Annotated in this window: 49 protein-coding genes and 2 tRNA genes (1 of these 51 running past the window's edge); 32 read left to right on the forward strand and 19 right to left on the reverse strand. The window is 41.7% G+C overall.

Translation table 11 applies throughout. The features are described from left to right. Nucleotides 1-1,044: 1,044 nt before the first annotated feature. Entirely contained in the window at nt 1,045-1,203 is a 159-nt protein-coding gene (locus PSF27_RS18320) for a hypothetical protein (RefSeq protein WP_272681992.1), read from the forward strand. Nucleotides 1,204-1,205: 2 nt separating this feature from the next. Continuing rightward, complete coding sequence (locus PSF27_RS18325) at nt 1,206-2,594, forward strand: aromatic amino acid ammonia-lyase (RefSeq protein WP_272681993.1); 1,389 nt, start codon at nt 1,206-1,208, stop codon at nt 2,592-2,594. 15 nt (nt 2,595-2,609) lie between these two features. Here PSF27_RS18325 and idi read toward each other — a convergent pair whose 3' ends face one another. From idi to PSF27_RS18345, 4 genes are all read right to left on the reverse strand, one after another. Then, nucleotides 2,610-3,131 (reverse strand): isopentenyl-diphosphate Delta-isomerase, encoded by a 522-nt coding sequence (gene idi / locus PSF27_RS18330; protein ID WP_272538946.1) that lies wholly within the window; start codon nt 3,129-3,131, stop codon nt 2,610-2,612. Nucleotides 3,132-3,292: 161 nt separating this feature from the next. Continuing rightward, a complete protein-coding gene (gene narL / locus PSF27_RS18335; protein WP_206084456.1) occupies nt 3,293-3,949 on the reverse strand; it encodes a two-component system response regulator NarL in 657 nt (218 codons plus the stop codon). 20 nt (nt 3,950-3,969) lie between these two features. Continuing rightward, on the reverse strand, nt 3,970-5,736 hold the full coding sequence (narX, locus tag PSF27_RS18340; RefSeq protein WP_206084458.1) for a nitrate/nitrite two-component system sensor histidine kinase NarX: 1,767 nt from the start codon (nt 5,734-5,736) through the stop codon (nt 3,970-3,972). A gap of 469 nt (nt 5,737-6,205) precedes the next feature. Beyond that, nucleotides 6,206-7,114 (reverse strand): DUF808 domain-containing protein, encoded by a 909-nt coding sequence (locus PSF27_RS18345; RefSeq protein WP_272681994.1) that lies wholly within the window; start codon nt 7,112-7,114, stop codon nt 6,206-6,208. Nucleotides 7,115-7,401: 287 nt separating this feature from the next. Here PSF27_RS18345 and PSF27_RS18350 point away from each other — a divergent pair, with 287 nt between their 5' ends. Beyond that, the gene (locus PSF27_RS18350) at nt 7,402-8,388 is read left to right on the forward strand and encodes a glycosyltransferase (protein ID WP_272574303.1); all 987 of its coding nucleotides are present in this window, start codon (nt 7,402-7,404) and stop codon (nt 8,386-8,388) included. 45 nt (nt 8,389-8,433) lie between these two features. Here the strand turns inward: PSF27_RS18350 and uriH are convergent, their stop codons facing one another. Next, nucleotides 8,434-9,378: a uridine-preferring nucleoside hydrolase UriH gene (uriH, locus tag PSF27_RS18355; RefSeq protein ID WP_272681995.1), complete on the reverse strand. Its 945-nt coding sequence runs from the start codon at nt 9,376-9,378 to the stop codon at nt 8,434-8,436. A gap of 269 nt (nt 9,379-9,647) precedes the next feature. Between uriH and PSF27_RS18360 the strand changes: the two genes are divergently transcribed. From PSF27_RS18360 to PSF27_RS18380, 5 genes are all read left to right on the forward strand, one after another. Then, the gene (locus PSF27_RS18360) at nt 9,648-10,394 is read left to right on the forward strand and encodes a helix-turn-helix transcriptional regulator (protein WP_206084465.1); all 747 of its coding nucleotides are present in this window, start codon (nt 9,648-9,650) and stop codon (nt 10,392-10,394) included. Nucleotides 10,395-10,718: 324 nt separating this feature from the next. Beyond that, on the forward strand, nt 10,719-12,023 hold the full coding sequence (locus PSF27_RS18365; RefSeq protein WP_047757442.1) for an NAD(P)/FAD-dependent oxidoreductase: 1,305 nt from the start codon (nt 10,719-10,721) through the stop codon (nt 12,021-12,023). 48 nt (nt 12,024-12,071) lie between these two features. Further along, a complete protein-coding gene (locus tag PSF27_RS18370; RefSeq protein ID WP_272538950.1) occupies nt 12,072-12,440 on the forward strand; it encodes a cupin domain-containing protein in 369 nt (122 codons plus the stop codon). 28 nt (nt 12,441-12,468) lie between these two features. Continuing rightward, complete coding sequence (locus PSF27_RS18375; RefSeq protein ID WP_206084468.1) at nt 12,469-13,962, forward strand: aldehyde dehydrogenase family protein; 1,494 nt, start codon at nt 12,469-12,471, stop codon at nt 13,960-13,962. Between the two features lie 127 nt (nt 13,963-14,089). Beyond that, complete coding sequence (locus tag PSF27_RS18380; protein WP_272538952.1) at nt 14,090-14,833, forward strand: SDR family oxidoreductase; 744 nt, start codon at nt 14,090-14,092, stop codon at nt 14,831-14,833. A 4-nt stretch (nt 14,834-14,837) separates the two neighbouring features. Here the strand turns inward: PSF27_RS18380 and PSF27_RS18385 are convergent, their stop codons facing one another. After that, nucleotides 14,838-15,503, reverse strand: coding sequence for a helix-turn-helix transcriptional regulator (locus tag PSF27_RS18385; RefSeq protein ID WP_206084470.1), 666 nt, complete (start codon nt 15,501-15,503; stop codon nt 14,838-14,840). A gap of 399 nt (nt 15,504-15,902) precedes the next feature. Between PSF27_RS18385 and PSF27_RS18390 the strand changes: the two genes are divergently transcribed. From PSF27_RS18390 to PSF27_RS18415, 6 genes are all read left to right on the forward strand, one after another. Further along, entirely contained in the window at nt 15,903-17,396 is a 1,494-nt protein-coding gene (locus PSF27_RS18390) for an APC family permease (RefSeq protein WP_272681996.1), read from the forward strand. Next, nucleotides 17,371-17,985, forward strand: coding sequence for a DUF3156 family protein (locus PSF27_RS18395; RefSeq protein ID WP_241016849.1), 615 nt, complete (start codon nt 17,371-17,373; stop codon nt 17,983-17,985). The genes PSF27_RS18390 and PSF27_RS18395 overlap by 26 nt, the downstream gene beginning before the upstream one ends. 58 nt (nt 17,986-18,043) lie before the next feature. Beyond that, nucleotides 18,044-19,612, forward strand: a complete 1,569-nt coding sequence (locus PSF27_RS18400) for an alpha/beta hydrolase-fold protein (protein ID WP_241016850.1) — start codon at nt 18,044-18,046, stop codon at nt 19,610-19,612. 181 nt (nt 19,613-19,793) lie between these two features. After that, entirely contained in the window at nt 19,794-21,233 is a 1,440-nt protein-coding gene (gene phoA / locus PSF27_RS18405) for an alkaline phosphatase (RefSeq protein ID WP_206084473.1), read from the forward strand. Between the two features lie 218 nt (nt 21,234-21,451). Further along, nucleotides 21,452-21,982 carry a GNAT family N-acetyltransferase gene (locus tag PSF27_RS18410; protein ID WP_272681997.1) on the forward strand — a complete coding sequence of 177 codons (531 nt, stop codon included), beginning with the start codon at nt 21,452-21,454 and terminating at the stop codon, nt 21,980-21,982. A gap of 119 nt (nt 21,983-22,101) precedes the next feature. Then, the gene (locus PSF27_RS18415; RefSeq protein ID WP_272681998.1) at nt 22,102-22,356 is read left to right on the forward strand and encodes a DUF1435 family protein; all 255 of its coding nucleotides are present in this window, start codon (nt 22,102-22,104) and stop codon (nt 22,354-22,356) included. 97 nt (nt 22,357-22,453) lie between these two features. Here PSF27_RS18415 and PSF27_RS18420 read toward each other — a convergent pair. The 3 genes from PSF27_RS18420 to rsmC form a co-directional block, all read right to left on the reverse strand. After that, a tRNA-Leu gene (locus tag PSF27_RS18420) sits at nt 22,454-22,539 on the reverse strand. Between the two features lie 46 nt (nt 22,540-22,585). Further along, a tRNA-Leu gene (locus PSF27_RS18425) sits at nt 22,586-22,671 on the reverse strand. Between the two features lie 158 nt (nt 22,672-22,829). Next, nucleotides 22,830-23,843: a 16S rRNA (guanine(1207)-N(2))-methyltransferase RsmC gene (gene rsmC / locus PSF27_RS18430; RefSeq protein ID WP_272538954.1), complete on the reverse strand. Its 1,014-nt coding sequence runs from the start codon at nt 23,841-23,843 to the stop codon at nt 22,830-22,832. Nucleotides 23,844-23,974: 131 nt separating this feature from the next. On the opposite strand from rsmC, the gene PSF27_RS18435 reads away from it, so the two are divergent. Together PSF27_RS18435 and rimI are read left to right on the forward strand one after the other, a co-directional pair. Then, nucleotides 23,975-24,385 carry a DNA polymerase III subunit psi gene (locus PSF27_RS18435; RefSeq protein ID WP_206084477.1) on the forward strand — a complete coding sequence of 137 codons (411 nt, stop codon included), beginning with the start codon at nt 23,975-23,977 and terminating at the stop codon, nt 24,383-24,385. Then, nucleotides 24,354-24,806 carry a ribosomal protein S18-alanine N-acetyltransferase gene (gene rimI, locus PSF27_RS18440; RefSeq protein WP_206084478.1) on the forward strand — a complete coding sequence of 151 codons (453 nt, stop codon included), beginning with the start codon at nt 24,354-24,356 and terminating at the stop codon, nt 24,804-24,806. The genes PSF27_RS18435 and rimI overlap by 32 nt, the downstream gene beginning before the upstream one ends. A gap of 87 nt (nt 24,807-24,893) precedes the next feature. On the opposite strand, the gene PSF27_RS18445 is transcribed toward rimI, so the two are convergent. Beyond that, entirely contained in the window at nt 24,894-26,447 is a 1,554-nt protein-coding gene (locus PSF27_RS18445) for a BCCT family transporter (RefSeq protein ID WP_206084479.1), read from the reverse strand. Nucleotides 26,448-26,768: 321 nt separating this feature from the next. Here PSF27_RS18445 and PSF27_RS18450 point away from each other — a divergent pair, with 321 nt between their 5' ends. The 3 genes from PSF27_RS18450 to PSF27_RS18460 are packed head-to-tail and all read left to right on the forward strand — an operon-like array spanning nt 26,769 to nt 30,336. Beyond that, nucleotides 26,769-27,899: an aromatic ring-hydroxylating oxygenase subunit alpha gene (locus PSF27_RS18450; RefSeq protein WP_206084480.1), complete on the forward strand. Its 1,131-nt coding sequence runs from the start codon at nt 26,769-26,771 to the stop codon at nt 27,897-27,899. An 18-nt stretch (nt 27,900-27,917) separates the two neighbouring features. Further along, on the forward strand, nt 27,918-29,369 hold the full coding sequence (locus PSF27_RS18455; RefSeq protein WP_272681999.1) for an NAD-dependent succinate-semialdehyde dehydrogenase: 1,452 nt from the start codon (nt 27,918-27,920) through the stop codon (nt 29,367-29,369). Between the two features lie 13 nt (nt 29,370-29,382). Then, on the forward strand, nt 29,383-30,336 hold the full coding sequence (locus PSF27_RS18460) for a PDR/VanB family oxidoreductase (RefSeq protein WP_272682000.1): 954 nt from the start codon (nt 29,383-29,385) through the stop codon (nt 30,334-30,336). Nucleotides 30,337-30,370: 34 nt separating this feature from the next. Here the strand turns inward: PSF27_RS18460 and PSF27_RS18465 are convergent, their stop codons facing one another. Then, nucleotides 30,371-31,276: a helix-turn-helix domain-containing protein gene (locus tag PSF27_RS18465; protein WP_206084785.1), complete on the reverse strand. Its 906-nt coding sequence runs from the start codon at nt 31,274-31,276 to the stop codon at nt 30,371-30,373. Then, complete coding sequence (locus PSF27_RS18470) at nt 31,276-32,223, reverse strand: LysR substrate-binding domain-containing protein (RefSeq protein WP_272682001.1); 948 nt, start codon at nt 32,221-32,223, stop codon at nt 31,276-31,278. The genes PSF27_RS18465 and PSF27_RS18470 overlap by 1 nt, the downstream gene beginning before the upstream one ends. Before the next feature lie 101 nt (nt 32,224-32,324). On the opposite strand from PSF27_RS18470, the gene PSF27_RS18475 reads away from it, so the two are divergent. The 10 genes from PSF27_RS18475 (at nt 32,325) to deoD (ending at nt 44,333) form a co-directional block, all read left to right on the forward strand. After that, nucleotides 32,325-33,389, forward strand: a complete 1,065-nt coding sequence (locus PSF27_RS18475; protein ID WP_272682002.1) for a tartrate dehydrogenase — start codon at nt 32,325-32,327, stop codon at nt 33,387-33,389. 202 nt (nt 33,390-33,591) lie between these two features. Further along, complete coding sequence (gene prfC / locus PSF27_RS18480) at nt 33,592-35,181, forward strand: peptide chain release factor 3 (protein ID WP_206084485.1); 1,590 nt, start codon at nt 33,592-33,594, stop codon at nt 35,179-35,181. 197 nt (nt 35,182-35,378) lie between these two features. Then, the gene (locus PSF27_RS18485) at nt 35,379-35,789 is read left to right on the forward strand and encodes a BON domain-containing protein (RefSeq protein WP_206084486.1); all 411 of its coding nucleotides are present in this window, start codon (nt 35,379-35,381) and stop codon (nt 35,787-35,789) included. A gap of 130 nt (nt 35,790-35,919) precedes the next feature. Then, nucleotides 35,920-37,017, forward strand: a complete 1,098-nt coding sequence (locus tag PSF27_RS18490; RefSeq protein ID WP_272682003.1) for a patatin-like phospholipase family protein — start codon at nt 35,920-35,922, stop codon at nt 37,015-37,017. Further along, a complete protein-coding gene (locus PSF27_RS18495; RefSeq protein WP_272682004.1) occupies nt 37,010-37,795 on the forward strand; it encodes a TatD family hydrolase in 786 nt (261 codons plus the stop codon). Before PSF27_RS18490 ends, PSF27_RS18495 begins: the two co-directional genes overlap by 8 nt. 303 nt (nt 37,796-38,098) lie before the next feature. Then, complete coding sequence (locus PSF27_RS18500) at nt 38,099-39,382, forward strand: NupC/NupG family nucleoside CNT transporter (protein ID WP_206084786.1); 1,284 nt, start codon at nt 38,099-38,101, stop codon at nt 39,380-39,382. A gap of 495 nt (nt 39,383-39,877) precedes the next feature. Beyond that, nucleotides 39,878-40,657 (forward strand): deoxyribose-phosphate aldolase, encoded by a 780-nt coding sequence (deoC, locus tag PSF27_RS18505; RefSeq protein WP_272682005.1) that lies wholly within the window; start codon nt 39,878-39,880, stop codon nt 40,655-40,657. A 48-nt stretch (nt 40,658-40,705) separates the two neighbouring features. Continuing rightward, complete coding sequence (gene deoA, locus PSF27_RS18510; protein ID WP_272682006.1) at nt 40,706-42,028, forward strand: thymidine phosphorylase; 1,323 nt, start codon at nt 40,706-40,708, stop codon at nt 42,026-42,028. 53 nt (nt 42,029-42,081) lie between these two features. Next, nucleotides 42,082-43,305: a phosphopentomutase gene (gene deoB / locus PSF27_RS18515; protein WP_206084490.1), complete on the forward strand. Its 1,224-nt coding sequence runs from the start codon at nt 42,082-42,084 to the stop codon at nt 43,303-43,305. Between the two features lie 311 nt (nt 43,306-43,616). Further along, entirely contained in the window at nt 43,617-44,333 is a 717-nt protein-coding gene (gene deoD / locus PSF27_RS18520; RefSeq protein WP_206084491.1) for a purine-nucleoside phosphorylase, read from the forward strand. A gap of 58 nt (nt 44,334-44,391) precedes the next feature. On the opposite strand, the gene PSF27_RS18525 is transcribed toward deoD, so the two are convergent. Continuing rightward, on the reverse strand, nt 44,392-44,892 hold the full coding sequence (locus PSF27_RS18525) for a GNAT family N-acetyltransferase (RefSeq protein ID WP_272682007.1): 501 nt from the start codon (nt 44,890-44,892) through the stop codon (nt 44,392-44,394). A 203-nt stretch (nt 44,893-45,095) separates the two neighbouring features. On the opposite strand from PSF27_RS18525, the gene PSF27_RS18530 reads away from it, so the two are divergent. Next, entirely contained in the window at nt 45,096-46,130 is a 1,035-nt protein-coding gene (locus tag PSF27_RS18530) for a hypothetical protein (protein WP_272682008.1), read from the forward strand. Between the two features lie 70 nt (nt 46,131-46,200). On the opposite strand, the gene PSF27_RS18535 is transcribed toward PSF27_RS18530, so the two are convergent. From PSF27_RS18535 to PSF27_RS18555, 5 genes are all read right to left on the reverse strand, one after another. Further along, a complete protein-coding gene (locus PSF27_RS18535; protein ID WP_272682009.1) occupies nt 46,201-48,990 on the reverse strand; it encodes a M16 family metallopeptidase in 2,790 nt (929 codons plus the stop codon). Further along, nucleotides 48,980-50,686, reverse strand: a complete 1,707-nt coding sequence (locus tag PSF27_RS18540; protein WP_272574292.1) for an ABC transporter ATP-binding protein/permease — start codon at nt 50,684-50,686, stop codon at nt 48,980-48,982. Before PSF27_RS18540 ends, PSF27_RS18535 begins: the two co-directional genes overlap by 11 nt. A 69-nt stretch (nt 50,687-50,755) precedes the next feature. After that, nucleotides 50,756-53,524: a secretin and TonB N-terminal domain-containing protein gene (locus PSF27_RS18545; protein WP_272682010.1), complete on the reverse strand. Its 2,769-nt coding sequence runs from the start codon at nt 53,522-53,524 to the stop codon at nt 50,756-50,758. A 117-nt stretch (nt 53,525-53,641) separates the two neighbouring features. Then, a complete protein-coding gene (locus PSF27_RS18550; RefSeq protein ID WP_272682011.1) occupies nt 53,642-54,631 on the reverse strand; it encodes a FecR family protein in 990 nt (329 codons plus the stop codon). Nucleotides 54,632-54,633: 2 nt separating this feature from the next. Beyond that, nucleotides 54,634-55,167, reverse strand: coding sequence for an RNA polymerase sigma factor (locus PSF27_RS18555; RefSeq protein WP_272538963.1), 534 nt, complete (start codon nt 55,165-55,167; stop codon nt 54,634-54,636). A 200-nt stretch (nt 55,168-55,367) separates the two neighbouring features. Between PSF27_RS18555 and PSF27_RS18560 the strand changes: the two genes are divergently transcribed. After that, nucleotides 55,368-56,150 carry an energy transducer TonB gene (locus PSF27_RS18560; RefSeq protein WP_272682012.1) on the forward strand — a complete coding sequence of 261 codons (783 nt, stop codon included), beginning with the start codon at nt 55,368-55,370 and terminating at the stop codon, nt 56,148-56,150. Nucleotides 56,151-56,153: 3 nt separating this feature from the next. Here PSF27_RS18560 and PSF27_RS18565 read toward each other — a convergent pair whose 3' ends face one another. Continuing rightward, nucleotides 56,154-56,909, reverse strand: a complete 756-nt coding sequence (locus tag PSF27_RS18565) for an AhpA/YtjB family protein (RefSeq protein ID WP_225820231.1) — start codon at nt 56,907-56,909, stop codon at nt 56,154-56,156. Between the two features lie 202 nt (nt 56,910-57,111). On the opposite strand from PSF27_RS18565, the gene serB reads away from it, so the two are divergent. Then, a protein-coding gene (gene serB / locus PSF27_RS18570; RefSeq protein ID WP_206084501.1) for a phosphoserine phosphatase crosses the window boundary here: on the forward strand, nt 57,112-57,671 show its 5' portion. 418 nt of this gene lie beyond the right edge of the window; only the first 560 of its 978 coding nucleotides appear in the window; its start codon is at nt 57,112-57,114; its stop codon lies off the right edge, out of view.

Here is a 57,671-nt window from a genome sequence, read left to right on the forward strand (position 1 = left end):
TGTGCTCACGTCATTATGACTTGTGATTAAAACGTAGAAATTCTTGTAAGCTTATCAAAAATCCTCTTAGTAACTCACTGTTGTTACTTCATTTTTCATCGCTCTGGCTTATGATGATGAGACCTTCTAGGCTAATTGGTTGTTCATGTCGTCATTAACTAACTGAGGATTATTATTTTTCTTATCCTGTGCGATTCTTACCTTCTTATTATTTGTGATCATGCATAAGCCCCCATCGCTGACTCTGATAAAGCGACGTTTATACAGGAAAAGAGGATGAAAGGTCGATATTGATAGAGGTGAGAAGCCAACCAGTCGTTAACTTGGTACTTAACTTATATGGTTATGATACTGTTTGTCGTTTAGATGAACTTAATTGTGGGTTATTAAATTCTTTTTTACTTTGCAACCTACTGTTTATGAAGAATAATTCACTTAGCAACTCATCATTGTGTCATCAGCATGTTATGTTTTTTATGTTCACATTGTTATGGCTTGTGATTAAAACGGGGGGATCTTTGCAAGCATTATCCATGCTCCCTTTAGTAACTAATTTGTATTAGTACCTTCGGGTTTTCATGATGAGAGAGGTATGGATGAAAGGGGGAAATAACGCGTTATTAGCGAATCGATAATTCCCTCAGTAGCTCACTGTTGTGTTATCCGTGTTCTGTATTTCTGTTTTCACGTCGTTATGACTTGTGATTAAAACGGAGAAATCTTTGTAAGCTTATCAATAATCCACTTAGCAACTAATCATTGTGTCATCAGCATGTTATGTTTTTTATGTTTACATTGTTATGACTTGTAATTAAAGGATAGGAATCCTTGCAAGCTTATCAATAATCTCCTTGGTAAGTATTTTTATGCTTAACAATATTGTTATTTAAAATAATAGCATTACTTAATGATTATTATTAATTTATCTCTAATGAATAATGACTGATAGTTGACGTTTAAAAATAAAAAATTAGTATTTAATATAAGTAAGTGAAAAGGATAGTTGATAATTATTTTATTTTTTATTCTATTTTTAGGGGGAATATGATTTTATTAAATGGAAAAAAATTGAAACTTCATGATGTAAAATTAATTATGAACGGCGAATGTATTGCTGTGGAGGGGGCAGCAATGGAACAATTAGATAAAAGCCATAAAGTATTAATATCAGAAGCAGAAAAGGTGCAAAAATATACGGTCTAACAGTGGGAGTTGGTTTAAATAAAGATGCAGAATATATAAAGTTAAATGGAAAATTTACTGAAGAGCTAATTGAGAAATCGACTGTTTTTAATAAAAAATTGATACATGCACATTCTGTGGGGATAGGTAAGCTTGTAGATAGTTGTTTAGTTAGGGCTGTAATGGGGATTCATATAAACATGTTGCTCAATGGTTATAGTGGAATTCAGCCTAGAATAATTAGTAGTTATGTTGAATTGCTTAACAAAGATATTATTCCTTGTATACCCAGTATTGGCTCGATTGGTGAGGGGGATATTACTATATTGAGTCATATAGGACTGACAATGCTAGGTGAAGGAGCGGTAATTTACCAAGGTAAAACAATGCCTTCTTCAAAGGCACTTCAACTTGTTGGAATCACCCCCATAGAGCCCTGGGCAAAAGATTCACTATCTTTATTATGTTCAAATGCTTATTCTGTTGCCATTACAGCAGTTGCGTTATTAAAAATAGCGCATTATATAAATATAAGTGAGTTGCTGTATTGTTTAAATTTACAAGCCTTAAATGGTAATCTCTCACCTTTAAATCAACGGGTTTTGGATGCTTGTGCTTACCCTGAAGTTATTGTAATGGGCGCTAAACTTAGAAATTTATTAATTGGTTCTTCGCTAGAGTCTCATGATGATGAACGACATTTACAAGATCCATTAAGCTATCGCTGCGGGGTATATCGACTAGCAGAATTGCGTTTAAGTTATGAGCAAGCGAAAAAGCAACTTCTTATTCAGGTTAATGGTTCAAATGATAATCCATGTGTGCTCACTAAAAATGTAAATAATAGTTTGACTGGGAATTATGATCATCAGGCTGTGCTTCCAAGTGGAAACTTTGAAACATTACCTTGGGTCTTAGCCGTTGAAAAATTAAGTTTAGCGATAGCTCATAATGCATTAGCAAATGTGCAGCAGATAGTAAAACTCAATGATCCTTATTTTACACAATTAATCCGATTTTTGGGTAATAAAATAGCATTTCATGCACTTGGTGCTATTGAAAAACCTGCAGTTGCTTTGGGGATGAGAATTAAAAATCTAGCAATGCCTGTTTCATTAGATTACTTTTCTATCGCAGGTAGTGTCGAAGATACAGCGACAAATGCGCAATTAGTTGCTGAAAAAATACAAAATCAATTAACATATGGATATGAGTTAATTTCAATTGTTTTTTTATGTGTAATGCAAGCGATTAGTCTAAGAAAAGCAAAAGATTCCTCTTATTTATTATCTCCAAAAACAGAGGGTATTTACCGTGCGATAAGTGAATTCATAGAGTTAAATGGTGAGGATAAATCACTTTCGAAAGAAGTAAGACTAATTAATGATTATATTTTTAATTGTAAAATATAATCTTCAAAACATTATTTAATCTCTACTAAAATGTAAGGATGGGTATTTAGTCAGTATTTTTTTAAACCAAGGCGTGAAGATATCTGGTTGTTGGTTAACTTCAGAAATAAGTTTAGAAATGCTAATCCAACGGATGGATGAGACTTCTTCTACATTGGGATAAACCATTTTATTATAGTGGCCAACATATAGGTGGTCATATTCATGTTCAATTAACCCGCCATTTACATCGGCTCGATATATAAGAGAGCCTACATGGGTTAGTGGTGTAGTAAAACCTAATTCTTCTTGAAGTCTACGCTCAGCTGCACTTTGCGTTTCTTCATTGGGTTTTGGATGGCTACAACATGTGTTAGCCCACTGACCAGAAGAGTGGTATTTATGTGGTGCTCTTTGTTGAATTAAGAGTTCATTTTGTTCATTAAAAACGAAGATAGAAAAAGCACGATGTAAGCGGCCGAGTTGATGCGCGAGTAATTTGGGCATAGTGCCGATAGCAACATCATTTTCGTTAACTAAAATTAATTCATCTTCCATCGACCTGATTCCTATCATTAAAATTATTGCTGTAGTTTATTATAACTAAAAAAATAAAATTGTAGAATTGAGCTATTTATTCATAATACTTAATTTATGTTCACAGTGTATTTATTTTAAAATGGCAGCTATATTATTATTTGTACTGCCACTTTTAATATTTATTTTTGTTGTAAAACCCAAACAGCAGCTTCTACACGAGATTTTAAGTTTAATTTTTTAAGTAAGTGTTTCACATGTACTTTTACAGTACTTTCTGCGATATCGAGTTTACGAGCGATCATTTTATTAGAAAGTCCCTGTGAGATTAACTCTAAAATATCAGCTTCTCTTGGTGTTAGGGTCGCGATATTATTTTCATTATTGTTAGGATTATCACGTAAAGATTCAGCAAGAACAGATGTGAGTGTTGGGCTAACAACCAGTTTCCCACTTGCGGCTTCTTTAAGTGCGACAATAAGTTCTTCTGGCTCCATATCTTTTAATAAATAGCCATCAGCACCACGTTTTAAAGCATTCACTAAGTCATCGCTATAATTTGAGACGGTGAAGAGAATGATCCGGCCTGACAGCTCTCTTTTTCTTAACTCATCGAGTGTTTCAAACCCATTCATGCCTGGCATATTGAGATCTAGAAGAATGAGGTCAGGATCTTGTTCTTCTGCGATTTGAATTCCTGTTTTCCCATCACCAGCTTCACCTATAACGTATAATGAAGGTTCTAGACTAATCAGTTGTTTCACGCCATTTCGTAGCATCGGGTGATCATCAATCAGCAGGATGGTTGATTTATCATTCGTTGTATTTGTATTTTCCATAGATGATTCTCTCTGGTGTATTAAGCGTCAGATAAAGGGAAAGTTACCTTAACCTCTGTTCCGCCTTGAGGTCTGGGTATAACAAAACATTCGCCATTAAGGCTAAGGGCTCTTTCTCTCATAATAATTAAACCATAGTGATTGAGTTTGTCGACATTTGCAGTGATTCCAGCTCCATCATCGATAACTTTGATACAAATAATACCTGAATTTTGTGTTAATGAGACTTCTGCCCAACTTGCATTAGCATGCTTTAAAATATTACTTAGGGCTTCTCGGATTATTTGTATAATATGAATTGATTGATGTGGTGAGATACTCTTCGCTGGAATATCATAGTGTAACTTAATCGTATAACCCATCCGCTCACTAAATTCACTAATCGTACTCTCTAAAGAGGGTAGTAGCCCTGGTTCAGTTAATTTTAATCGAAAAGTAGTTAAAAGCTCCCTTAGCTGACTATAAGCGGTGTTAATTTCGCTGCGCATTTCAGTTAATAATTGCTGAGGTTTTTCGGGTAATGGTTCAGGTTGCAATTGTAGATAGCTAATTTGCATTTTTAAACAAGATAGTGATTGTGCAATTGAATCATGTAGTTCACGTGCAATGGCCGAGCGTTCATCCATAATTAATAATTGTTGCTGTTGTTCAATTTGGTGTTCCATTGCGAGCATGCCAGATATTTGTTTAACTAACATTGAGACTAAATTGTTTTGTTCATCAGATAGAGTTTGGCCAGCCATTATTTCACCGATAATGACACCATAACGGTGCATGTTATCTGACAACTCCCACTGTAAAATTGTGATTTTTTCATTTGCTAATAAACTATCTTGCTGCTCATTTAAATGGGGGGATTCGCCATCTAATCCTATCGATTGACAGTTGATTTTGTGAAAATAAGCTTCATTGCTATCTTCATATAACCGTAAACTCAGGTTATTTAATATTGTAATATTTTTCAGTTCAATCAGGACTTTTTGCAGTCTTAAATAAAGTGGTTCAGATGAGTGAAGAATTTGATTCGACTGGTATAAATAGGACAATACACGATTTTTTTTCGTAAGGTCGGCCGTTTTTTCTGCCACCCTTTCTTCTAATTGGTGATAGCTTTGTGCGAGTTCTTCTGACATTTGGTTCAATGTTTCACCCAATGCATTTAACTCGTCTTGTCGGTTATTTTTTGGATAGCGCTGACTGAAATCTTTTTGTCCAATAGCGGTTACCATTGATAGCAATTTCATCCATGGGTAGTAAATTTTTCGCCGCAAATGCCATATAGTTCCCATGAGTAGTAAGAATACTAAACTAATGAAAATGAGCTGTGTCATGGCGACATAGGCTATTTTTCTTTCAGTTTTCTCATCAATGCTGTGGACTAACTCATCAAGCTTATTAACAAACGAAATAACTTCATATCTTGCATCATTTGGTGTATTTGCATTTATTAATGTAGGGCGTAATGTAAGCAGCCAAAAGTTGTGAAGTTCATTAAATTGTGGCGTTAAATCTTCAACTTTGACGACCTGGGTGAGTTCAGGGCTTAGTAAATCACTTTCTAGAGAATCTAAGTAATGTTGATTTTGCTGATTAAGAGGAACTAATGAGAGCAGCCGGTAGCTCTGCATGCGTAATGAACCAGACTTGTTGATTGCGTGAGCGTTACCTTGAACGCTGATAATCATTCTATTTGAAATCGTCATTCCTATAATTCCAAGGATAGCAATTAGCAACATTAGGCCAATAACTTGGTTAATAATAGAGAATCGACGATACAGAGTCGGCATTTATAGTTCCTCAAAAATCCGTGGTACAACTAGTTTTAAGATTAGGTTGGCGATATTGTTCATAAAGGTAACCTAATTAAATATACTACCTTAGTATTAACTTAAAGGACTTAATTTGCGTATAACGCGCTGAAAATAGAAGATTGAAATCTGCGATTATCCTTACTTGTTGATATTAATAGATAAAAATAGGCTGCTTTGTGTTTTTTCTGATAATGGTTACGTATTATAACGTAAATTAAAGGTGAGTTTTTTTTGATTTAGATCAGACTAGATGTTTTATGATTTCTAAAAGGTAGGTTTAATAATCCCTAAAATACACAAAATTTGAACCTATCAATATGTATTTTATTATATATCGATAATGTGAGAGAAAGTAAATTAATAGTAATCTAAGTAGAAAAGTTTTTATTTCATCAAGCGAAAAAATAGAATAATGCGGATAAAAAGCCGTATTCTATTTTTGGTATTAGGCTTTTTGAATTTTCTTGATTAAAGATAAAACCATAACAAGGCACATACCAACAATGAAGCCAAAAAATAAGTTAATTATTGTCGGTAGGATAAACTGCATAGTACTCCCAATAATAGGTGTTAATAAGGCAGTGAAGGATATTTCTTCAATCCATTCAGATATATAGCGAATGCCATGAGTGAGGATACCACCTCCAACCATAAACATTGCGGCTGTGCCGACAACGGAAAGTGTTTTCATCAGATATGGTGTGGTATAAATAAGCCCATTGCCTATTTTTTGTAGTAATGCTGATGTTTTCTTTTGCAGATAAAACCCTAAATCATCAAGTTTAACAATTCCAGCAACGAGCCCGTAAACACCTATAGTCATAATAACAGCAATAAGAGATAGTACTGCGAGTTGATTAATAATCGTTGTGGTAGATACAATGCCTAATGTAATTGCAATAATTTCAGCGGATAAAATAAAATCAGTGCGAATAGCGCCTTTGATTTTTTCTTTTTCGAATTCAGCCAGTTTTTCTTCAGGCACCGAGTGTGTTTTCGCTGCTAATTTTGCATTAGAGTGAAAAATTTTATGGGCAATTTTTTCTGCCCCCTCAAAACATAAGTAAGCGCCACCTAACATTAATAAAGGCGTGATAGCCCAGGGAATAAACGCGCTGATCAATAGAGCGAGAGGAACTAAAATTAATTTATTGAGAAATGAGCCTTTAGCAACGGACCAGACAACAGGAATTTCTCGTTCAGCACGAACGCCTGATACTTGCTGAGCATTTAAAGCAAGGTCATCTCCTAGAACACCAGATGTTTTTTTCGCGGCCATTTTTGTCATCATTGCGACGTCATCAAGCACGGCTGCTATATCGTCAAGTAAGGTCAGTAAACTACTTCCAGCCACAAGAAACCCTCAATTAAGTTTGTTTAAGATGTTGTTAATGTTTATTAGGCTGATTAAGTGATAATTAGTTCATTAGAGTTTATAACATATTCGAATTTTTAATTATTCCTTTAAGAAGAATGCTTAAAGTTATTGGATTATGAAATTTTTATAACAACGGAACCAATATGGTTTCTTCTTTTCTAATTTAGGGTATTTCTAAAAACTCATCAGGTGAGTTTGTTTATGTTATTGAGCAATGTTGCATTGGGTTAGTACTTTTAAATCGATTGGTATAGGGTTAATACATGTCTTCTCAACCAGTTTTGAGTATTGTTGTTGCGGTTTATAATGGTGAAAAGTTTTTACCTCAGTTCTTTGATAGTCTATTAGCGCAAAATTTAGAAAATTGGGAGCTCATTGTTGTTAATGATGGCTCTAAGGATAACAGCGAAGGAATTATCAAAGAGTATGAAGATAAATTCAGTCATCTGAAGATTTTGTCTCAAGAAAACCAAGGCGTGTCAGTTGCTCGTAATACTGGAATGGTTGAAGCGACAGGGAAATACATTACATTTCCTGATATCGATGATGAAATTAGTCCGAAAATGTATGGCAGATTGTTAGAGATTGCATTAGCGGGTGACTTAGATGTTGCAACTTGTAATGGTACCTATGTTTATACTAATGGCGATGTACCGAAAGCGATATTTCCGCCAAATAAGGTAGCCTCTACAGGGGTGATAAGTGGCCCTGAATGGTTAGAAAAAGGGCTAAGCTCACGTAAATTCTTGCACGTAACTTGGCTGAATCTATACCGTTTAGATATGCTGCGCCAGCATAACTTTTTCTTTGAGCCGAAGCTGCATCATCAAGATATTCCCTGGACAACTGAGGTTTTATTGGTTGCGAAACGTGTGCAATTTATTAATGAGCAATATTATCGCTATTTGATCCACAACCAGTCTGTTTCTCATTCGTTGAGCGGTGACGAACGGTCAGTGCGTAAAATTAATACTTATTTGAAAATTATCGATATGTTATTAGCGATTTACCAGCGTTATCCTGAACAAGTCAAACAAGCACCAGCGTGTATTTGGCAAGTAGGTAAAGAGGGATTAGGCGTTGTTCAAGCTTTACTTGCGATTAAATCCCCTGAAATTCGTAAAGAAATGGTGCAGCAATTTTTCGACAAAGGGTATTGGGAAATTGTGTGGAACCATGCGACAACGGTAAAATTAAAGTGGCGTTTAATTAGGCGCTATACGAAATTAAAAGATATTATCAAAGACTAGTATTCAAAGCAGGTAGCTTATGCAGCGGGATAAGCTACCTTTTTACTATTTATCTAATCGCTTTAGCGCATCGATAAACATTTCCCATAATCGCTGGTTATTAAGCTTCGTCGCCACTTGTGTATGGCAATCCGCGGGGGCTTGAGCGCGAAAGTCGGTTACTGTCATTCCAAGCGTTAACGTTCCTTGAAGTTCAATATCAACAGGGGCTTTGCACGTTTCTATCATTGAGGAGTCAATAACATAGGCAACAGCACAAGGGTCATGAACGGGCGCATGGTCACTGTAGCCGTTACGTTGGCGATACCCTGCCGTATAGTAGTTCAACGATTCAACAACAAATCGGCTAATTGGTGTATTGAGCGCGGCAATTTTAGCCATGATGGCATCTGTTGGTTTTGCTTGGTGAGTTAAATCCAATCCAATCATTGTTAATGGCCATTTTTCGTTGAAAACGATATGTGCGGCCTCTGGGTCGATGGCAATATTAAATTCGGCGACAGCTGAACGATTCCCCGTATGGTATCCACCACCCATTAGCACGATTTCTTTCACTAATTCAACAATTTCAGGGGCTTTTCTTACCGCAAGGGCGATATTTGTTAGCCCGCCAATGGGCACTAATGTAACCGTTTTTGCAGGATGAGCTTTAAGCGTATCGATGATCAGGTCAACAGCATGGCGCTTATCAAGGGGTAATGTTGGTTCAGGGAGATGTGTGCCATCTAACCCACTAATTCCATGCACTTCAGCAGCATTCTGAATGTCTCTAACTAATGGACGTGGGCAACCTGCGGCAATCGGGATATGTCTTGCGCCCGCAAATTCAAGGAGCGCGCGTGCATTGTGAGTGACTTTCTCTAGGGTTTGATTCCCCACAACGGTGGTGACAGCCAATAGTTCCACACTTGGATTACCCAGAGCCAATAAAATCGCCATGGCATCATCATGGCCAGGGTCACAATCCAGAATAATTTTGTGTGAAGACATCATATCTCCTTGTCTAAAACGCTTTTATTGATGAGGTAGACTAAGAAATTATGGTGAAATTTCCTGTGATCTGCTTCTTGTTTATCTGTCATCACTCAAGTATTTAGTAACAAAATATTAATACTTTTGGACGATACTGTGATTTGATTAACATATTAATAACAAGTGGTTTGAGCTTATACAAATAATGTGTTTTTTATATTCTTTTGGCTTAATGTATTTATGAGCCATATTTAATTTATTAATAAGTTAACAAACTTGGGGGCGGAATGGATAATTATCTCACTAAATTACCTGATGTGATTGATTCTGTTGCAACTAACCAGTTTTATCCTAATTTATTATCATGGTTATCATCCTTTATCGCTTTTGATAATGCCATCGTGTATGCCTTTGAAAAGGATACGCCTCCACGTTTTCTTTCAAAAGTTGAACGACGAAACAGTGATAGTGTGAACCGAATCTATCAGCGAGGCGCTTATTTAATGGATCCTTTTTACCAAGAGATCCAAAAAGGAGGGACGTCCAAGGTTCTTACATTGAAGGAATTGGCACCTAAAGGTTTTTATCATACAGATTATTACCTGAATTTTTATCGCAAAACGGGCTGGTGTGACGAAGCAGGACTGTTGCTGGAAATTTCTGCGGATAGGCAATTGGGAATATTTTTTGGTAATGAAGACAGACCATTTTTCTCTGAAAAATATACTCAAGCCCCCTTAAAAGAAGCGTTTGAAATTATTTGCAGCATGGCTCGATTGCATAAAGAAGTTTCTCCCAATGTGGTATCGAACCACTATCAAAATGCAGATAGGCAAACTCGTTTCGGCCTCACGCCAAGGGAATGTGAGGTAGTGGAGTTGATTCTGGAAGGCAAAGGATCACCTCAAATTGCAGAGTCACTTTTTATTAGCCTTGGTACAGTCAAAAATCATCGTAAAAATATCTACCAAAAATTGAATATTAACTCGCAAGCTGAACTATTTAATTTATTAATGAATCGAGTAATTCAGTGACTGTATAGCATGAGTATAAATGCAGTGCGAATAATGAAGAACTATAATTATATTTTAATAATCATATGATTGCGTTTTTTGTTATGTTAATTTAAATTTTTTTTGAAAAAATGTATTTAATTATTATTAATATCGAAATATTTAATTAACCAATTGAATTGAAAATAAAAAAAATAATTTAAAAATATTTTGTTTTTATTTAAATGTTCTACCTGGCTCACATTTGTTAAATCTTTGTTTTAAATATCCCTAAAGGGCTATGTAATTGTTAATGCAAGGTTAAGATAATCGAGGTATTGCAAGATACTAAACAGGGTATCCATTATGAATAACCAAGTAGAATCATTAACTTATTACGCAGCAACAAAGAAATACGATTTGCGTTTTCCAACACTGAAAGAAGATCTTGATGTGGATGTCGTGATCATCGGGGGCGGTTTTTCAGGGATCCACACAGCGCTTGAACTATGCGAAAAAGGGATCACAAACATCGCTATTTTGGAGGGTCGTTACCTCGGTTACGGGGGATCAGGGCGTAATGGCGGCCAAGTGATGGCTGGAATTGGGCATGATATCGATGCAATCAAAAAATATGTGGGTCCAGAAGGGTTAGAAACCATCTTTAAGCTTAGCAATATGGGCGCAGGGATCATGCGTGAACGTATTGCTAAATACGATATTGATGCGGATTTTTGCCGTGGATATGCTTATTTAGGCAGCAATGCTCGCCAAGAAAAAACATTACGTAGTTGGCTGAAAGATTTCAAATCTGTTGATCCTGATGAAGAAATTGAATTTTATAGTGGCTCAGAACTAAAGCAGATTATTGGCTCAGATGCTTATACCTGTGGTATCAAGCACATGGGCGGTGGGCATGTACATTCATTAAATCTCTTATTGGGTGAGGCAAAAGCAGTTAGCGAGATTTATGGCGCAAAGATTTTTGAAAATAGCCAAGTTTTGAATGTTGAGTATGGTAATACCATCAAAGTTAGAACGGCGATGGGAACCGTTAAAGCACAGAAAATGTTATGGGCATGTGACTCATTCTTAAATGGTCTTGAGCCCACGCTTTACCCAAAAACCATCAATACCTACGCTTATCAATTAATGACAGAAGCGCTATCTGACGAATTAATTGAGCAAATTAGCCCGATCCGCGGTGCATATAGTGATATTCGTCCTGTGATTGATTATTACCGGGTCACTAACGAAAACCGTCTGTTATTCGGTAGTTCAACGCATTTTCTTGAGTATATTCCGTCTGATTTAAAAGCCTGGAACCGCAATTTAATGTTGAAGGTTTTCCCTTATCTAAAAGATGTCAAAATCGAATTAGCGTGGGGTGGCCCGATGGCCTGTAGTGCGAATCTTTTCCCACAAATAGGTTCTCTGCCTCAACATAAAAATGTGTTCTATGCACAGGGATATTCAGGTTTCGGCGTAACGCCAAGCCAGATCGTGTGCAAAGTGTTGGCTGAAGGCATGGTGGAAGGTTCTCATCGTTATGACTTAATGAGTTCGATTCCTCACGCCAATATTATTGGCAAAGACAGCATGCGTAATGTGATTGTTTCACTTGCGAAAATCATGCACCAAACATCGGGTTACTGGCAAGGCCGTCGCTAATTCGTATCCGTATAATTATTTTATTGAAATCGATTAAAGGTAAATATCATGATTAGTCCATTACTGCTGAATAAACCGCTTCCAGAGCTGCTGAACATTGGTAGCGTAACAAACTTAGGCTCTGTAGTTGTCGAAGGTGACCCACAAGCCAGTGTGGCGATGGTTCATGGCGAGCCAACGGATAACCTAACTTGCGGTATTTTTGCGTGTACAACAGGCAAATTCAAAATGGTTTATCCGTTTGATGAAATGGCAACAGTACACGAAGGCTCAGTTAAATTGACAGATGTTAAAACGGGTGTGACGGTTGAGTACCATAAAGGCGATACATGGTTTGCTGCGAAAGGTACTGAAGTCTTATGGGAAATTGATACCCCGCGTTTCGTTAAGCACTACCTAGCTTGTGTGAATGCTTAATTAATTACTATTTAGTGGAGTGATTGCAATGAGTGAGTTAACCCTATTACCTGAAGTCAGCGAATTTCTGAAACGTCAACATGGGCATTTTATCAATGGGTTGCCGATTTCTGGCAAGGGTGAGACTTTTTTTGACGTTGTTAATCCAGCCACTGAACAGGTTATCGCTAAAGTCAAAGAAGGGACGTTAGCAGAAGTGGATGCGGCAATGAGTGCGGCACATGTGGCATTCAAAGGTATTTGGGCAAATACCACACCGATGGAACGTGGAAATTGCCTAAACCGCCTTGCGGATTTACTTGAAAAGCACCTTGAAGAACTCGCGCAGCTTGAAACCCTATGTTCAGGGAAAACGATTCAACTTTCCCGTTTCCTTGAGGTGGGGTCGGCGGCGCAGTTTTTACGCTATTTCGCGGGGTGGGCGACAAAAATTAGCGGTGAAACGTTAAATGTGTCACTGCCATCATTTAATGGCGAAAAGTATTCCGCGTTTACACAACGCGAGCCTGTTGGGGTTGTTGCAGGGATTATTCCATGGAATTTCTCCATTATGATTTCCATTTGGAAATTAGCGGCTGCATTAACGTGTGGCTGCACTATTGTCTTGAAGCCGAGCGAATTTACGCCACTGACGATGTTACGCGTGGCGGAATTAGCGAAAGAAGCAGGTATTCCTGATGGCGTGATTAATATCGTTAACGGTGGTGGTCGCGAAGTAGGGCCTGCACTTATTCAACACCCTCTATGTTCTAAAGTGACCTTTACGGGATCGGTACCGACTGGGCTGGCGGTAGGGCGCACAGCAATGGAAGGAAAATTAACCCGTGTGACATTAGAGCTAGGGGGGAAAAACGGTGCGGCATTCTTGGCGGATTTACCTGTTGAGAAGATCGTGAATGGCATTATCGAAGCGGGTTACCTTAATCAAGGGCAAATCTGTGCAGCGGCAGAGCGTTTTTATATCCCATCCAAATTAATGGATGAGGTACTGGCTGAACTTAAAGTCCGTTTATCTGCGATAAAAATAGGTTCTCCATTAGACGAAACAACCGAAATGGGGCCGCTTGCGAACAAAGCCCATTACGAAAAAATCCTCAGCCTATTTGAAAAAGCGCGCCAAGATGGCAGCGAAATTATTTATGGTGGCCAGCCGATTACAGGGGCGGGGTATTTTGTTCCGCCGACTATCATTCGAGCGAATAGCCCAGACGATGCATTGATGAAGGAAGAAACCTTTGGCCCTGTCGGCACCTTCTTAAGTTACGATGACGAAGAACAACTGATTGAGATGATGAATAGCACACCATTTGGTTTAGCAGCCAGTGTATGGACAAACGATCTCAGTAAGGCGATGCGGATGATCTCTCGTATTGAAGCGGGGACGGTTTGGGTGAATATGCACACTTTCCTTGATCCTGCGGTGCCATTTGGCGGTATTAAGTCTTCAGGTATTGGTCGTGAGTTTGGCAGTGCCTTTATTGAGTATTACACTGAGTTAAAATCTGTCATGGTGCGTTATTAGTGGTTAATTTTGAGTATTAATCAACTGCTTCCCGGCCATTGTGCCGGGTTTTTTTATGCTTTTATTCACGTGGTGATGAAGAATAGGGCTATGATAGCTGTATCTTATTTCTGAGCTAGGTGGTGGTATGAAGACGGTATTGATTACTGGTGGAAGCCGAGGAATTGGTCGTGCAACAGCACTACAACTCGCACGGCTCGGTATGCGAGTGCTTATTAATTATAAAAGCGACCATCAGGCTGCGGAAGGGGTTGTTGCAGAAATTCAGGCGGCTGGAGGTGTCGCATATGCATTACCATGCGACATTAGCAGTGAAAGTGAGGTTGTTAAGCTGTTCGAGACCGTTAAGCAGCAACATGGTGATTTGCACTATTTAGTGAATAACGCGGGTATTTTATTTCAGCAATGCAGAACAGAAGCGTTAACAGCACAGCGAATTAATACTGTTCTTGCGACTAATGTCACTGGGTTACTGATATGTTGCCGTGAGTTTATCCAACTGGCTCGCCATTTTAACCACTTTGATAAAAAAGCGATTGTGAATGTTTCGTCAGCGGCAGCACGTTTAGGTGCGCCTGGAGAATACATCGATTATGCCGCGTCAAAAGGTGCGGTAGACTCCATTACAAAGGGGCTGTCATTAGAGTTAGCTGAGTTAGGGATACGTGTTAATGGTGTTCGTCCTGGCTACATTTATACGCAGATGCACCAAGACGGCGGTGAAGCAGGGCGTGTTGATCGGGTTGCGGCACAGTTACCACTGAAAAGAGGCGGAGAACCTGAAGAAATTGCGGAAATTATTTCATGGTTGTTAAGTGATGCTTCATCCTATGTGACGGGTTCAATTATTGATGCGGCAGGTGGTCGCTAGTTAATTAAAACTTTTCCTGACGAATAATAAACCCTGATGACACAAGTTCAGTTCGGTTAGTGACATTGGCTTTAGTGAAGATATTACGCAGATGGGTTTTTACGGTGGATAATGACACGCCTAATAACAACGCAATACGCTTATTACTCGCGCCTTCACGCACCAAATGAATGATTTCTTGTTCTTTTGGTGTGTAAGATACTAAAGAATCAGGCAAGATATCAAACGTCATCAGCTCTGCAACAGGTAAAATCGCATTTAACCGCATGATTTCGTGTTGCGAGAACGGGCTGTCTCGCAGTACTGAAACTCCAGCAATAATTTTATTTTTCCGACGAATAAAAATCTCAGCCATATCTGTTAGATTATTAGGTTGCATAAAATCATGAAAAAAAGCCTGATTTTGCTGACGAATTTCAGGAGACATCCTGACTAATCTTAAATCATCTTCCCGAAATTTATCGGGATGGAGTGGGTCGAGTTGATGAAAATAAGCCAGATAATCTCGGTGCATTTGAGCAGGGATCCCATATAACACATAGTTGTCTGGCTGCCAGTGGTCGTTGACCAGGTAATACACTGACGCAGTAATAGGGATAATGTGTGCAATAGTATTTAGGCAGCAATCAATCAATGTTTGCTGGTGGTCGCTAAACTGAGGTGGGCTCATTTTATCCCCTTCCATAGTGAGTCAGATAATTATCATGCGCTTTATTGTTATTAACATAAAGTAAACATGTTAATAACGTGAGGTCGATAACAGTATTTAAAACAAGTAAAAATTGGTTCAGTCTTGATTTGTTAGGATTTGGTATCTTTGGTTAATTCATTATTAATATATTAATGATCAAAATGATTGTTATGTATTGATATTAAAGTATATATTTTTATTTCTGTTGATTTTCTTGGTACTTTTCGAATAGTTATAAGAACTCCCCCCTCTCTCTGGGTATCGTTCTTTAGGACGATGGTCGCCTCTTTGTGCTTCTTTCTATAGTGGCAATGTAGTCACGCTTTTTTTACAAAAAATTCACATCCATGGCTGCGTATAGAGCGAGAGGGAAGCAAAATGAATTTATCCTCAAAATTAACGTCACATCTCGAAAAGGGGAAAGTTGGGTTCCCAACGACGCTGGCGAGTTCCGCGGGCTTGATTATGGCAAGCCCTGTTATCTTAACCGTCACCAGTGGGTTTGGTATTGGTGGCGATACGTTTGCATTAGCCGTGTTACTGAGCTTCATTATGATGCAGGCACAGCTCACCACTTTTTCAGAGGCCGCTGCGATTTTACCCACCTCTGGCTCCGTGTATGACTATATTTCTTGTGGTATGGGGCGCTTCTGGGCTATCACTGGTGCATTATCAGCGTATTTGATTGTGCATGTCTTTGCGGGAACCGCAGAAACTATTCTGTCGGGGATTATGGCGTTAGTGAACTTTGAGCACCTGAATACGGTACTGGAAACCAGTAATTCGTCTTGGATGGTTGGTGTGGGTTTAGTTGTCACTTTCGGTATCTTAAATGCTTTTGGTATTGAAGCGTTTGGTAAGGTTGAAGTGGTATTGACTTTCGCCATGTGGTCAACACTGGTGATCTTTAGTATTACAGGCTTGATGTTACCGTTTAACGTACCGATGGAGGGGTGGTTTGGTGCAGAGCTAAATCTCTCTGATCCAACACTGGTTTTAAGTTTTGTGGGTATGGCGATGTTTATGTTTGTTGGTTGTGAGCTTGTCACACCAATGGCACCAGAAATTAAAAATTCCGCCAAAGTAATCCCTCGCGCCATGACAACGGGTTTATTCTGCGTGGCCTTATGTATGGTGCTGTTTGGTGCTGCGCTGGCCAATCAAGTGGAAAACGTGGTGGTTGACCCACAAACAGGCACGCGCTTATTGGAAACACCGATGGCAATCCCTGCGTTTGCAGAGCGAGTCATGGGGGAATTTGGTAAATACTGGATTGGTGTCGCACTGTTATTAGCGGGTGGGGCAACCATTAATACACTGATGGCTGCTGTGCCGCGTATTTTATATGGCATGGCACTAGATGGTGCATTACCGCGTATCTTCACGTATTTGCACCCACGTTTTAAAACACCCGTATTCGGTATTTTAGTGGCTGTGATGATCCCATGTTTACATGCTTTTGCTATCCAAGGTGATCTTGACCGTATTATTCCTCTGGTGCTAGCGGCAGTGTGTTCTTGGGGAACTGCGTATTTATTAGTGACTATTTCCGTGGTGCTATTGCGTATTCGCCGCCCTGATTTACACCGAGCTTACCGCTCGCCGTTTTTCCCAATTCCTCAAATTATTTCGAGTGTCGGGATTATTTTAGCGATTGTGTATATCACACCGCCAGGTATGAATAAGTCTGATGTGTATATTCCGTTTGCGATAATGTTAGGTTTAACGGCCAGTTATGCACTGATTTGGACAGTATTTGTTCAGAAGGTCAATCCGTTCAAACCCGTTGATGTTGAAGTTGTTCTGTCTAATTCATTTAGAGATGAAGAAAATGAGGAGGTACAACTTGAGCCATTACGTCACCTCGCCTAAACCTTCGCTATTACAGCGATTGGGAGGCTTAACGAAAAAACGGTTACCAACAGGTTACCAAGCCGGGTTAACGTTAAATCGAATTGAGCGGGATATGGCGCCTTATCCATGTGAGTGGAGAGCACCAGGTGTGCTCCTTATTCTGCCGCAACCTTCGTTGACCATTGACGTCACTGAGCGCGTTAGAAAACTCTTCCTCGCGTTTATTGTGTACAGCCGTTTTTCAGTGTCAGGTTTTTGTGATGAAAATTTAAATGCAAAAATTGTCGTGAAAACGCGTGGTAGCGTGAGAAAAAAACACATTCATTTTGTATCGAAGCAACCCGATGGGCAAAAAGTGATTGGTTGGCTGAATGCTTATCCAATTATTAGAGAGACACTGGAAGAGTTAGATTTTAATTCATGCCAAATAACTTTGAGCCATGGCCACTGGCGTTGTGAAATCGAGCCCTTTACCGCATCGGAACTTGTTAGCCGCGTTCCAGCAACAAGGCGTTACTTGAAAATAGCGCCAACGCAGCGATACCGGTTACTCAGTTCACTTCAGCTGATTAACCAATTGATGGAAAAACATACCGCTACCCATTGAGTTTAAAAAGGTTTTTTGATAGTAATAATTATTATCAGTTGACTCCTTGGAATTAGATGTGAAATCTTTGCCGCTTTTAGGTTGTATTTTGTTTTCCTGTGCAGCGATGGCAACGCAATCTGACTGCATTCGTTTAGGTGAGCTTTCTTCTGTGGAAGGCGTACATGATAGCGAAGGCCATAGCTGCGTTTATTTTGAGGCTTTGCAGCAAGATTTTATTAAGCAGCGCGGTGAGGGGTTCTCTCAGGTTGTTTTATTAAATGCTGACAAGCAGCCTGTCCGTGTATTACAGGCATATGGTTCCGACAAAGAACCGCATACAGCTGATTACATCGTGCCGACAAATGGTGTGTATTACCTCGATTTACAAGGCTCTCCAGGTAAATCATGGCAATTACAGTTTGATGTGAGTGACTATCAGCCTTTAGCGATTAAAAAAGATAACGAGCCCATTAGCCCTAAACTACAAAGCCTGCTCAATGAACATTATCATCATGGTGATACTAATGCGTTTTGGCAGGAGGTTGCCAAGCAAGGGACGCCGCTTATTGAAGACCTTGCAGGTCGACAAAAACGAGCGACATTTTTATGGCGCGGAGCAAAGTCCAATGCGTATATTTTAGGAGCGCCTTCGGGTAATCATGAAAGAATGGCGCAAATAGAAGGAACGGATATTTGGCACCGTTCCTTCATCATTCCAGCGGATACATTAACTCAATATAAAATTGCCCCTGATATCCCTACCGTACCTGAAGGCGGTTTTGCACAGCGCAAAGCCATTTTAGTCACCGCCCAGGCTGACCCTTACAACTCACAAAGTATCCCTTCTGGCTCAACGGATAAATATAATCGCTTTTCCTTGCTATCACTGGCACCGAATATTCGCCAGTGTCAATTTCCTGCTATTGAAAAAAAACACATTCAAGGGCAGTTAGAAACCTTTACCTTATCTAGCCAAATTTTGAATAATGAGCGGCAAATTACGGTATACCGCCCAAATATTCAGATGAAACAGCCTGCGTTATTGGTACTTTTGGATGGGCAAATCTATCTTCATACTTATCAAATGGCGAAATTTTTTGATAGCTGGATGAACGAGGGCTCTCTCCCACCAATGAATATTGTGTTTGTCGACAGTATTAGCTCTGATAGGCGTGGCGAAGAACTGCCTCCGAACACGCTTTTCCCGCAATTGCTGGTGGATGAATTAATGCCGCAATTGGCGAAAAAAGGTATTGATGCGAAAGCGGAACATACCATTATTGCTGGATCAAGTTTTGGAGGGTTAGGGGCAACGTGGAATGCACTACAACACCCTGAAATATTTGGCAATGTGCTGAGTATGTCAGGGTCTTATTGGTGGGCGCCAAAAGGGGAAGATCCTGAATGGTTAATCAGTGAAATAGAAACGATGCCACCGAAGCCTATTCGCTTTTTCCTCGAAGCAGGATTATTTGAGCAACGAGGAAGCTGGGGCGGGATCATTCAAAATCATTATCAGTTATTAGAAGTGTTGAAACATAAAGGCTATTTAGTGGATGCCATTGAATTACCCAGCGGGCACGATTATGTTTCTTGGTGCGAAACATTATACGAAGGCACTAAACAACTGTCTTCTCAGTGGTAATAGCGCGTTAATTTCAATAAAAAAGCAGCGGATAATGCGCTGCTTTTTTCACATTTATGACAATCGTCTTCATTTCGCCATAAAAGCGTCATTCAACTGTCATCTGGTTACTTTAGCATGCCTGTCATTATTTGAAGCATACTTCCTCTTTTTTCATTATTGATTGGCAAGGAAAACAGTTATGACTGGTAATTTTATGAAATCCCTTTTAGCTGTCACAGTCAGCACATTAATGTTAGGTAGCACCCTTCCAGCTTATGCAGCGGATAAAAATGATGCAGTTTCAGAAAACCGCGCAGCGCAAGGTGATATCACCAAGTTTGGTGGTGCACGTCGCTTAGCGACCGAGCAAACGGATATCATGAAAGCCGCATTACATAATGGCAAAGCAAAAAACGTGATTTTATTTATTGGTGATGGCATGGGTGATTCAGAAATCACCGTTGCACGTAACTATGCAGAAGGGGCTTCTGGATTCTTTAAAGGTATCGATGCATTGCCAATTACAGGGCAATATACGCATTATGCGCTAGATAAAAAGACGCAAAAGCCTGATTACGTCACAGATTCAGCGGCATCCGCTACAGCATGGTCTTCTGGGGTGAAAACCTACAATGGGGCTTTAGGGGTAGACGTCTTTGGTAAAGACCACGAAACATTAATTGAAATCGCTAAACGTAACGGTAAAGCGACAGGTAACGTGACGACCTCTGAGATCCAAGATGCAACGCCAGCGGCGCAATTCTCCCACGTGACGGCACGTAAATGTTACGGCCCAGAAGAAACTTCAGAAAAATGTGGAACGAATGCCCTTGAAAATGGTGGTCGTGGTTCGATTTCTGAACAGTTATTGGTAACCCGTGCGGATGTGACGTTGGGCGGTGGTGCGAAGAGCTTTAAACAAGAAGCGAAAGCGGGTGACTATAAAGGTAAGACGCTTGAGCAACAAGCGATTGAGCGCGGTTATACTATTGTGCGTGATGCGAAGTCGCTGAACGATATAAAACTGGCAAACCAAGACAAACCTCTACTTGGACTATTCCACGATGGCAACATGACAGTCGCGTGGGAAGGGCCAAAGGCGGTGCACTATGGCAACATCAACAATGCTCCGCTGGAGTGTAAGCCGAATCCAAAATTAGATCCAAACGCACCAACGCTAGCGCAAATGACGCAAAAGGCTATTGACCTGTTAGAAGTCAACCCAAATGGTTTCTTCTTACAAGTTGAAAGTGCATCTATCGATAAACAAGATCATAAAGCCAACCCATGCGGCCAAATTGGTGAAACGGTTGCTCTTGACCAAGCGGTTCAAGTGGGCTTAGATTTCGCGAAAAAACATGGTGATACATTAGTTATTGTGACTGCTGACCATTCACATTCAAGCCAAATTATTCCAGAAGGCACGAAATCAACGGGGTTAACTCAAGCGTTGATTACCAAAGATGGCTCTGTGATGGTGGTGAATTACGGTAACTCTGAGGAAGATGATTCACAAGAGCATACTGGTGCTCAGCTGCGTGTTGCGGCTTATGGTCCACACGCTGCGAATGTGATGGGTCTGACTGACCAAACCGATTTGTTCTTTACCATGCGTGATGCAATGGGATTGAAGCAATAAACCAACCCTGTAGTGTAAATTCTCCGCAATATGGATGTTGTGGGGAATTTTTTATTTTATGTTCCCATCTCTTTTGAATATCTTGCTTTTATTTCAACCTTGCCTTAATAGCTTATTGAAATGGTTGAACTTATTTTTTTATCGGTTATCTTGGAAAACAAATTCACCTGATAACAATAAAGAGCGTTTATATTGGCGCTGATAATGAGAATAAGATCATGAGAGAAATCCGCGAATTACAACGAAATGAAATCCCTTCTGTTTGGTCAATCGATCGCACTGAATTAATTGAACACCTTTATTTACACCAAGAGGGCAAACTGGTGCTTTCGAAGCAGCGCTTTGATATGAAAGGCTGGCCTGAAGGCGAGCCTGAGGCTTATACCCCACATTTATTAGACAGTTATGACCAAGGCGCTATTTTTCTGGGTGTCTTCGAACAAGGAAAAATCATTGCGGCTGCAAGCGTGGATAATATTTGGCGAGGGGAGCAAAAGAATTTACTACAGTTATCCTTTTTACACGTGAGCCATGCATATCGGGGCAAGGGGATTGCGGGAATGTTATTCCAACAATGTGTAGACATTGCGACTCAAAAAGGGGCGAAAGGGCTGTATATCTCTGCAACGCCATCTGAAAATACGGTGCATTTTTACCAATACATGGGATGTGGTTTGATTGAAACACCAGACCCAGAGTTGTTTGCCCTAGAACCAGAAGATATTCATTTTGTTTATTGGTTTTCTTAAGTTATCTATTTTGTAAAAATCGTGTTAATTTAGGGGTGTTTTCGCAGAAAAACGATTGAAATTTACTAAAAATTAGATATGATTGATAATCATTATCATTTAAGATTATTGAGGTCACTATGCCAACTAGCATATCAAAAACCGCAGGTTTACGGCGTATAGGCGCTGGCCTATGGGGTGTCTTTGCCGTGGTATTGCTAAGCATTGCTTATGTCCTCAGCAATATGGGTTTTGATAACCTAAGAGTGGTGATGATCATTATGATGATCGCAACGGCGGGGATGTTATTTAATCGCGGCTCTCGCCGTTTATTGATTATTCCAGCTGTAGTTTCATTACTGTGCTTTTTGATGGCTTTTGTGTTGCAAAGGTAGTTTGATTTGCGAAAGTGTTAATTGAGCTGAATGCAATCTGGGAGGATTTCAGAAAAATGCGCGCAAGGCTGCTGGGGAAATAACATTCACTGACCAGTGGTGCGAAAGGGGGGACTTGAACCCCCACGTCCGAAGGACACTAACACCTGAAGCTAGCGCGTCTACCAATTCCGCCACCCTCGCAATACTGTTTCGTCAATGCTGAACTACTGTGTTTATCTAAAGTTAGTGGTGCGAAAGGGGGGACTTGAACCCCCACGTCCATAGGACACTAACACCTGAAGCTAGCGCGTCTACCAATTCCGCCACCCTCGCAATGCCAAATCTAACTTTTCTTACAACGATAATACGCAGCGGATTTTAGGCTAATTTTAGCGGACGTCAATATTTTTTTAATCATCTATTTTTTTTTGATTAAAAAACGGCCAGCCTATGAGGCTGACCGCTAAATTGCACGATAATAGGGTCATTAACTAGCGTTTCGTGGCTTGGTATACCTTGAATTTACCTGTTTTTGCTAGCACTTCATGGCTACCAAAGGCTTTATCTAATAAGTCTGGGTAAGGTAAAAATGCATTGGCAACAATGCGCAAGTGACCGCCTTTTTTCAGGAATTTAGGGGCTTGGTAAATCATGTTTTCAACGGCACTGTAGCTGGTGTTTAGCCCATCATGGAAAGGTGGGTTAGAGATAATCCAATCGAATTTGTCGTGAATATCTGAATAGGCATCACTTGCAATGACGACTCCCGTGAGTTTGTTCGCTTCAAGTGTTGAGGCTGCAGAGTCTAATGCGGAGGCGCTAACATCGCTTAACGTCAGCTTAACATCAGGGTTTTGCGTTCCAATGACGGTTGCAAGAACACCATTACCACAAGCGAGGTCGAGAACATCGCCTTTCATTGGCTCTGTTAATGTTGAAAGCAGTAAATCACTGCCGATATCTAACTCATTATGACTAAACACGCCAGGTAGTGCATTAATTCTAACCGTATCAAGATCATAGTGACGCCACCAGCGTGCAATATCAAAGGTGGTTGGTTGCTCTAATTCACCATAATACAAGCCACAACGGCGGGCCGAGTCGATTTTTTGTAAGGTCGCGATACCTTCCATGATGGATTCTGCGCTTTTGACGCCACTGCGGTTTTCGCCAACAATAAAAATTTGACTACCCGCAGCAAGATGGGTGCACAGATCGTCCAGTTGGAAGCAAGCTTCTTGTTTATTTTTTTGCCAGAAGTAAATCAATGTATCGCAAGGCTGAATAAATTCAGCGGGTGTGGTTGATGAAAATAAAACCATTTCGCCCATCAAAGGCTGCAGGTTTTTCCAACGATGGTATTGATTTGTTACGACGCGAACACTTGCTGCTTCGAGAGTGGCAGCCAATTCATCCTGAATGTCACCAGCCAAAATGACATGACGATCCGTAAAATGCTCAAGATGGCGCTGGATAACTTCACTGGCCGGTGTCAGTAATGACATATTCTGTCAATCTCCTAAAATGATAAAAACTGCTAACACCATACCAGAAATGCGAGAAATCGCATTGCTCTGTTGGCGCTATTAATCCCCTTTGATAAGATGGGGTTGTAAAATAGCGACTGGAAAAATAAATGACACGACGTGACAGGCTTTTAGAACAAATGGGGATCACTCAATGGATGGTGAGAAATCCAGCTGTGTTACGTGGTGAACGTGGTGTCAGGATCCCAGCGTCGACTAAGCTTATTATTATTACTGATGAGAACCTTGATTTAAATAGCCAGCTGTTAAAAGATATTTTTCTTTCAATGCGAATTGCACAAGATGATGTGGTTTGCATTAATTCTGAGCAGCTGAATTTAATCCCAACACCAATAACAATTCCTTGTTGGGTTCTCGGGGGGGAAACCCATCCAGAAGGTTCAAAAATGACGTACTTTTCACCTGTTTTGTCTGAGCTTATGACGAGTATCAGCGCCAAACAGGCACTATGGAAACAAATTTATCAATATGATGAAAATTTCAACACTAAAGCAATCTGATCTTGCTACTGCCTTCTTAATTGAGAAGTTAAGCCATGATTTTCCATGGACTGAGCGAGTTTTTTATGGGAATCAAGGGGAAAAGTATCATAACCTAAAAATTTCTATTAATAATCAGATTGTTGGTTATGCGATAACGCAATGTGTTCTGGATGAGGCAACGTTATTTAATATCGCTATTCACCCTGATTACCAAGGCAAGGGATATGGGCGTTTATTGCTAGAACAGTTGATTAGTGAGCTGATGAATAAAGGCATTATGACGCTTTGGTTAGAAGTCCGAGAATCAAATGCTTCTGCATTGCATTTGTATGAAAAACTCGGTTTTCATGAAGTCACTGTACGAAAAGACTATTACCCTGCTAAAAAAGGCCGAGAAGACGCATTAGTCTTAGCGCTCACACTGTTTGGCTCCCAATAGCTGCTCCTGAAAGCGAGTAAAAAACCCCAGCACATGCCAAATGTTCTGGGGTTTTTATTGTTGAGCGACTATAAATTCATTTTTTAACTATTTTTCGGGTAATACAGGTTCATTGGCCATTGAGAGATCTTCTTTTGTCTGTCTTTGGACTGCGACCTGTGCATTCACTTCTTCGTTCAGCCCTTTATAAGTGGAATAACACATTAACAGCATCATCATGGAAAGAGGGACTGCCATAGCAACTAGCGCTGATTGTAATCCTGATAACCCGCCCGTCATGATGAGTACAACCGCAATCGCGGCAATCACAACACCCCAAATTGTTTTGGTGATGTGGGACGGGTTAGGATTACCATTTTCACTGACCATGCCCAAAACAAACACCGCCGAGTTTGCTGAAGTAATAAAGAAGATCAACACCAATGCAATGGCAAGTACACTAATGAAAGTAGATGCAGGGAAATAATCTAAGAATTTAAATAACGCTGATGTCACATCGGTTTTCACTGCATCCGCGAGCGCTGTTTGCCCTAAGTTTTGAATTAAATGAATAGCCGATCCGCCCATTACGGCAAACCATGCAAAGGCACTTAATACTGGAATAAATACTGCACCAATCATAAATTCTTTAATGGTTCGCCCTTTCGAAATACGCGCGACAAAGCTACCGACTAATGGTGCCCAAGCAATCCACCAGCCGAAGTAAAACAGTGTCCAGTTAGCAATCCAAGTACCGTCATTATAAGGCTCAGTACGAAATGACATACTGACAAAGTTTTGTACGTAATCGCCAATACCTTGGAACAACACTTTTAAGATGGTTTGAGTTGGACCAGAGATAAAGATAAATGCCATCAATGCTAATGCGAGGATGATATTCAGGTTCGATAGGTGTTTAATCGCCCCTTGTAATCCAGAGATGGTTGATGCGATATAAACAACAGTGATAACTGCAATTAACCCAATTTGCACGTAAATGCTAATTGGAAGCCCCCATAAGTAGTTCATGCCACTGTTAACTTGCAGTGTACCAAACCCCAATGATGTGGCGATGCCAATCACAACGGAAAGCATCACTAACACATTAATTAGCTTACCGACAGAACCATAAATTCGATCGCCAATTAAGGGATAGAAAACGGAACTAATTGATGAAGGTAGCTTTTTTCTAAATTGAAAATACCCTAAAGCGACACCGACCAGTGCGTAACAGGCCCATGCGGAAACGCCCCAATGAAGGTAAACATACTGCATCGCTGATTTTGCGGATTGCTCAGTTGAGCCTTGGCCAATGGGTGGACTGATGTAGTAGGAAACAGGTTCTGCAACTCCCCAGAACATCAAGCTGATACCAATAGATGCGCTGAATAGCATGGCAATCCATGTCACCGTACTGTATTCGGGTTTATCGCTGTCATCGCCAAGACGAATATGACCAAATTTAGAAAAACCAAGGAACATACAGAAACTAAAAAAGATAAAAACAGAGCCCAGAATGAACCAACCTAGGTTGTTATAGATAAAGCTCAGAGCAGAATGTGAAAATGCTTCCAGTTTGTCGGGGATAAATGCGCCCACACTGATGATAGCCAAGCTAATGGCTAACGACACGTAAAATACGGATTTCTTATGATTCATCATACCTCTTCTCCAGTTGCTCACTTATTTTTTGTCTTTTATGAGAGTTGGCTTGCAGGGAATGCCTGTTTATTTTTTAAGGGTACAGCTAATTGTGGTTACTTTGGGTTTACAGAGAATAGCCATGCAAAGATTGTGTAGTCAACAAGTAATTAACCAATTATTAACAGTTGGTTTAATTTAATATCATTTAACCGAATGATTTAATTATGAAATAAAATATTGTTTGAATATCGCGCAATATTTTGTTTGATCATTTATGCGATCTTTGTTAACATCCATAAAAAAGATGTTAACTATAAGTTTACATGAGTGAGGGCAATTATGAGCAATGCAGCTAAAGTTATTTCGATTAATGATCACCTTGATATTGATAACGCATGGACAATCCCTGCGCGTTATTACACATCTAATGATATTTTTGAATATGAAAAAGAAAAAATCTTTGCTAACTCATGGGTTTGTGTTGCCCACGTTAGTGAAGTTAAAGAAAAAAATTCCTATATCACCCGTGAATTGATCGGTGAAAGCTTAGTGATTGTGCGTGGTCGTGATGATGTTTTACGTGGTTTTTATAATGTGTGCCCACATCGTGGTCACCAATTAATTAGCGGTGATAGCGGTAAAGTTAAAAATGTAATTACTTGCCCTTACCATGCGTGGGCTTTCAAACTCGATGGTCAGTTAGCGCATGCGACAAACTGTGAAAATGTGAATAACTTTGAGTCTGATGCGATGTCACTTAGCAGCTTTCATGTGATTGAACATGCAGGGTTTATTTATGTGAATATGACCGTGGGTGAGCCGCAACCGATCGAAGAGCAATTACCTGGCCTCGCTGAAAAAATGCAAGAAGCTTGTGCGGTGATTAGCGATTTAAAATTGGCAGCACGTTTTGTTAGTCATACGCCAGCTAACTGGAAGACCATTGTTGATAACTATATTGAATGCTATCACTGCCCTACCAACCACGTCAGTTTCGCCAGTTCTGTGGATGTGAATGTTTACGAGCACCAACTTCTGGATAATTGGACGGTACAAATTGGTAAAGCAAAACCGTCTGAATCTTCTTATCAGTTTGATGAATCTGTTTTAGACCCGCGCTTCTTTGGTTTTTGGATTTGGCCAAGCACCATGTTCAATATGCCGCCAGGAGGAGACTTCATGACGGTTATCTATGAGTTCCCTGTGAACGCTGGGGAGACCTTGCAACACTATGATATTTATTTCCTTAATGAAGAATTGACTGAGTACCAGAAAAACTTAGTGGAATGGTATCGCACCGTGTTCCGCCCAGAAGATTTGCGCTTAGTTGAAAGTGTTCAAAAAGGGCTGAGATCGCGGGGCTACCGTGGTCAAGGACGCATTATGGCCGACAGACAACGCAGTGGGATCAGTGAGCACGGTGTGGCGCATTTCCACAAAATTGTTGCTGGTGCACATACCGAAGAATAATGAAAGGAGCCGTCACATATGCAGACAGTCACTCACCCGACGCTTTTTCGTCAGTCTTGTTATATTAATGGGCAATGGGTTGATTCAGATAAAAAAATTTCTGTGACTAATCCTGCTGACCAATCTGTGCTGGGGACTATTCCCAGCCTAACGGCAGCACAAGTAGATGACGCTATTGAACAGGCTTACGGTGCAATGGAAAGTTGGAAACAATTGACCGCGAAAGCACGTTCGATCATTTTACGCCGTTGGTTCGAGTTGATCGAAGCCAATGTTGATGATCTTGGCCTGATCATGACCCTCGAACAAGGTAAGCCGCTGCACGAAGCTAAAGGAGAAATTCGCTATGCAGCTTCTTTTATTGAGTGGTTTGCGGAAGAAGGTAAGCGTGTGTATGGGGAAACCATCCCCCAAACTGTTGGTAGCAACCGTATTTCAACGATAAAACAGCCGATTGGTGTCTGTAGCGCTATCACGCCGTGGAATTTCCCAGCGGCGATGATCACGCGAAAAGCCGCCCCCGCTTTGGCCGCGGGTTGTAGCATCATTATTAAGCCTGCAACAGAAACACCTTTTACTGCTCTCGCATTAGCGCAGCTGGCGGATGAAGCCGGTATTCCAGCAGGGATATTTAACGTCATCACTGGGGATTCTCGAGTTTTAGGGGAAAAGCTGACAAAACATGAGCTTATCAGCAAGTTTTCATTTACAGGTTCAACACAAGTCGGTCGTGTGCTATCAGAACAATGTGCATCAACCATCAAGAAAACGTCGTTAGAGCTTGGCGGTAATGCACCGTTTATTGTGTTCGAGGATGCGGACATTGATAAAGCGGTGAGCAGTGCAGTTCAAGCGAAATTCCGTAATGGTGGCCAAACCTGTGTTTGCGTCAACCGCTTCTACCTTCATGATGCTATTTTCGACGAATTTAAGACCAAGTTTGTTGCAGAAGTCGCCAAGTTGAAAGTTGGGAACGGGGTGGATGTTGGTACAGATATTGGACCAATGATTACCTCGCGGGCTATTGAAGGCATGAATGCACTATTGCAAGACGCATTGGCAAAAGGTGCAAAACAGTTGGTATTGGGAAATGAAATCAAAGAGCAAGGTCATTTTTTCAATCCAAAAGTGCTGGTGGATGTTGATGATTCGATGGACATTGTGCACGAGGAAATCTTTGGACCTATCGCAACGTTGATCCGCTTTACTGATGAAAATGAAGTTATTACGCGAGCAAATAATACCATTTATGGACTCGCGGCTTACTTCTTCTCCCGTAATGTGAACCGTGTTTATCGCGTCGCTGAAAAACTGCAAAGTGGCATGGTGGGGATCAATACAGGGTTGATTTCTAATGAAGTGGCACCATTTGGTGGGGTTAAACAATCAGGGCTAGGTAAAGAAGGGTCTCGATATGGTATTGAAGATTACTTAAATATCAAATACCTGTGCTTAGATGTCGGCGAATAAGAGGGACGCGGTGATGAGCCAAGAAAAAATTGCAGTGAATGTCAGCCGAATCGAACAAGTGAGTTCAACCGTTAAAATGTTTGAATTTGTTGCCCAAGAGGGAAATTTCTTGCCTTTTAGTGCAGGCAGTCATGTCACTGTACATATGGGGGAGCAAACGGGCTTACAGCGCGCTTATTCGCTGATTAGCGACCCAAAACATAGAGGCAGTTACTGTATTTCCGTTTTGCGTGATGAAAACTCGAAAGGTGGATCGGCATTTATGCATGAGCAGCTGTCTGTTGGAGATTGTATTCATCTTTCACCTGCTCAAAATTTCTTTTCCCTTGAACAGGATAACCAGTGTAAGCACTTGCTAATTGCTGGGGGGATCGGTATCACACCGTTTTTGTCTTATTTGTATGAATTAGAGCAAGGCGGTATGGACTTTGAGTTACATTATTGCTTTCGCGATGTGAAAACCGCTGCGTTTGTCGAGCATTTACAAGAGCGTATTGGCTCACGTTTGCACCTTTATGATGGCAGCCAAGGGCAGAGGATGTCTGTCGAGCAATTGATTCAGTCCCAACCTTCGTCTAGCCATGTGTACGTGTGCGGCCCTCAATCATTAATTAATGAGGTGATTGAAAAAGGTAACCAATACTTAGGGGGATCACAGGTACATTTTGAAAACTTTGGTGAAGTCGCCAGTGAAGGGGATTCTTTCGAAGTTTACTTTCAACGTTCAGGCTTTAGCTTAGAAGTTGGCAAAGATATGTCTATTTTACAGGCTATTGAAGCGGATAAGCGCATCAATGTGGAGTGTTTATGTCGTAATGGGGTTTGCGGAACCTGCGAAACCGCGATCCTTGAAGGCGAAGCTGATCATCGTGACCACTATTTAGATGACGATGAGAAAGCAGAGCAAAAAACCATGATGTTGTGCGTATCTAGGGCAAGAAGTAAGCGTTTAGTACTTGATTTATAAATGCATTCCCCCACCGTTGTTTGTGGGGGGAGTATCAAATTGGTTTGAGTTCAAACATCAAAAAGGGTTGGTTTTCATCATTAAAATGTTGATAGGCAGTAATTTGTTTATCTTGGAACACAATTTGTCCACGGCCTGTTTGGCACACTTCTTCTAGCCATGTTTTGTGATTAATGATGAGTTGGTACAATAAACGTTGCAGTTCGAGGTAGTCAATTTCAGTGGATTGGCTACTTAAGTTACTGGCAAGAATTTCACCAGCTTTGTCAGTGAAAGCGACTAAGTAATTGAAGTGGGAGAGTAAAACATCAAAATAGCACTTAATTTTTCGTAGGCGTAATTCGCTATTCTTGCGTTCGGTATTATCAAGGCTGATCCCAACCAATTTAGTGACTTTGCCATTTGGCCCTTTAACCCCTGTGGCGCGAGAAGTGATCCAACGGTACTCGCCTTCCCAGTTAATTTTAAAATCCATCTCATGGGCACCGCCTTCACGAATGATTTTTGAGTAACCATTCACCAGCTTCTCTTTGGACTCAGGCGCCATCAATGCCCAAAAATCTTCATTAGTCGTAATTTTAATGCCATAAACGGCTTCGACATTATCTGAGTAGTTCAATTCCCCTGTGAGCAAATCCCACTCCCACGTTACGATATCGGCAGATTCTTGCAGGTGCACTTCGTTGATGTTACGCATCACCCCTGCATTGGTGACCGTGATTTGGTTGTTCGTATATTCGCCGTATTTTAACCAAATTTTATCGACATCCAGTAACGTTGCCAATTTATCAAGGTTGTCTTCGTCGATCATACCACCTTTTGTCCACTTATTGACGGCGGTTCGGGAGACGCCAAGGGCTTGTGCCGCCTTAAGTTGGCTCATTTTCTTTTGTTTGAGTAATTTTAATAAACGTTCTTTGAATGTCTCAGTTTCTGTCATCAATTGCTATCAACCTTTACTGAAGGTGTTGCCATAAATCCATTTTGCAAATGGGTCGCAAGGTACTGTTCGAGATTTTCAATGAAAACTCTAAGATTAGCACTTGTTCGAATACTTCTCGAATAAACGGCATAAACATCTGCGGTTTGGTACCATTCTGGGAGAACACGCACTAACTGTCCAGATTCTAATTCTGGCAAGACGCTCCACAATGATCGCAGTAGGATGCCTTCCCCACTTAAACACCATTGCTTTGCAACCTCACCATTATTCACGGTGAGTTGACTGTTTGGGCTAACGGTCATACTTTCTTGGTTGTGGGCTAATTTCCACACCGCGGGGGCTTGATTGCGTTCTTTAATCGCAATACAAGAATGTTTTTGTTCAAGTTCTTGTGGATATACTGGATAGCCATTTTTTTCTAAATAGCGAGGTGCGGCACAGAGTATGCGTTGATTGGCAGCGATACGCCGTGCAATAAACTGATCGGAGATAGTGCCTCCGATACAAATATCCACATCAATGTTTTCATTAATAATATCGACAGATTTATCTGTTAACGTGAGGTCGATAGCTAATAAAGGGTACTGAGCGCGTAATGATAGGATAAACGGATTGATATGAGTGCTGCCAAACCCTGTGCTACAACTGATCCGCAGTGTACCACGGATTTCTTCACGGCAAGCATTGAGCGTTTCTTGCATATGTTCAAGTTCCGCTAACATCAATTCGCTGCTGCGTAGAATAATTTGCCCTTCATGCGTGAGCTTAATTGAGCGTGCACTTCGAAAAAATAGCGTTTGCCCAAGATTTTCTTCCAACAGTTTGATTCGTTTAGAAATATAGGCAGGTGAAACCAATAGCTGTGCTGCCGCTTGAGAAAAACTCATTAAGTGGGCGACAGTGACAAAAACGCGAATGTCCTCTAACGCAGGGAGCTTGTTCATAGTTTGTAAACCTAAGGATTACAGTTCATGTCTATACTTTATCACAGCAATCCCTAAACTGGAGAAAAACACACCTAATTCATTTATCAGAGGTTTTCACCATGTCACAATTCAACATAGCGGTTATTCCTGGCGATGGTATTGGTACGGAAGTGATCCCCGAGGGGTTAAAAGTTTTACAAGCCGCAGCAAGCAAACACAATGTAAAACTTAACTTTACACAATTTGATTGGTCATGTGAAACCTATCACCGCACTGGGCGTATGATGCCAGAAGACGGTTTAGAACAACTGAAAAAGTTTGATGCGATTTTTCTTGGTGCTGTAGGTTTCCCTGGTGTACCAGACCATATTTCGTTATGGGGCTTATTGTTGCCTATTCGCCGTGCATTTAACCAGTATGTTAACCTGCGCCCAGTTCGCTTATTTGATGGGATCAAATGCCCACTGGCGGATAAAAAACCAGGGGATATTGATTTTTATGTGGTGCGTGAAAACGTAGAAGGAGAATACTCTGCTATTGGTGGTATTCAATATGAAGGCACTGAAGATGAAATGGTGCTGCAACAAAGTATTTTTACCCGCAAAGGCACTGACCGCATTTTAAAATATGCGTTTGAATTAGCACAAACTCGTGAGAAAAAACACCTGAGTTCAGCCACTAAATCTAACGGATTATTCCACTCCATGCCGTATTGGGATAGCCGCGTGGCAGAAATGGCAAAACACTACCCAGAGATTAAAGTCGATCAATTTCACATTGATATTTTTGCGGCAAACTTAGTGCGTATGCCAGAGTTTTACGATGTGATTGTTGGGTCAAATTTATTTGGGGATATTTTGTCTGATTTAGGCCCTGCTTGTACAGGGACCATTGCGATTGCACCGTCTGCCAATATCAACCCAGAAAAAGACTTCCCATCGATGTTTGAGCCAGTCCATGGCTCAGCCCCTGACATTGCAGGGTTAAATATTGCTAATCCAATAGGGACGATTTGGGCGGCAGCGATGATGATGCAACACTTAGGTTGCCCTGAAATGCACGATAGCATTATGGTTGCGGTGGAAACGGCGATCAAAGAGCGCCGTCACTTAACCCCTGATATGGGCGGTAATGCAAGTACTCAGGCGTTAGGCGATGAAATCACTCAATTGATTTTGTCGTAATCCGTTCGTTATTTAAGTCATTTTTATGTCTCATCGGGGTATTGTTTTTGTCATACCTCGATGCTTTGATTGTTAATACCCCCAAGATCTGCGAAAATATCCGCCAATTATGTTTAACAAGACGGATTTGCACCGCTAAATGCTACATTAAGCTAAGACGCGTGCCGCTATAAATCTGTATTCAGACGAAAAGAACGGTTAAATGACAGATCAGAATTTTCTACAGGAAGTTAGCACGCGTAGAACGTTTGCTATCATCTCTCACCCCGATGCGGGTAAAACCACGATTACAGAAAAAGTATTGCTGTTCGGGCACGCTATTCAACGTGCAGGTACAGTAAAAGGCCGTGGCTCCAATCAGCATGCAAAATCCGACTGGATGGAAATGGAAAAACAGCGTGGTATTTCGATTACCACATCTGTGATGCAGTTTCCGTACAATGATTGCTTAGTTAACTTACTGGATACCCCAGGGCACGAAGACTTCTCTGAAGATACCTATCGTACGTTAACTGCTGTTGACTGCTGCTTAATGGTTATTGACTCTGGTAAAGGGGTTGAGGATCGTACTCGTAAACTGATGGAAGTTACCCGTCTGCGTGACACGCCAATTCTGACTTTCATGAATAAACTCGACCGTGATATTCGTGATCCAATGGAACTACTGGATGAAGTGGAAAATGAGCTGAAAATTGCTTGTTGTCCAATCACTTGGCCTATTGGTTGCGGTAAGTTATTCAAGGGGGTTTATCATTTACTGCGTGATGAGACGATTCTTTACCAAACAGGTCAAGGTCATACAATTCAAGAAGTTCGTATCATCAAAGGGTTAAATAACCCTGATTTAGATGCGGCGGTGGGTGATGAATTGGCTGCACAATTGCGTGATGAGTTAGAGCTAGTTCAAGGCGCTTCCCACGAATTTGACCATGATGCGTTTTTAGAAGGGGAATTGACCCCTGTTTTCTTCGGTACCGCATTAGGTAACTTTGGTGTTGACCACATGTTAGACGGCTTGGTCGAGTGGGCGCCAGCACCACAAGCCCGCCAAACTGACGTGCGTGAAGTTGAAGCCACAGAAGAAAAATTCACGGGCTTCGTCTTTAAAATCCAAGCTAATATGGACCCGAAACACCGTGACCGCGTTGCGTTTATGCGTATTGTTTCAGGCACCTACGAAAAAGGAATGAAGTTACGCCAAGTGCGAATCAAAAAAGACGTGGTAATTTCCGATGCATTAACCTTTATGGCAGGGGATCGTTCTCAGGTCGAAAATGCCTACGCTGGGGATATCATTGGTTTGCATAACCACGGGACGATTCAAATTGGTGATACGTTCACCCAAGGTGAAGAACTCAAATTCACGGGTATCCCGAACTTTGCACCAGAGCTGTTCCGTCGCATTCGTTTACGTGATCCACTGAAGCAAAAACAGCTGCTGAAAGGGCTGGTTCAGTTATCTGAAGAAGGTGCGGTGCAGGTGTTCCGTCCATTAACCAATAACGATTTAATCGTCGGTGCGGTAGGGGTACTACAGTTTGACGTGGTCGTTTCGCGCCTGAAAAGTGAATACAACGTTGAAGCGATTTACGAAGCTGTTAACGTTTCAACGGCACGTTGGGTTGAGTGCGATGATGCGAAGAAATTCGAAGAATTTAAGCGCAAAAATGAGCAAAACTTAGCCCTTGATGGCGGTGATAACTTATCGTATATCGCACCAACGATGGTGAACCTCAACCTGACCAGCGAACGTTACCCAGACGTTCGGTTCCGTAAAACACGCGAGCACTAGTCTTGTTTTTAACCCGCTATTTCATCATGAAGTAGCGGGTTATCTCTTCCTGATGCTCTTTTAGAGAGCCTTTTCCTATCTTTAAAACTATTTCATCAAGAATATTCTGTCTTTACCCTTGAACCACTTTATTTTTTCTGTTTTTTTACTTAGGCTAGTAACGTTAACTCGTTTACCACAGTGAAAGGAAGGTTCCTATGAAAAAGGCAATGCTATTAAGTAGTTTTACTGCTATTGGATTGAGCTTTGCACTCACTGCATGCAGCTCATCATCAGACGGCGCGCTGAAAAAACAAGCTTCTGAAACGTGGGACAGTGCGGCCAAAACCGTTGAAATGGCAGGTAAAGATACGGGGAATGCTATTTCTAGCGGCGCAAAAAATACGGGCGAATACATTGATGATTCGGCAATTACTGCAGATGTGAAAGGAAAATTACTGGGCACCAAGGGAATTTCCAGCAATAGTGTATCCGTCAAAACTGTTAACGGTGTAGTCTATCTCTCGGGTTTTGTGAAATCAGCTGACCAAATCGATAAAATTACGCAGGTCGCTTCCCGCGTTAATGGCGTGAAATCTGTGCAAAATGGATTAGTGCTTGCTAACTAATCTGTAAATAAATGTCTCAATAGCCCGAATTGATGAATGTTTATTGTACAATGCCGATAGAATGAGCTTTCAAAGGGAAGCTCATTCTGTTTTTGAGTCATGAACGCTATTCAATTCATTCAGGTGTATTATGGGAAAACACGTTTCAGTCACTTTAGGCACTATTGAGCCTCTCGCATTTTTAGATAATATCAACTCAGGAAAAACCGCATTGATTTGTGAAGGTGGCGGGCAGCGAGGGATTTTTACTGCAGGTGTACTGGACGAGTTTCTGATTTCTGACTTTAATCCATTTGATTTAATGATTGGTACCTCCGCAGGGGCGCAAAATTTGTCTGCTTATATTTGCGGGCAAGCAGGCTACGCTCGCCGTGTGATCACCCGTTATACCACCAATTCTGCGTTTTTTAATCCACTACGTTTTATCCGTGGGGGTCACCTCATTGACCTCGATTGGTTGATAGAAACCACAGCAAAAGAGTTCCCTTTGAGAATAGAAGCGGGTCTGGATCTCTTGGATTCAGGCCGTGAATTTTATATGGGGGCTAGCCGTAGTGATGATTTTTCTGCTGAGTTTTTACAACCCAATGCAGATACTTGGCTGGATATTATTCGTGCATCGAGTGCAATCCCTGGGTTCTACCGCGAAGGCGTTGAATTTGATGGCACGTTATACCACGATGGTGGGATTAGTGCGGCAATCCCTGTTGAAGAAGCCTACCGACGCGGGGCTGAAACAATTGTGGTGATCCGTACTGTGCCATCCCAAATGTATTTCACCCCTGAATGGGTGAAAAGAATGACGCGCTGGTTGGAAGGTGAGAATAACGGATTACAGCGCATGGCGGCGATGTTGAAAGTGCATCTGAAAAGCTATCGTAAGACGCAAGAATTTATTGAAAATCCGCCTAAAGATGTGCAAGTTTTCGAAATTTACCCACCTGTTCCGCTAAAAAGTAGTGCGTTGGGGAGTAAAGTCTCTTCCTTAAATGAAGACTATCATACAGGGCGACGTTGTGGGCGTTATTTCATTGCTGCTCTTGGTGCAGGGTTTAATCAGAGTCAAAACAGCTTCAGTCGCACTTTGGCGCGGAAGATGGAACTCAATCCCCTTGAGATTGATATCGAACCTTCAGAGCAAAATGCATCAGTGCCTGAAGACTTAGTGCCAGAGCTTGTCGAGGCACCTTCAATTATATTGCCAGTGAATGAAAATCGTAATGGATAAACCACAATTTATTGATACACACTGCCATTTTGATTTTCCGCCTTTTAGTGATGCGCTTAGCGAAAGCTTGCACCTTGCACAACAAAGTGGCGTAGAACAGATTGTTATTCCTACGGTGAGTTTAGATAACTTCGCTCGTGTATGGCAATTGGCGCAGCAATACCCACAATTGCATGCAGCGATGGGGTTTCATCCTCTGTATATCAGTCAGTATCAAGATGCACATTTTGATGTATTAGTGGATTACCTTCAGCAGAAAAATAAAAACTGCGTGGCAGTAGGGGAAATTGGACTCGATCTATACATGCCAAACCCGCAGTTTGAGCGCCAACAGCAATTGTTAATTGCGCAACTTAAGCTGGCAAAGCAGTTTGATTTACCTGTCATTTTGCATTCCCGCAAAACGCATGACCCACTAGCAGCGATATTGCGCCGTATTGATGTGCCTGCTCGCGGTGTGGTACATGGTTTTTCGGGGAGCTTATCCCAAGCTCAAGCTTTTGTTAAACTTGGTTATTATATTGGTGTAGGGGGAACGATAACCTATGAGCGCGCTAATAAAACTCGCTATGTGATGTCGCAATTACCACTCACATCATTATTGTTTGAAACTGATGCGCCAGATATGCCTGTTTCAGGTTTCCAGGGCGAGCCCAATCGGCCAGAGCGTCTTGAGTGGGTTTTTCGTTCATTTTGTGAGCTTCGCCACGAATCTCCAGAAGAAATCGCTCAACAACTTTACAATAATAGCCTATCGTTATTTAATCTGACAAAGTAAAAACAGTTAAAACGATAAGTAATACTTATATAAATCTGTTTCCCATCTGATTTAATCCATTCAGCTTTTACTACGACTTATGGCACCTTTAGAGCCTTTCCAGATAAAACCGACTCAGTTTTGTGATTTTTATCACATTATTTGAATTTTCAGTGTTTCTTGCACCTCGTATTTGTGATGAACATTGCGAGTTATTCATGATGACTAGGTATAATCATCACACAAAGAGACAAGGTGACTTACACGTTTCCTTATATATCAACCTAGAATCAAGTGAACAGGGATCCTTCCATGCAACTCATTATGAGTATTATAGGAATGGCGGTACTCATCGCGATAGCTATCCTATTTTCTAGCAATCGCCGAGCGATAAGACTTCGCACTGTAGGTGGTGCTTTTATTATCCAGTTGGCAATCGGCGCATTAGTGTTATATGTCCCTGCTGGGCGCAGCGTGCTACAAGGGATGTCTGATGGTGTTTCTAAAGTCATCGGATATGGTCAAGATGGTATGAGCTTTATTTTTGGCGGCTTAGTGTCCGACAAAATGTTTGAATTATTTGGCGGTGGCGGCTTTATTTTTGCTTTTCGCGTTCTGCCTATCATTGTGTTTTTCTCATCGTTGATCGCTGTACTTTATTACTTAGGTATCATGCAGTTGGTGATTAAAGTATTGGGTGGCGGTTTACAGAAAGTTCTTGGCACATCACGAACTGAGTCCTTATCTGCGACGGCGAACATTTTCGTGGGTCAAACTGAAGCACCTTTAGTTGTTCGTCCTTATATTGCAACTATGACCACTTCTGAACTGTTCGCGATCATGTGTGGTGGTTTAGCGTCAGTGGCGGGTTCTGTGTTAGCGGGTTACGCACAAATGGGCGTGCCAATGGAATACTTGATTGCTGCATCATTTATGGCAGCACCTGGTGGTCTGTTATTCGCAAAACTGATGGTTCCTGAAACAGAAGATGCGCGCGATAGAGTTAACGCGACTGATTTAGTTGCAGAAGATGAACGTCCTGCAAATATTATTGATGCCGCAGCAGCGGGAGCATCGTCAGGGATGCAATTAGCATTGAATGTTGGCGCAATGTTATTAGCGTTCATTGCATTGATTGCATTAATCAACGGTATTTTAGGTGGTATTGGTGGCTGGTTTGATTATCCTCAGCTGTCCCTTGAGTTGCTATTAGGTTGGTTGTTTGCGCCTATCGCTTACTTAATTGGTGTGCCGTGGAGTGAAGCCACTATTGCGGGCTCATTTATTGGTCAAAAAATTGTTGTGAATGAATTTGTTGCCTTCATGAATTTCGGTGAATACATGAAGGCAGATGCAGAAGTGATTGCGGCAGGTAAGCAAGTACTGTCTGATCATACAAAAGCCATTATTTCATTCGCATTGTGTGGTTTTGCGAACTTATCGTCAGTGGCAATTTTGCTGGGTGGTTTAGGCGGAATGGCACCAAATCGCCGTGGCGACGTTGCGCGTCTTGGCATGAAAGCTGTCATGGCAGGAACATTGTCGAACTTAATGAGTGCGACTATTGCTGGCTTCTTCTTGACCTTGGGGGCAGCCGCGGTAGCATAAAGCATCGTGTAAGATTTTAGGCAGGTTTATTCAGCCTGTTCACTATAGAAGCGGAAGGGCGTAGCTCTTTCGCTTTTATTTTTATCGGTTATATTCTTTTGCTATCTTTTATATTCAAAGGCAGAATTTCAACTATTCTTAACTTAGTCAATTAATGATTGTTTAAGGTTAGAAAAGCCATTTGAGTGAATAAATTAACAGATAGATCGGGTATAATGAGATCTTATTCACATAATTATATTTAATAATGTAACATTCAGTCGATTAATGTGATTTGTAGCACATAAAGTGACGCTGTTCCATGGTCAAATAGACACTAGTAAGCTGCTAATGGAACTGCTAGTTCTCAGAGTCGAATGACTCTAGGGCATCGTGCGGTGAGAAGGAACTCAGCTGCTCAGTTCGGAAGCATCCGGCTGGCATCTTTAAGGAACCAAGCCCGCTCGCCAACAAAGAACGTGTCGTTCTGAAGAATTAATAACGTTGGAGAGTTATATGACTGATTTAAAAGCAGCCGCACAACGCGCGCTGTCCCTGATGGATTTAACCACATTGAATGATGACGACACTGATGCAAAAGTGATCGCATTATGTCATCAAGCCAAAAGCCCTGCTGGCAACACAGCGGCAATTTGTATCTACCCTCGTTTTATTCCAATTGCGCGTAAAACTTTGCGTGAGCAAGGTACGCCTGACGTTCGCATCGCGACCGTAACCAACTTCCCACACGGTAATGATGATATTGAAATCGCATTAGCAGAAACTAAAGCCGCTATCGCTTATGGTGCGGATGAAGTTGACGTTGTATTCCCATACCGTGCGCTGATCGCAGGCAATGAACAAATTGGTTTTGATTTAGTCAAAGCGTGTAAAGACGCATGTGCAGCTGCCAATGTGTTACTGAAAGTGATCATTGAAACGGGTGAATTAAAAGATGCTGCGTTAATTCGTAAAGCGTCTGAAATTTCAATTAAAGCTGGTGCTGACTTTATCAAAACCTCAACAGGTAAAGTGCCTGTTAACGCAACATTAGAAAGTGCAGAAATCATGATGCAAGTCATCAGTGATATGGGCGTTGCAAAAACCGTTGGTTTCAAACCTGCTGGTGGTGTACGTACCGCAGAAGAAGCGGCTGATTACTTAGCATTAGCAGGCCGAATTTTAGGTGACAATTGGGCTGATAGCCGCCACTTCCGTTTTGGCGCATCAAGCTTATTAGCAAATTTATTAAACACGCTGGGTTACGACGTTAAAAAATCAAGCAGCAGTTATTAATTTTCGCATTATTGTTAGCCGATAAATTCGACTTTAAAGGAGTATATCGTGTTTCTGGCACAAGAAATTATTCGTAAAAAACGCGATGGTAAACCATTAAGCGAAGAGGAAATTCGCTTTTTTATCAATGGTGTTCGTGATAATTCTGTTTCGGAAGGTCAAATTGCTGCACTGGCAATGACCATCTATTTTAACGATATGACGATGCCTGAGCGTGTTGCACTGACGCTGGCTATGCGTGATTCAGGAACGGTGCTGAATTGGAAATCACTTAACCTTAACGGCCCGTTGGTGGACAAGCACTCTACAGGCGGTGTTGGTGATGTGACTTCACTGATGCTAGGCCCAATGGTCGCTGCATGCGGCGGTTATGTCCCTATGATTTCAGGCCGTGGTCTGGGTCATACAGGTGGTACGTTGGATAAGCTGGAAGCTATTCCTAATTTCGACATCTTTCCTGATGATGTTCGTTTCCGTGACATTATTAAAGATGTGGGTGTGGCAATTATTGGGCAAACCAATTCATTAGCGCCAGCAGATAAACGTTTTTATGCAACCCGTGATATTACTGCAACAGTTGACTCGATTCCGCTGATTACGGCATCCATTTTAGGTAAAAAACTGGCTGAAGGCCTTGATGCCTTAGTTATGGACGTAAAAGTCGGCTCTGGTGCATTTATGCCAACCTATGAGAAATCAGAAGAACTGGCAGAGTCAATTGTCAAAGTGGCAAATGGCGCAGGATGTAAAACGACGGCATTGTTAACCGACATGAACGAAGTATTGGCGTCCAGTGCGGGTAATGCGGTTGAAGTGCGCGAAGCAGTGCAATTCTTAACTGGCGAATACCGCAACCCGCGTCTGTATGAAGTGACAATGGCACTTTGTGTGGAAATGCTGGTTTCAGGCTCGTTAGCGGCTACTCGTGAAGAGGCTCGCCAAAAACTGCAAGCGGTGCTGGATAACGGTAAAGCGGCAGAAGTGTTTGGTCGTATGGTTGCAGCACAAAAAGGCCCAGTAGATTTTGTTGAAAATTATGACAAATACCTACCAACTGCTGTGCTGAGCAAAGCAGTTTATGCACCGAAAGACGGTATTATCACGCAAATGGATACGCGTGCATTGGGGATGTCCGTTGTGACATTAGGCGGCGGTCGCCGCAAAGCAACTGACCCAATTGACTACAGTGTTGGTTTGAGTGATATCGCGGCACTCGGCGCGAAAGTGGATACACAAACACCATTGGCAATTATCCATGCAAACAGTGAAAAAGCATGGGAAGAAGCGGCAAAAGAAGTGCGCGCAGCAATGGTAATTGGTGAAAATTCCCCAGAGCAAACGCCGATGGTTTATCGCCAAATCAGCGAGTAATACAAATAGATTTTAGTGGTATATCGTTCTAATAAATACCGCAGGAGAAAAATATGAAACGCACATTTATTATGGTTTTGGATTCCTTTGGGATCGGCGCTGCACACGATGCACATAAATTTGGTGATGAAGGCTCAAATACATTGGGTCACATTGCAGATGCTTGTGCACGCGGCGAAGCGGATATTGGTCGTAAAGGGCCTCTGCATTTACCTAATTTAACAAAATTAGGTTTAGGTAAAGCAGGAGAAGAATCAAGCGGTTCATTCCCTGCGGGTCTTGATCCTAATGCTGAAATTATCGGTGCATATGGTTACGCAAGCGAGATTTCTTCTGGTAAAGATACCCCATCAGGCCACTGGGAAATCGCAGGTGTGCCTGTGTTATTCGATTGGGGATATTTCTCTGACGAAGAAAACAGCTTTCCACAAGAACTGCTAGATACTTTAGTTAAAAAAGCCAACCTGCCAGGCTACTTAGGTAACTGCCATTCATCTGGTACTGTCATCCTAGACCAACTGGGTGAAGAGCACATGAAAACTGGGAAACCAATTTTCTATACCTCTGCAGACTCTGTATTCCAAATTGCGTGCCACGAAGAAACGTATGGCTTAGACAAACTGTATGAGCTGTGCGAAATCGCACGTGAAGAGTTAACCAAAGGTGGTTATAACATTGGCCGTGTTATCGCGCGTCCATTTGTGGGTGATAAAGCAGGTAACTTCTCGCGTACAGGCAACCGTCACGATTTAGCGGTTGAGCCACCAGCACCAACTGTACTGAAAAAATTAGTGGATGAGAAACAAGGTGAAGTCGTTTCTATCGGCAAAATTGCGGATATTTACGCGCACGTTGGTATCACTAAGAAAATCAAAGCAACAGGTATCGATGCACTGTTTGATGCAACAGTAGAAGAAATGAAACTGGCGGGTGATAACACCATCGTATTCACTAACTTTGTTGACTTTGACTCAGCTTACGGCCACCGCCGTGATGTTGCTGGCTATGCCGCAGCACTCGAATTATTTGACCGTCGCTTACCTGAATTAATGAAACTGGTTAAAGAAGATGACATTCTGATTTTAACTGCTGACCACGGTTGTGACCCAACTTGGCCAGGAACTGACCATACTCGTGAGCACATTCCTGTTCTGGTTTATGGACCAAAAGTGAAACCAGGTTCATTAGGTCACCGCGAAACGTTCGCAGATATTGGTCAGACAGTCGCTAAGTATTTTGATTTGTCTCCAATGGATTACGGCAAACCAATGCTTTAATCCCAATTACCCGTCATACTTTGAGCTGTAGCGGTGTTGGCTGCACAAATCCACCCTAATCACATACTTGTGTATGCTCATAGGGATGGTTTTGCTAGCCGCCTAGCTACAACTCAAATTATCTAGGGTAATAAGTTACTTAGGGTAATAAGTTGCTTAGAGTAATGAGCAAACTTTACCGTCATACTTTGAGCTGTACGGTGTTGGCTAAAATTTACATTGCTTAGGGTAATGGCATACTGATTCTAATAATAAGGTGGGGGACCACCTTATTTATTTTAAAAAATTTTATTGTTTAAAGGGAAATAATCATGGCAACTCCACATATTAATGCAGAAATGGGTGATTTCGCTGATGTCGTTCTGATGCCAGGTGATCCATTACGTGCAAAATACATCGCAGAAACTTTCCTGCAAGATGTCCGTCAAGTGAACAATGTTCGTGGCATGTTAGGTTTTACAGGGACTTATAAAGGTCGTAAGATTTCTGTTATGGGTCACGGCATGGGTATCCCTTCTTGCTCAATCTATGCAAAAGAATTGATCACCGATTTCGGTGTGAAAGTGATTATCCGTGTAGGTTCATGTGGTGCAGTGATGGATGATGTGAAACTGCGTGATGTTGTTATCGGTATGGGTGCTTGCACAGACTCTAAAGTTAACCGCCTGCGTTTCAAAGACCAAGATTTCGCGGCAATCGCAGATTATGATTTAGTTCACAACGCGGTTGAAGCGGCAAAAGCCAGAAAAGTTAACGTCCGTGTGGGTAACCTGTTCTCTGCTGACCTGTTCTATACGCCAGATCCAGACATGTTCAAAGTGATGGAAAAATACGGCATCTTAGGTGTTGAAATGGAAGCTGCGGGTATCTATGGTGTTGCGGCAGAATACGGTGCGCGCGCACTGGCTATCTGTACTGTATCTGATCACATCAAAACAGGCGAGCAAACCACTTCGGACGAACGCCAAACAACATTCAACGAAATGATTGAAATTGCGCTGGATTCGGTGCTGTTAGGCGACAAATAGTCGTTAGCAAAATACCGAGATGATTTCTTTAAAATGCCACGTATAGCGTGGCATTTTTTTAATTATTAGTTTTTATCCTGCTCATCATCACGGCATCAACGTATTGCCCATCACGGAAGGCGTAGTCTCGCATACGGCCTTCTTGCACGAAGCCAAATTTCTGATATAAGCCAAGGCCATTATCGTTGGCGGCAAATACTTCCAATTCAATACGGCGCACATTCAACCAGTTATCGCAGTAATCCACCATCACTTGCATTAGTTGTGAGCCAATACCTTTGCCTTGGTGGGCTTCACTAACCGTGATGCCAAAGGTGGCCACATGGCGGCGGCGTATTTGGCTTGGTTGCTGGATAGCGAGTAACCCTACAACTTCATCATCAATGGTGGCAACAAACTGAGTGACGAGTGGGTCATTGGTACCAAGGCGGGCTTCCCATGTTTTTTCTGTTGGGTAAGGCAACTGTAATGTATTGGCATAGGCGGAATAGTCAGCGTGCATTTGGGTGATTGCAGGCACATCGCCCAGTGTTGCTCTGCGTATAGTGACGTCGCTCATAATTTTCTCTTGTTATAATTTGGTGGGGAATATTAATCACATTAAAAATATGGCATGTCAATTGATATCCACCTCTGTAATGAAAGGTTTTGCAAATTGAGTTACTGGCAACTATACGAAATCACTATTTGATATCACCATATAATAAATACATATACTATTTTGACTAAATAGCATTCAGTTATTTATTAGGAGAAATTATTATGCTTGAATCAATGAATCAAAAAAACTTTTTCCCCAGCTTAGCTGTGACTAAGGCGCAGCTAAAAGATGCCCCAAAAAAAATTAAAAAATGTGTTGCTAAACAAATAAAAAAGATTAAGCAGAATACAAAATTATCACATCTAAATCTAAGGAGAAATAATAAAAATAAGATTGATGATCTTAAAAATACGGAGACTCAGCTTCAAGGTGTATTGAAAGACAGTAATAGAGACCAAGTTGGATTTGAAAATAATGAATATGAAGTAAAAATCAGTAAGCAACCGGAATGGCAGCAATTAACGAATGCACTTACCACTCCAGGTGAAGTCGAAAAAAGCTTATATAGTTCATTGAAAAAAAATGGAGTTAGGGAGGGGGATATTGATTTAATTAAAAAATCAATTAACAAAATGAAAGAAACAAACTCTTCTGATGATATTGTGGTTAAAATTTATGATTTTCTTGAATTATTTTCAAATCAAGGTTCTCTTACAAATAAATTTATAATTGACTATTTAGATAAACCTATGGAAATAGATAGGTCTACGCAAGATACTAATTTAAACTCTTTGTCTTCGCAACCAGAGAAAACTAAGGAAACATCTGACTCGATTGATGTTTCCGATAGGTTATATAATGAATTAATTAAAAATGTTTTTGAAATTAGTAGAGAGAAAAATATTACCGACGAGCTATTTAGTTGTTTCGGCCAGAAATTGTCTAATTGGAAGGAAAATGAACAACCAGAAGTATTTAAGATAAAAATAAATGAACTATTTAACATAGCATGTGATATTTTATCAAAAAAAGCATTAGATGAAATTAAGCTTAAACTTAAAGACGATATTGAAATAAAAAATGAAACGGTCAAGCCTATTAGTATATTCGATGATACTATACCTGAACCTAAGCCTAAAACCTCAATGGAGAAATGGTTAAATACCATTGAGTGGAAATTATTTTTTTTCTTAGAAAAAATAGAAAAAGCCTACTCAGGGGTGAAAAAAGAGATGAAAAAAATTTTTAGTTTTTGAATAGTAAGAAGGGTAAATTGAGACAGAAAGCCAACAATGCATTGCTGGCTTTCTAATTTTGATTGAGTACTTAAGGCGTCATCATAAACACTTTGCTATTTTGCCCTAAATACTGGTGAGTTAAACGATTAATATCCTCAACTGTGAGTTGGCGAATAATATCTTGTTCTTGGTTTAAACGCTGATATTGCCCATCATCAGCGGCAATTTGTGCCAAAGCTTCGGTCCAATAGCTTGAACTATCTGTTACTTGTGAGTTTTCAGTCAGCCAAATATTTTTCGCTTCAGTTAACTCTTTTTCACTCACACCCGATTGGCGAATTTGCGTAATGGTTTTTTGCGCGATTGCCGTCATTTCCTGCGCACGCTCAGGGGAAGTGGTGAAGTTCAAGCGAGCAAGGTAATAAGGCTGTGGTTTTTTCGCTAACATCTGCGAAAAACCGAGCGCATAAATTCCGCTGGCTTTTTCACGTAGTTCCCCGCGTAAGCGTTGACTAACAAGGGTATCAATCAATTGCAGTGCCAGTTGATCTTGTTGCGACCAAACCGCAGGCGCCGCAAATTGAATGCTTACCATGCTTTTATCACTGCTACTGATTGGGTAGGTTTTATTGAAACTCGCCATTTTTGGCATGATACCTTGGTCGCGTGATACCAATTTTTGGTCACTAGATGGCAGTGAAGCAACCCATTTCTCTAACATTGGTTTCAGGTCCTTGCTATTCATCGCCCCTGTTATGACCAACGTCATATCCGCGGTTGAGGTGAGCAATTGGCGATTGGCTTGTTGCAATTGTTGTGCGGTGAATTGCTGCCAGCCACCTTGTGGATTGATGACTAAAAATTCACCGTGGGTATAACTTTCCTGATTGATATTATCGAGGAAGGTTCGCTCTACCGGGGTTTTCGATAAATTTAACGCGAAAGACTGTTTTTGTTGCTCGAGTTTTTCCCCGCTAAATTGCGGCGCAGTGAGCTTTAAATTCAGCAGCTGCAATGCCGTTTCGAGGTTATCTACAGGGGTTTTACCACGAAAACCGTGTGTCAGTAACTCACTGTAAGGGCGTAGCGAAATTTGGTTGTGTTTTGCCAGCAGCGCTAAATCACGTGCGCTGTAGTGACTATAACCACTGCTTTCAGGCAGTTTCAATGCCCAGTCGGTTAAACCTGCAGTTTGTTGGGTTTCTAAGGAACGGCCGCCTGGTAATTGAAGGTTAAACTGAATATCATCTTTAAGATTTTTATCCGTTTTAACAATCACTTTGATGCCATTACTTAATATCCATTGCTCGGTTTTATCAACAGGCAATTTGTCTTGCTCAACAATAGTGCCTTTTACTACTTCAGGCAGTTGCAAGGTAATCGCTTTTGAACGCAACGTAAATGGCCCTGGTGAGCTTTGGCGGGCGTTGAGCCATTGGGTATTAAATGTGGATTTATCCACGGTTGGGGCATCAGTATCTGGGCCAATCAGCGCTAAGCGCGGGGAAGCCACTTGCAGGAATTTTGCCACATGTTGCTGTAACGCTTGTGGTTTTATTCCATTAATCAATTGATAGCTGCCATCCAATTGCTGGCGTTTATTCCACATTGGCATGTCATACTCAAGGGCAGTCGTCAGTTGCCCTGCCAGATAATCATTGCTGTAACGCTGTTCAGAGGCGGCTTGTAAACTGAGTTTTTTCAACATCGCTTGTTTTGCGCTATCGAGCTCTTCTTGGGTTACAGGCTCTGTGGCTAATCGTTGTAATTCCGTAAACAGAATTTGCGTGGCACCTGCATAGTCATTGCCTTTCGGGTGGATAATCATCAGTTGCTGTAAACGTTGGTTATCCAGCATTGCACCTTGTTCATTGATGCTGATTGACGGTAGAACGCCGTTATCTACCATCACCGTAAAGCGTTGGTTTAAAATGGCGAGCCATAAACTGTCTAATAAGTCTTCTTGCTGCCCTAAGCGGGTATTTAGCGGTGCGCTAACATCCTTTTGCAATGCGAATTGGACATAGCGTGCACCTTGTTCCTTATCAAAAATTCCTTGCACTAACATATTGGTGGAACTAGCAAATTGCTTCCATTGTGGGTTATCTTCCGCCACTTTTTCAGGTTTAGGTAAGGCAAATAACGTATTGACCTGATTGCGAACTGAAGAACTATTAAAGTCACCAATCACTAACAGGGTCATGCGCTGTGGTTGGTACCATGTTTGATAGTAGTTTTTGGCTTGTTCAATTGGGGCTTGGCGTACGATATCAAGGGAGCCAATCGGGTTACGTTCTGCATAACGACTGCCGTGGTAACGTAGTTTTTCAAGGCTATCATTAATGCGATAACCCATCCCTTGGCGTAAACGCCACTCCTCGACAATCACTGGACGTTCTTTTTCAAATGCGTCTTGGTCGAACGTCATATTTGAGGCCCAGTCTGCCATGACTTGCAAGCCTGTCTCTACCTGTTTTGTGGTTGCATCGGGTAACGACAACTTATACAGGGTGGAATTTAAACTGGTGATGGCATTGACGTGGCTACCTAGCTTCAGTCCTTGCTGTTCCAGCTGTTTAAAGCCCGTTGTGCCGGGAAAATGTTTAGTGCCTTTAAACGCCATGTGCTCGGTAAAGTGAGCAAGGCCAAGCTGCTGTTCATTTTCTTGCAATGAGCCGCTATTCACTAATAAACGCAGCTCAACACCTGGCTGGCTACGCTGTAAGAGGTAAACTTGCAGGCCGTTATCTAATTTATAATGCTGTAGGTCGCTACGCACAGGCAGTAAAGTTTGTGCATTTTGGCTAGTGGTAGCATGACCTGCACAGCCGCCCAACACTAAGCTGATGCAAGTAACAAAAGTGATTTTACGAAGCATATTCAGGTGTTCCTGTCATTAAAGAGTCAGTACGGACAGACTCTGAAAGGTGAATTTTTTGTTCTGCAAATTGCGTGACAAAGCTTTGGTGGCTGACGAGGACAATCGCGCTATCGTGCAATTCTGCTTTTAGCAGCGCGAGCAATTCCAATGCGCTGTTTTCATCTAGCGCCGATGTGGTTTCATCAAGCAATAACAGTTTCGGGCGGTTAAGCAACAAACGCGCAAACATAATGCGTTGCTGTTCGCCTCCGGATAGGCGGTTGTTCCAGTCCGTTTCTAAGGCTAACTGATGGTGTAGTTTTTCTAACCCCACTAAGGTCAGTGCATACTGGAAATCGTGTTGGTTAAATTGGCTGGCAGCTTGTGGGTAAGCTAATAGGTTATCTAAGCGGCTGATAGGTAAATACAAGCGCTGTGGGATCCACATGACGTGCTCTGTGCGTGAAATCGTACCGCTAAAGAACGGCCAGTGTCCACTAAGTGTGCGCAGTAAGGTGGATTTACCAATGCCAGAGCGCCCTGAAATTAATGTCAGTTCCCCTTGTTTAGCCGTGAAATTAACATCTTCAACCAGTAGGCGGTTATCTGCCGTTGATACGCTAATTTTGGCGGTTAACGGCGCATGTTGCTCATCAACAGTGACTTGTGCTTTATTGTCGTTTTCCAATAACACCACGAAGTTATATAAACGGGAGACGGTAGCTTGCCATGCCGCGATTTCTTTATAGGCGAAAATAAACCAGCCCAAAGAGGTGGCAACGCTAGTGAACGCTTGGCGCAATTGCATTAACCCACCTAACATAATTTCCCCAGCAAGGAATTTAGGCAAGGCCAATAAAACAGGTGCTAATGCGGTGACTTGTTGGTAACCCACAGTGTAAAAAGATAAATTTCGTTCACAGCGGATCAAACGGTTCCAGTTAGTGATGATTTCACCAAAACGCCCCATTAACTCTTTTCTGTCTTGGTTTTCACCACGTTGCCCTGCGATGGCATCACCGTGTTGGCGGCAGTTAATGAGCGAGGTACGGTAATCTGCCTCACGGCGCTGCTTGTCCATATGCAAACGGCGCAGTGGAAAGCCAATCCACTGGGTGAGGGCGATACCAATTAGGGTATAAATGATGCAAGCCCAGAACATATAACCAGGGATAGTCCAATCGCTATCGGCAAAGTTAAACGACAGGCTACCTGAGAGCGTCCACAAAATCGCAGCGAATGAAACTAGCGTTAGCATTGAGTGGAGGAATGTCACTACTAAATTCAATGTCGATTCAATCAGTAAGCGGATGTCTTCGGCAATACGTTGGTCTGGGTTGTCGGGCTCTTGGGCGGTCAACCTTAACAGGTAATGTTTGCTGTTGGGGGATAACCAACGGCCAAGGACTTGCTCAGTCATGCCTTTGCGCCAACGGATAATCAACATTTGTTTGAGGTAATTCCCCATGACTACTACAAATATTAATCCGCTGACTAAGATAACAAAGTACTGTAATAAGCCATACAGTGCTTGCCCATCAAGCTTTTGTAGCGCGTTATAAAAGTCGCCGTTCCACATGTTCATTTTGACGTTGAACCACACGGATGAGAGCGTTAGCCCCAGCGAGGCGAAAAGTAGTATCCAGCACAAAAGGGCAGCACGCTGCCCCCAAAAAGGTTTTACTAAATAGAAAAATTGTTTCAGTGTCTTCATGACGTTTTATTCATTTGTTGTTTTATTTTAATGATTAATATTGTTTTAATTGCTCACATTGCTGGTGGATTACAGGTCGTAATTCACTTGTAACCAGAACTGACGGCCTGGGTCATAGGACTTCAGCACGCGGTCTTCGAACATAAAGCGGTCCGCAATATTTTTATTATTCAATATGTTGTTCACTTCAACCGAGAAACCGAAGCCATGGGCAAAGTCGGGTTTCCAGCCGAGGCGGGTATCCCATGTGTATTTGCTGGCAAAGTTTTGCTTGGTGTATTTGCGTAGTTGGCCCACTTCAGGGTCGCTATAATAAGAATTGTCATAACGAACGGCTTGGCTGCGAGCTCCCCACCATTGAAGACGGTTATACCAAGTAACATCGTATTCATCCCAGACACTGGTGAGTTCGAGGTTTAACTTGATAGGTGAGTTAAAGCTGGTTGAAGGCAGTTTTGAGGCATCTATAACTTTACCGTCATACCAGACTTTATTCAGGTTCACTTTATTGGCGGGATCGAAAGAGTTATAGCCTGAATCTTTTGGTGTATTACTTTCTGTTTGTTGCCATGTAAAAGACGCATTCATAACATGAGAGGCATCAGCCCATTCCCATGGTTGACTATTTTTCACGGATAAAGTGACTGTATCATGTGAACTACGACCCCCATTGTCATACATGCGAATACTGCGTTTGTCGGCATCACGAGTATCATATTTGGTGCGAGTTCTGACTTCGTCATACCCTTCACGGTGTACGTATTGCAAGCGCCATGTAGTCGAAAGGATCTCTTGTTGCAGTGCTAAGGTGAGCTCATCGTTATATGGCGTTTTTAGTGAATCGATGCCTTCGTAATCTTTTTTATTATCCCAATCGTTATTGTCAGGGTTAAGCGAACATGCGAAATCTTTGCCATAGCCCAAGCAATTTTGCATCCCGTCATTTTGTGCACCGTATAACGCATAAGTGAGCATTGAACGTCCATAATAACGGTTAGCCCCTGCTATCAATTGAGTTGAGCCATCACCGAAGACATCATAAGTTCCACTTAAACGAGGGGCGATATTGGTACGATTGACAAAATCATCGCGATCCAAACGCACTCCTGGACGCAAATTTAATTTGCCATATTGAATGCTATCATCAAGGAAGATGGCGTAATTGGTATAATCCGCAGAATATGAGCCTTTTTTAAACCGAGTGACATTACTTAAGTAACCATCGTATAAGTCATTATCAATGATGTCGCCAGTGTAGGTGTAACGGAAATAGTCTTGATCACGAACGTAGGTTCCTTTGGTGTAATTTACCTCAGCGCCGAGTGTGGGTTGGTGTGTTAATCCAAGTGCATCCTCTTGGGAATTAAAACGCATCACGGTTTTTAGTCCATGAGTTTTCTGTTTAGATTCTAAGTCGCCAAGACCTCCGCTATTGCGTTCAATCATATTCCAATTGTCGTCGAATGCTCTGATCGTTAGGGAATATTTCTGGTCATTTTTTCGATCATCTTTTAAATCTTGGGTATTCGCCGTGACTTCTAGCTGCCCTAAATCTAGCTGATGCTTGAATACGGCGGTAAAACCTAAGCCATTGTGCGTTGAGTCATAGCCTGAGTTGCTAATTGAAGACGAAAAAAGGCGGCTATCATAGTTGGCGTAATTAGCGGATAAATCTAATGAGCTCTTATCGGATAAATCCAATGAATATTTTAAAAAGTAGTTATCCGAAGTACGGCGCTGATTTTTTTTACCCGAATCAGTGGTGATTGGCTCAACTTGGTTATTCTCCAGCACAAAGGCTTCACCCCCCGTGACTGTCATCGGAATGGTCGAACTGCGGCGTGAGGCAGAGAAGACAATCCCTGAATTTTCGCTAACACCTAATTCAAACCAGCCACCAAAGTCATTTTTATCGTAGCGGTTTTGGAAACGCGCAGGGTTGGCGGTATCATTTTTAGTGGTATCGATGCTTTGTGATGAATCGTGGAACAAATTATTCCAACCTGAACGGGTTAAGCGGTAATAGGCATGGGCGCTATTTTCCCCTTGCCAGCGACGGCTATTCACCTCAACGGTACCCCCCGTAAAACCACCAAATTCGACAGGAATGTTGTTATCGTACACCGTCATACTGTCAATGAGACGGCTATCGATGTAAATCCCTTGGTCGCTGCTGCTTAAGCGGGTTGACGTTTCCCCTAAACCGTTATCAGCAGGGTCAAAGTCATTATTAAAACTCACACCATCAAGGCGATAGGCATTTTGGTAGCTACTTGAACCGTGGATCGACACGCGGGAAGGTTTGATTTCCCCTTGGTTCATGGAGTTGCTGTCGTTGTTGGCAAATTGCACCGCAGGGTTGGTTTTCATCAGGTCAGTAATGTTGCCATCACCTGTATTTTTTTGGCTGATTTCTTCGGCGGTAACATATTGCGGTGCTGACATCACATCGGTTGCAGGGTGATTCTGAACCACACCCGAGACTTGGGTTTCAGGTAAAACCAATGTGCCTTGGTTTAAATTTTGCTGGCGGATCACGAAAACGCCATTTTCACTGACAAGTTCTAACCCGCTACCGATAAGTATTTTTTGTAATGCGGTTTGTGCGGAGTAATTGCCAGACAATGCAGGTGCACGCAAGCCATTTAATTGGCTTTTATCGTACAATAGTTGGATTTGGCCTTGGCGGCTAATTTCTGCAACGGAGGTTGCGAGCGATTGTTCGGGTAGTGAGAATGCCAGCTCTTGTGCAGCTGCGGATTGGCAAACTATTGCGCTACCAACTGCCACAGCAAGGGCAAGCGGCTTTAACCGGCCTTGAGTAAACTGAATAGACATGGATATCCCTTATTCTTAAGCTGCACAAAAAGTGTGCGGAAAATAGTCAGTAAAAAACGAACTACTTAAGAAGAGGGTGAAATGAGAATTATCCTCACCTGTAAATGAAAATATTTTTCATTTATTTTTTTTATTGTTGATAATCAAAATGTTATTTTTATCTTGATAGACAACTTGGACAGGTAATAGTGAAGGAAGGGCTTGAAAAAACAGATCTGGCTGACGGATATTGATACGCCCTGAGATTTTACTGTTTGCTAAAGTGGCAGGTGAAAGCTCAACATTAACAGCAGAATAGTTTTTGAGTTCAGCGAGTACTTCAGCAAGGGGTTTATCCACAAAAACCAATTCGCCAAAGCGCCAGCGCGCGACATCCTGCGCATCCACGTGTTGTCGGGTAATTTTGCTACTCGGGCTGGCACTGACCGCGCTATCGCCAGCGAGCAAAAAAACAGGGTGGGAGTTTTGTTCGCTTTGGAAGCTCACAATGCCTTGGCTAACATTCACCGAAACCTGTTGTGCGGCCTTATTTACTTCAAACTCGGTACCAACAACCTGAATACGCCGTTGGTCAGATTGAATAACAAAGGGGCGGTAAGGGTTTGATTTTACTTTGAAATACGCATTGCCTTCATCAAGGTACAGGTTACGCACAGGCGTTTCATAGGCAACACGGACACGGGTATGGCGGTTGAGAAATAATTGAGAACCATCGGGTAATGTGACTTCTTTTGGAGTATCCATCGTCACTAATGTCATGTTATTCAATAACATGGAGGGTAAATGGCTGTAAGGTAAAAATAAAATAGCAGCGATAAAAAATGCGGCTAATGTATTACCCAGCGGCCGCCAGAGGCGAAAAAAAGGGCGTTTTTCACTTGCCTCTTTTTTAGCACTGGCAGGGCGAGGCATTGCATCAAAATCACGCCATACTGACGCCATTGCGTCATAGGCTTTTGCATGTTCAGAGGACGCCGCAAGCCATTGTTTAAATTGCGCGGTTTCCTGTTCACTGATGCGTTGGCTGTGCATTCGGGTAAACCAAAGTGCAGCCTCTTCATCAATGCGGTCTGTATCCTCTGATTCGTGCAAAGGCTCGTGTGTCATGACTATTTATTGCCCTGATTATCAAGGTGTTTTTTACAATGAACTAACGCCGCCGCAATGTGTTTTTCCACCATACTGATTGAAATTTCCATTCGCTCAGCGATTTCACTTTGCGATAACCCATCAAAACGATATAGCAAGAATGCTTCTCGCCGACGAGGAGGCAAAGTTTCAAGGGCTTCACTTAACCGTTGAATGCGTTGCTGATGTTCCAGTATTTCACTGGGATCAGCTTCGCGTTGCTCTAAACTGTGTTCATGCGCGATCTCATCAATGGCGGTTTCTGATTTGGTTTGGCGCAGGTTACGCCGCCAATGATCAATCAGCACATGATTTGCAATTTTAAACAGGTAAGCGCGGCTCTCTTTTACTGGTGTTTGTTCCTTGCGATTAAGCCATAGTGTAAACACATCCTGTGATAAATCATCAGCATCGTTGCTGTTGTCTAGCCGATTGCGGAAAAACCGTACAAGTTGGCTATAAGTTGACTGATACGCACCGCTAATTTTGCGGGCAAGGGATTTATCGATGGTCATTTTACTGGTGTCAATGTTATCAAAGTGCGCAAATAACAGGATGGGAGCCCTAAATGCGCTGATGAATAATCCGCTCAGATTACTTTTTATTATGAATCAATATCTTATTTTAATTATTGTGTTTTTAATAATAATAATGAATATCATTTTTGTTTGTATTATGCCTATAATCTGCAAAAAATAAAGTCGTGAGGCAGAATATGAGCAGTATAACGGGCAAGTTAGAACGCCCGATTTTCCGTCCACTGGGCGGTTTGGCGTTGAGTTGTCTTTTCCATGGAACACTAGCAATTATTTTTATTGGATGGTTTACGTCTTCCATCCCCAAAACAGGCGTATTGCCACCCGCAATTTCTTTGCAACTCGGGGTTTATCAGCTAGAGCAGCAAGCGGAGCCTGAGGTGAACCATGCGCCTAAACAGCAAGTGGTGACTCGCGAGGAAACCTTGCCAGAAGTGGTGGAAAAAGCGGAGAAATTGCCTGAAACTGCACTGGTGGATAATGGTACATTAACGAAAGTGACGGAGAGAAAACGCCCACCAAAGAAAAAAATTCCTCAAGAGAAAAAAGTGTTTGAAGATGCCCCTGTGACGACCCAAGAGTCTGCAGTGACATCCGCACCCGCGTCAGGAAGTGAATCCAGCAGCAGTGCAAACTTTTCTAGCAATGCCTCGATGGCAGTGAGTGGTCACCAAGGGTGGCAAAGCGAAGTCCATCAACGTATTGCAAAAACAAAGCGTTACCCACGTGCAGCGCTGCGTTTTCGCTCAACAGGGGTTTCCCAAGTGAAAGTGGTGCTGGATAGCAAAGGGGAAGTTATCACCGCGAGTTTGTTTAATTCGTCAGGCACAAAAATTTTAGATAAAGAAGCCATTGCAACAATTTCACGCGCGGCACCTTTTCCAGTACCGCCAGAAACTTTATTAGTTGATGGACGTGTGGAATTTATTGCTCCGATTGTATTTGATACAACTTCAATTTAAGCGTTATTTTTCCGATTGTGACGGCTTTCGCTTTGAGGCAGGCCGTTTTGGCCGATAAGGACGAGGCTCTTTTTTGCGCCGCAATCGGACAGGTTTTGCGCGGATAGCCGGCTCATCGCTTTGGTTATCTACTTCATTTTCTTCGTTATTTTCTTCAGTATTTACCACTAACGGTGGTGGCTGTTTGTGGCCTTTCTTTTTCTTCAATTTCAGTAAGGTATTGGCCAAAACAAAACCTATGCACAGCGCGAATAAAATAAAAATGCGTAATACGTTGGTGCTGTTATCTGCTTGCTGAATTTCCGCTGCTAGCAATTCGGTATCAATTGTCAGGCGTAAGTAGCCTTTCGGTTCTTTCGCGCCTTGAATAGGGACAACAAGTTGATATTGAAAGTTTTGCAGCGAAGAATTATTGTCAATGGCAAGGCGTTCTTTGACTGTTGTTGGTTCTCCAACTTGAGTGACCAATGTCCCACTCGCGGTGTAGATACTCGCATCTAAAATATAGCGGTCTTTTGCCACATTATTTAAATTGGCATTAATTCGTTCCAAATTAAAATCTTTGCTGCCAGGAACAATATAATCAGATAAGCTGAAAGCAACCTGTTCAGCAAGAACATAAGTCAATTGTTTAAATTGCTCGATTCGGCTTTGATTTTGGCTATAACCTAAATAGGAAATGCCGTGCATCAGTAAAGTTACCAGCGCAACGCAGATAACGATAATGACAGTTTTATGTAGCCTGAAGGTGCGTTTCATTGCTTTATTGGTGCTCTCGACTTATTTTGAGTATAAAGATAGCCTTATACTCAAGTAATAGGGGTTTATATTTCGTTTTCGCAGTAAATTCGCAGTAAAAACGTAAGGTTATAAAGCCTTAAAGTTTAGTATAGTGGCTTCGTTCGGCTACTCGCAACACATCATTATAAAAAAGTTATTTCGATTACAGGAGCGCATTTTCATGTCAACGAGTTTGACCTATTGTTACCTACCCGACGAAATCCAAAAATGGCCTGGTCTGCCCCTTTCTTTAAGTGGGGAAGAAGTGATGCCCCTTGATTATCGTGCTGGTGACAGTGGGTGGTTGCTCTATGGTCGCGGTTTAGATAAAGCGAGGATCAGTAATTTCCAACAACGTCTGGGAATTGCGATTGTGATTGTATCTTCATGGCGCATTGATGACTACCAAGTTGTAAGGATTGCAGGCAGCATCACGCCAAGAATTAAAAAGCTCGCTGATGAATGTCAACTAGACGTGGTGCCATTAGGGCAAATCCCACGCTTACGTTCGCCGGGGATTTTGTTGATGGATATGGACTCCACCGCAATTCAAATCGAATGCATTGATGAAATTGCCCGCTTAGCAGGGGTGGGTGAGCAAGTGGCCGAAGTCACTGAACGAGCAATGCAAGGGGAGCTGGATTTTACCGAAAGCCTACGTGCCCGTGTCGCATTATTGGAAGGCGCAGATGCAGCTATCTTAGATAAAGTCTTAGAAACACTGCCATTAATGCCTGGGTT

Source organism: Providencia sp. PROV129 (genome assembly GCF_028482245.1).
Taxonomy (GTDB): Bacteria; Pseudomonadota; Gammaproteobacteria; order Enterobacterales; family Enterobacteriaceae; genus Providencia; species Providencia vermicola.

What these genes read in the sequence shown, in the direction of transcription:
- PSF27_RS18320 (WP_272681992.1), top strand. Translation starts at nt 1,045, where the DNA reads ATGATTTTATTAAATGGAAAAAAATTGAAACTTCATGATGTAAAATTA.
- idi (WP_272538946.1), bottom strand. Translation starts at nt 3,131, where the DNA reads ATGGAAGATGAATTAATTTTAGTTAACGAAAATGATGTTGCTATCGGC.
- narL (WP_206084456.1), bottom strand. Translation starts at nt 3,949, where the DNA reads ATGGAAAATACAAATACAACGAATGATAAATCAACCATCCTGCTGATT.
- narX (WP_206084458.1), bottom strand. Translation starts at nt 5,736, where the DNA reads ATGCCGACTCTGTATCGTCGATTCTCTATTATTAACCAAGTTATTGGC.
- PSF27_RS18350 (WP_272574303.1), top strand. Translation starts at nt 7,402, where the DNA reads ATGTCTTCTCAACCAGTTTTGAGTATTGTTGTTGCGGTTTATAATGGT.
- uriH (WP_272681995.1), bottom strand. Translation starts at nt 9,378, where the DNA reads ATGTCTTCACACAAAATTATTCTGGATTGTGACCCTGGCCATGATGAT.
- PSF27_RS18360 (WP_206084465.1), top strand. Translation starts at nt 9,648, where the DNA reads ATGGATAATTATCTCACTAAATTACCTGATGTGATTGATTCTGTTGCA.
- PSF27_RS18365 (WP_047757442.1), top strand. Translation starts at nt 10,719, where the DNA reads ATGAATAACCAAGTAGAATCATTAACTTATTACGCAGCAACAAAGAAA.
- PSF27_RS18370 (WP_272538950.1), top strand. Translation starts at nt 12,072, where the DNA reads ATGATTAGTCCATTACTGCTGAATAAACCGCTTCCAGAGCTGCTGAAC.
- PSF27_RS18375 (WP_206084468.1), top strand. Translation starts at nt 12,469, where the DNA reads ATGAGTGAGTTAACCCTATTACCTGAAGTCAGCGAATTTCTGAAACGT.
- PSF27_RS18380 (WP_272538952.1), top strand. Translation starts at nt 14,090, where the DNA reads ATGAAGACGGTATTGATTACTGGTGGAAGCCGAGGAATTGGTCGTGCA.
- PSF27_RS18385 (WP_206084470.1), bottom strand. Translation starts at nt 15,503, where the DNA reads ATGAGCCCACCTCAGTTTAGCGACCACCAGCAAACATTGATTGATTGC.
- PSF27_RS18390 (WP_272681996.1), top strand. Translation starts at nt 15,903, where the DNA reads ATGAATTTATCCTCAAAATTAACGTCACATCTCGAAAAGGGGAAAGTT.
- phoA (WP_206084473.1), top strand. Translation starts at nt 19,794, where the DNA reads ATGACTGGTAATTTTATGAAATCCCTTTTAGCTGTCACAGTCAGCACA.
- PSF27_RS18410 (WP_272681997.1), top strand. Translation starts at nt 21,452, where the DNA reads ATGAGAGAAATCCGCGAATTACAACGAAATGAAATCCCTTCTGTTTGG.
- PSF27_RS18415 (WP_272681998.1), top strand. Translation starts at nt 22,102, where the DNA reads ATGCCAACTAGCATATCAAAAACCGCAGGTTTACGGCGTATAGGCGCT.
- rsmC (WP_272538954.1), bottom strand. Translation starts at nt 23,843, where the DNA reads ATGTCATTACTGACACCGGCCAGTGAAGTTATCCAGCGCCATCTTGAG.
- PSF27_RS18435 (WP_206084477.1), top strand. Translation starts at nt 23,975, where the DNA reads ATGACACGACGTGACAGGCTTTTAGAACAAATGGGGATCACTCAATGG.
- rimI (WP_206084478.1), top strand. Translation starts at nt 24,354, where the DNA reads ATGATGAAAATTTCAACACTAAAGCAATCTGATCTTGCTACTGCCTTC.
- PSF27_RS18445 (WP_206084479.1), bottom strand. Translation starts at nt 26,447, where the DNA reads ATGATGAATCATAAGAAATCCGTATTTTACGTGTCGTTAGCCATTAGC.
- PSF27_RS18450 (WP_206084480.1), top strand. Translation starts at nt 26,769, where the DNA reads ATGAGCAATGCAGCTAAAGTTATTTCGATTAATGATCACCTTGATATT.
- PSF27_RS18455 (WP_272681999.1), top strand. Translation starts at nt 27,918, where the DNA reads ATGCAGACAGTCACTCACCCGACGCTTTTTCGTCAGTCTTGTTATATT.
- PSF27_RS18460 (WP_272682000.1), top strand. Translation starts at nt 29,383, where the DNA reads ATGAGCCAAGAAAAAATTGCAGTGAATGTCAGCCGAATCGAACAAGTG.
- PSF27_RS18465 (WP_206084785.1), bottom strand. Translation starts at nt 31,276, where the DNA reads ATGACAGAAACTGAGACATTCAAAGAACGTTTATTAAAATTACTCAAA.
- PSF27_RS18470 (WP_272682001.1), bottom strand. Translation starts at nt 32,223, where the DNA reads ATGAACAAGCTCCCTGCGTTAGAGGACATTCGCGTTTTTGTCACTGTC.
- PSF27_RS18475 (WP_272682002.1), top strand. Translation starts at nt 32,325, where the DNA reads ATGTCACAATTCAACATAGCGGTTATTCCTGGCGATGGTATTGGTACG.
- prfC (WP_206084485.1), top strand. Translation starts at nt 33,592, where the DNA reads ATGACAGATCAGAATTTTCTACAGGAAGTTAGCACGCGTAGAACGTTT.
- PSF27_RS18485 (WP_206084486.1), top strand. Translation starts at nt 35,379, where the DNA reads ATGAAAAAGGCAATGCTATTAAGTAGTTTTACTGCTATTGGATTGAGC.
- PSF27_RS18490 (WP_272682003.1), top strand. Translation starts at nt 35,920, where the DNA reads ATGGGAAAACACGTTTCAGTCACTTTAGGCACTATTGAGCCTCTCGCA.
- PSF27_RS18495 (WP_272682004.1), top strand. Translation starts at nt 37,010, where the DNA reads ATGGATAAACCACAATTTATTGATACACACTGCCATTTTGATTTTCCG.
- PSF27_RS18500 (WP_206084786.1), top strand. Translation starts at nt 38,099, where the DNA reads ATGAGTATTATAGGAATGGCGGTACTCATCGCGATAGCTATCCTATTT.
- deoC (WP_272682005.1), top strand. Translation starts at nt 39,878, where the DNA reads ATGACTGATTTAAAAGCAGCCGCACAACGCGCGCTGTCCCTGATGGAT.
- deoB (WP_206084490.1), top strand. Translation starts at nt 42,082, where the DNA reads ATGAAACGCACATTTATTATGGTTTTGGATTCCTTTGGGATCGGCGCT.
- deoD (WP_206084491.1), top strand. Translation starts at nt 43,617, where the DNA reads ATGGCAACTCCACATATTAATGCAGAAATGGGTGATTTCGCTGATGTC.
- PSF27_RS18525 (WP_272682007.1), bottom strand. Translation starts at nt 44,892, where the DNA reads ATGAGCGACGTCACTATACGCAGAGCAACACTGGGCGATGTGCCTGCA.
- PSF27_RS18530 (WP_272682008.1), top strand. Translation starts at nt 45,096, where the DNA reads ATGCTTGAATCAATGAATCAAAAAAACTTTTTCCCCAGCTTAGCTGTG.
- PSF27_RS18535 (WP_272682009.1), bottom strand. Translation starts at nt 48,990, where the DNA reads ATGCTTCGTAAAATCACTTTTGTTACTTGCATCAGCTTAGTGTTGGGC.
- PSF27_RS18540 (WP_272574292.1), bottom strand. Translation starts at nt 50,686, where the DNA reads ATGAAGACACTGAAACAATTTTTCTATTTAGTAAAACCTTTTTGGGGG.
- PSF27_RS18545 (WP_272682010.1), bottom strand. Translation starts at nt 53,524, where the DNA reads ATGTCTATTCAGTTTACTCAAGGCCGGTTAAAGCCGCTTGCCCTTGCT.
- PSF27_RS18550 (WP_272682011.1), bottom strand. Translation starts at nt 54,631, where the DNA reads ATGACACACGAGCCTTTGCACGAATCAGAGGATACAGACCGCATTGAT.
- PSF27_RS18555 (WP_272538963.1), bottom strand. Translation starts at nt 55,167, where the DNA reads ATGACCATCGATAAATCCCTTGCCCGCAAAATTAGCGGTGCGTATCAG.
- PSF27_RS18560 (WP_272682012.1), top strand. Translation starts at nt 55,368, where the DNA reads ATGAGCAGTATAACGGGCAAGTTAGAACGCCCGATTTTCCGTCCACTG.
- PSF27_RS18565 (WP_225820231.1), bottom strand. Translation starts at nt 56,909, where the DNA reads ATGAAACGCACCTTCAGGCTACATAAAACTGTCATTATCGTTATCTGC.